Annotated in this window: 52 protein-coding genes and 1 other RNA gene (1 of these 53 cut by a window edge); 12 read left to right on the forward strand and 41 right to left on the reverse strand. The window is 63.7% G+C overall.

Features of this window, described 5'->3' with window-relative positions; translation table 11 throughout:
- A protein-coding gene (locus IQ26_RS19505; protein WP_145719984.1) for an ATP-dependent helicase crosses the window boundary here: on the forward strand, positions 1-1534 show its 3' portion. 1223 nt of this gene lie to the left of the window's left edge; the window shows 1534 of its 2757 coding nt (coding positions 1224-2757); its start codon lies beyond the left edge, outside the window; its stop codon occupies positions 1532-1534.
- Positions 1535-1543: 9 nt separating this feature from the next.
- Here the strand turns inward: IQ26_RS19505 and IQ26_RS19510 are convergent, their stop codons facing one another.
- The 5 genes from IQ26_RS19510 to IQ26_RS19530 all read right to left on the reverse strand — a co-directional run bounded on the left by IQ26_RS19510 (position 1544) and on the right by IQ26_RS19530 (position 6509).
- On the reverse strand, positions 1544-2596 hold the full coding sequence (locus tag IQ26_RS19510) for an ABC transporter permease (RefSeq protein WP_145719985.1): 1053 nt from the start codon (positions 2594-2596) through the stop codon (positions 1544-1546).
- Positions 2593-3390, reverse strand: a complete 798-nt coding sequence (locus IQ26_RS19515; RefSeq protein ID WP_145719986.1) for an ATP-binding cassette domain-containing protein — start codon at positions 3388-3390, stop codon at positions 2593-2595. Before IQ26_RS19515 ends, IQ26_RS19510 begins: the two co-directional genes overlap by 4 nt.
- A 64-nt stretch (positions 3391-3454) precedes the next feature.
- Positions 3455-4468, reverse strand: a complete 1014-nt coding sequence (locus IQ26_RS19520) for a substrate-binding domain-containing protein (protein WP_145719987.1) — start codon at positions 4466-4468, stop codon at positions 3455-3457.
- A 104-nt stretch (positions 4469-4572) separates the two neighbouring features.
- On the reverse strand, positions 4573-5478 hold the full coding sequence (locus IQ26_RS19525; protein WP_208760185.1) for a sugar phosphate isomerase/epimerase family protein: 906 nt from the start codon (positions 5476-5478) through the stop codon (positions 4573-4575).
- 2 nt (positions 5479-5480) lie between these two features.
- Positions 5481-6509 (reverse strand): Gfo/Idh/MocA family protein, encoded by a 1029-nt coding sequence (locus tag IQ26_RS19530; RefSeq protein ID WP_145719989.1) that lies wholly within the window; start codon positions 6507-6509, stop codon positions 5481-5483.
- Positions 6510-6706: 197 nt separating this feature from the next.
- Between IQ26_RS19530 and IQ26_RS19535 the strand changes: the two genes are divergently transcribed.
- Positions 6707-7732 carry a LacI family DNA-binding transcriptional regulator gene (locus IQ26_RS19535; protein ID WP_145719990.1) on the forward strand — a complete coding sequence of 342 codons (1026 nt, stop codon included), beginning with the start codon at positions 6707-6709 and terminating at the stop codon, positions 7730-7732.
- A gap of 141 nt (positions 7733-7873) precedes the next feature.
- On the opposite strand, the gene IQ26_RS19540 is transcribed toward IQ26_RS19535, so the two are convergent.
- Positions 7874-8155, reverse strand: coding sequence for a hypothetical protein (locus IQ26_RS19540; protein WP_145719991.1), 282 nt, complete (start codon positions 8153-8155; stop codon positions 7874-7876).
- Positions 8156-8289: 134 nt separating this feature from the next.
- Here IQ26_RS19540 and IQ26_RS19545 point away from each other — a divergent pair, with 134 nt between their 5' ends.
- Positions 8290-9156, forward strand: a complete 867-nt coding sequence (locus tag IQ26_RS19545; RefSeq protein ID WP_145719992.1) for an SDR family NAD(P)-dependent oxidoreductase — start codon at positions 8290-8292, stop codon at positions 9154-9156.
- A 3-nt stretch (positions 9157-9159) separates the two neighbouring features.
- Here the strand turns inward: IQ26_RS19545 and IQ26_RS19550 are convergent, their stop codons facing one another.
- The 3 genes from IQ26_RS19550 to IQ26_RS19560 all read right to left on the reverse strand — a co-directional run bounded on the left by IQ26_RS19550 (position 9160) and on the right by IQ26_RS19560 (position 10910).
- Entirely contained in the window at positions 9160-9588 is a 429-nt protein-coding gene (locus tag IQ26_RS19550; protein WP_162458018.1) for a low affinity iron permease family protein, read from the reverse strand.
- 83 nt (positions 9589-9671) lie between these two features.
- Positions 9672-10313 (reverse strand): DapH/DapD/GlmU-related protein, encoded by a 642-nt coding sequence (locus tag IQ26_RS19555; protein WP_145719993.1) that lies wholly within the window; start codon positions 10311-10313, stop codon positions 9672-9674.
- 108 nt (positions 10314-10421) lie between these two features.
- Entirely contained in the window at positions 10422-10910 is a 489-nt protein-coding gene (locus IQ26_RS19560; protein WP_145719994.1) for a CreA family protein, read from the reverse strand.
- A gap of 203 nt (positions 10911-11113) precedes the next feature.
- On the opposite strand from IQ26_RS19560, the gene IQ26_RS19565 reads away from it, so the two are divergent.
- The gene (locus IQ26_RS19565) at positions 11114-11692 is read left to right on the forward strand and encodes an SCO family protein (RefSeq protein ID WP_145719995.1); all 579 of its coding nucleotides are present in this window, start codon (positions 11114-11116) and stop codon (positions 11690-11692) included.
- 92 nt (positions 11693-11784) lie between these two features.
- The gene (locus IQ26_RS19570) at positions 11785-12657 is read left to right on the forward strand and encodes a 50S ribosomal protein L11 methyltransferase (RefSeq protein ID WP_145720039.1); all 873 of its coding nucleotides are present in this window, start codon (positions 11785-11787) and stop codon (positions 12655-12657) included.
- Positions 12658-12692: 35 nt separating this feature from the next.
- Here IQ26_RS19570 and IQ26_RS41280 read toward each other — a convergent pair whose 3' ends face one another.
- On the reverse strand, positions 12693-13073 hold the full coding sequence (locus IQ26_RS41280) for a hypothetical protein (protein WP_322791170.1): 381 nt from the start codon (positions 13071-13073) through the stop codon (positions 12693-12695).
- Between the two features lie 47 nt (positions 13074-13120).
- Between IQ26_RS41280 and IQ26_RS19580 the strand changes: the two genes are divergently transcribed.
- Complete coding sequence (locus IQ26_RS19580) at positions 13121-14965, forward strand: aminopeptidase P family protein (protein ID WP_145719996.1); 1845 nt, start codon at positions 13121-13123, stop codon at positions 14963-14965.
- 280 nt (positions 14966-15245) lie between these two features.
- On the opposite strand, the gene IQ26_RS19585 is transcribed toward IQ26_RS19580, so the two are convergent.
- From IQ26_RS19585 to IQ26_RS19595, 3 genes are all read right to left on the reverse strand, one after another.
- A complete protein-coding gene (locus IQ26_RS19585) occupies positions 15246-15542 on the reverse strand; it encodes an AzlD family protein (protein ID WP_145719997.1) in 297 nt (98 codons plus the stop codon).
- Entirely contained in the window at positions 15539-16267 is a 729-nt protein-coding gene (locus IQ26_RS19590; protein WP_145719998.1) for an AzlC family ABC transporter permease, read from the reverse strand. The genes IQ26_RS19585 and IQ26_RS19590 overlap by 4 nt, the downstream gene beginning before the upstream one ends.
- Positions 16268-16378: 111 nt before the next feature.
- Positions 16379-16891 carry a type I glutamate--ammonia ligase gene (locus tag IQ26_RS19595; RefSeq protein WP_240547176.1) on the reverse strand — a complete coding sequence of 171 codons (513 nt, stop codon included), beginning with the start codon at positions 16889-16891 and terminating at the stop codon, positions 16379-16381.
- Between IQ26_RS19595 and IQ26_RS19600 the strand changes: the two genes are divergently transcribed.
- Positions 16859-17500 (forward strand): SDR family NAD(P)-dependent oxidoreductase, encoded by a 642-nt coding sequence (locus tag IQ26_RS19600; RefSeq protein ID WP_240547177.1) that lies wholly within the window; start codon positions 16859-16861, stop codon positions 17498-17500. The two genes, IQ26_RS19595 and IQ26_RS19600, sit on opposite strands and share 33 nt — an antisense overlap.
- Positions 17501-17550: 50 nt before the next feature.
- Here the strand turns inward: IQ26_RS19600 and IQ26_RS19605 are convergent, their stop codons facing one another.
- From IQ26_RS19605 to mraZ, 21 genes are all read right to left on the reverse strand, one after another.
- Entirely contained in the window at positions 17551-18243 is a 693-nt protein-coding gene (locus IQ26_RS19605; protein WP_145719999.1) for a DUF2461 domain-containing protein, read from the reverse strand.
- Positions 18243-20348, reverse strand: a complete 2106-nt coding sequence (gene ligA / locus IQ26_RS19610; protein WP_145720000.1) for an NAD-dependent DNA ligase LigA — start codon at positions 20346-20348, stop codon at positions 18243-18245. Before ligA ends, IQ26_RS19605 begins: the two co-directional genes overlap by 1 nt.
- Positions 20349-20604: 256 nt before the next feature.
- Positions 20605-22278 (reverse strand): DNA repair protein RecN, encoded by a 1674-nt coding sequence (recN, locus tag IQ26_RS19615; protein WP_145720001.1) that lies wholly within the window; start codon positions 22276-22278, stop codon positions 20605-20607.
- A 14-nt stretch (positions 22279-22292) separates the two neighbouring features.
- Positions 22293-23162: an outer membrane protein assembly factor BamD gene (locus tag IQ26_RS19620; protein WP_145720002.1), complete on the reverse strand. Its 870-nt coding sequence runs from the start codon at positions 23160-23162 to the stop codon at positions 22293-22295.
- A gap of 216 nt (positions 23163-23378) precedes the next feature.
- A complete protein-coding gene (gene lpxC, locus IQ26_RS19625; RefSeq protein WP_145720003.1) occupies positions 23379-24326 on the reverse strand; it encodes a UDP-3-O-acyl-N-acetylglucosamine deacetylase in 948 nt (315 codons plus the stop codon).
- 279 nt (positions 24327-24605) lie between these two features.
- Positions 24606-26264: a cell division protein FtsZ gene (gene ftsZ, locus IQ26_RS19630; RefSeq protein WP_145720004.1), complete on the reverse strand. Its 1659-nt coding sequence runs from the start codon at positions 26262-26264 to the stop codon at positions 24606-24608.
- 67 nt (positions 26265-26331) lie between these two features.
- On the reverse strand, positions 26332-27639 hold the full coding sequence (ftsA, locus tag IQ26_RS19635) for a cell division protein FtsA (protein ID WP_145720005.1): 1308 nt from the start codon (positions 27637-27639) through the stop codon (positions 26332-26334).
- Positions 27636-28577 carry a cell division protein FtsQ/DivIB gene (locus IQ26_RS19640; RefSeq protein WP_145720006.1) on the reverse strand — a complete coding sequence of 314 codons (942 nt, stop codon included), beginning with the start codon at positions 28575-28577 and terminating at the stop codon, positions 27636-27638. The genes ftsA and IQ26_RS19640 overlap by 4 nt, the downstream gene beginning before the upstream one ends.
- Positions 28565-29491: a D-alanine--D-alanine ligase gene (locus tag IQ26_RS19645; RefSeq protein ID WP_145720007.1), complete on the reverse strand. Its 927-nt coding sequence runs from the start codon at positions 29489-29491 to the stop codon at positions 28565-28567. Before IQ26_RS19645 ends, IQ26_RS19640 begins: the two co-directional genes overlap by 13 nt.
- 325 nt (positions 29492-29816) lie before the next feature.
- The gene (gene murB, locus IQ26_RS19650; protein WP_145720008.1) at positions 29817-30782 is read right to left on the reverse strand and encodes a UDP-N-acetylmuramate dehydrogenase; all 966 of its coding nucleotides are present in this window, start codon (positions 30780-30782) and stop codon (positions 29817-29819) included.
- Complete coding sequence (murC, locus tag IQ26_RS19655; RefSeq protein WP_145720009.1) at positions 30779-32185, reverse strand: UDP-N-acetylmuramate--L-alanine ligase; 1407 nt, start codon at positions 32183-32185, stop codon at positions 30779-30781. The genes murB and murC overlap by 4 nt, the downstream gene beginning before the upstream one ends.
- Positions 32182-33309 (reverse strand): undecaprenyldiphospho-muramoylpentapeptide beta-N-acetylglucosaminyltransferase, encoded by a 1128-nt coding sequence (murG, locus tag IQ26_RS19660; RefSeq protein WP_145720010.1) that lies wholly within the window; start codon positions 33307-33309, stop codon positions 32182-32184. Before murG ends, murC begins: the two co-directional genes overlap by 4 nt.
- A 1-nt stretch (position 33310) precedes the next feature.
- Complete coding sequence (ftsW, locus tag IQ26_RS19665; RefSeq protein ID WP_145720011.1) at positions 33311-34462, reverse strand: putative lipid II flippase FtsW; 1152 nt, start codon at positions 34460-34462, stop codon at positions 33311-33313.
- Positions 34462-35865: a UDP-N-acetylmuramoyl-L-alanine--D-glutamate ligase gene (murD, locus tag IQ26_RS19670; protein ID WP_145720012.1), complete on the reverse strand. Its 1404-nt coding sequence runs from the start codon at positions 35863-35865 to the stop codon at positions 34462-34464. Before murD ends, ftsW begins: the two co-directional genes overlap by 1 nt.
- Before the next feature lie 8 nt (positions 35866-35873).
- On the reverse strand, positions 35874-36956 hold the full coding sequence (gene mraY / locus IQ26_RS19675; protein WP_145720013.1) for a phospho-N-acetylmuramoyl-pentapeptide-transferase: 1083 nt from the start codon (positions 36954-36956) through the stop codon (positions 35874-35876).
- 24 nt (positions 36957-36980) lie between these two features.
- Positions 36981-38414 (reverse strand): UDP-N-acetylmuramoylalanyl-D-glutamyl-2,6-diaminopimelate--D-alanyl-D-alanine ligase, encoded by a 1434-nt coding sequence (locus IQ26_RS19680; protein ID WP_145720014.1) that lies wholly within the window; start codon positions 38412-38414, stop codon positions 36981-36983.
- Positions 38411-39865 carry a UDP-N-acetylmuramoyl-L-alanyl-D-glutamate--2,6-diaminopimelate ligase gene (locus IQ26_RS19685; RefSeq protein WP_145720015.1) on the reverse strand — a complete coding sequence of 485 codons (1455 nt, stop codon included), beginning with the start codon at positions 39863-39865 and terminating at the stop codon, positions 38411-38413. Before IQ26_RS19685 ends, IQ26_RS19680 begins: the two co-directional genes overlap by 4 nt.
- A gap of 54 nt (positions 39866-39919) precedes the next feature.
- Positions 39920-41644 (reverse strand): peptidoglycan D,D-transpeptidase FtsI family protein, encoded by a 1725-nt coding sequence (locus IQ26_RS19690; protein WP_145720016.1) that lies wholly within the window; start codon positions 41642-41644, stop codon positions 39920-39922.
- Positions 41641-42036 (reverse strand): cell division protein FtsL, encoded by a 396-nt coding sequence (gene ftsL, locus IQ26_RS19695; protein WP_145720017.1) that lies wholly within the window; start codon positions 42034-42036, stop codon positions 41641-41643. Before ftsL ends, IQ26_RS19690 begins: the two co-directional genes overlap by 4 nt.
- A gap of 4 nt (positions 42037-42040) precedes the next feature.
- A complete protein-coding gene (gene rsmH, locus IQ26_RS19700; RefSeq protein ID WP_145720018.1) occupies positions 42041-43072 on the reverse strand; it encodes a 16S rRNA (cytosine(1402)-N(4))-methyltransferase RsmH in 1032 nt (343 codons plus the stop codon).
- Complete coding sequence (gene mraZ / locus IQ26_RS19705; RefSeq protein WP_145720019.1) at positions 43069-43527, reverse strand: division/cell wall cluster transcriptional repressor MraZ; 459 nt, start codon at positions 43525-43527, stop codon at positions 43069-43071. Before mraZ ends, rsmH begins: the two co-directional genes overlap by 4 nt.
- A 429-nt stretch (positions 43528-43956) precedes the next feature.
- Here mraZ and IQ26_RS19710 point away from each other — a divergent pair, with 429 nt between their 5' ends.
- A complete protein-coding gene (locus IQ26_RS19710; RefSeq protein WP_145720020.1) occupies positions 43957-45072 on the forward strand; it encodes a cystathionine gamma-lyase in 1116 nt (371 codons plus the stop codon).
- Between the two features lie 9 nt (positions 45073-45081).
- Here the strand turns inward: IQ26_RS19710 and IQ26_RS19715 are convergent, their stop codons facing one another.
- The 7 genes from IQ26_RS19715 to IQ26_RS19745 form a co-directional block, all read right to left on the reverse strand.
- Positions 45082-45384, reverse strand: a complete 303-nt coding sequence (locus IQ26_RS19715) for a type II toxin-antitoxin system RelE/ParE family toxin (protein WP_145720021.1) — start codon at positions 45382-45384, stop codon at positions 45082-45084.
- Positions 45381-45656 carry a type II toxin-antitoxin system ParD family antitoxin gene (locus IQ26_RS19720; RefSeq protein ID WP_123151966.1) on the reverse strand — a complete coding sequence of 92 codons (276 nt, stop codon included), beginning with the start codon at positions 45654-45656 and terminating at the stop codon, positions 45381-45383. The genes IQ26_RS19715 and IQ26_RS19720 overlap by 4 nt, the downstream gene beginning before the upstream one ends.
- 180 nt (positions 45657-45836) lie before the next feature.
- An RNA gene (gene rnpB, locus IQ26_RS19725) (RNase P RNA component class A) lies at positions 45837-46235 on the reverse strand.
- Positions 46236-46294: 59 nt separating this feature from the next.
- Positions 46295-47068 (reverse strand): lytic transglycosylase domain-containing protein, encoded by a 774-nt coding sequence (locus IQ26_RS19730; protein ID WP_145720022.1) that lies wholly within the window; start codon positions 47066-47068, stop codon positions 46295-46297.
- Between the two features lie 187 nt (positions 47069-47255).
- Positions 47256-48023 (reverse strand): N-acetylmuramoyl-L-alanine amidase, encoded by a 768-nt coding sequence (locus IQ26_RS19735; RefSeq protein ID WP_145720023.1) that lies wholly within the window; start codon positions 48021-48023, stop codon positions 47256-47258.
- Complete coding sequence (locus IQ26_RS19740) at positions 48020-48739, reverse strand: J domain-containing protein (protein ID WP_145720024.1); 720 nt, start codon at positions 48737-48739, stop codon at positions 48020-48022. Before IQ26_RS19740 ends, IQ26_RS19735 begins: the two co-directional genes overlap by 4 nt.
- A gap of 299 nt (positions 48740-49038) precedes the next feature.
- Entirely contained in the window at positions 49039-49239 is a 201-nt protein-coding gene (locus IQ26_RS19745; protein ID WP_145720025.1) for a hypothetical protein, read from the reverse strand.
- 178 nt (positions 49240-49417) lie between these two features.
- Here IQ26_RS19745 and IQ26_RS19750 point away from each other — a divergent pair, with 178 nt between their 5' ends.
- The 4 genes from IQ26_RS19750 (at position 49418) to IQ26_RS19765 (ending at position 57278) form a co-directional block, all read left to right on the forward strand.
- Entirely contained in the window at positions 49418-53209 is a 3792-nt protein-coding gene (locus tag IQ26_RS19750; RefSeq protein WP_145720026.1) for a hydantoinase B/oxoprolinase family protein, read from the forward strand.
- Between the two features lie 32 nt (positions 53210-53241).
- Positions 53242-54540: a BtaA family protein gene (locus IQ26_RS19755; RefSeq protein ID WP_145720027.1), complete on the forward strand. Its 1299-nt coding sequence runs from the start codon at positions 53242-53244 to the stop codon at positions 54538-54540.
- Positions 54537-55202, forward strand: coding sequence for a class I SAM-dependent methyltransferase (locus tag IQ26_RS19760; RefSeq protein WP_145720028.1), 666 nt, complete (start codon positions 54537-54539; stop codon positions 55200-55202). Before IQ26_RS19755 ends, IQ26_RS19760 begins: the two co-directional genes overlap by 4 nt.
- Positions 55203-55625: 423 nt before the next feature.
- A complete protein-coding gene (locus tag IQ26_RS19765; protein ID WP_145720029.1) occupies positions 55626-57278 on the forward strand; it encodes an alpha/beta hydrolase in 1653 nt (550 codons plus the stop codon).
- The last annotated feature ends 2 nt before the right edge of the window (positions 57279-57280 follow it).

A 57280-nucleotide genomic window follows, 5' to 3' on the forward strand; every position in this document is an offset into this window, starting at 1 on the left:
CCACAATGAGGGCCGCTTCGGCAAAACGCTGTTCACCGAAAAAATCGCCGAGGACGACGAGAAGGTGCATGTCCATGCCGCCTGGGATTCCGAGGAGGAGGCCCGCGCCGTCGGCGAGACCATCGAGGCCTACCAGCGCCCAGATAAACAAGGAAATCGGCACAATCTCAACGACATGGCCATTCTGGTCCGCGCGTCCTTCCAGATGCGCGAGTTCGAGGACCGTTTCGTCACGCTCGGCCTCAACTATCGCGTCATCGGCGGCCCGCGCTTCTACGAACGCCTCGAAATTCGCGATGCGCTGGCCTTCTTCCGCGTCGTCGCGCAAGGCGCCGACGACCTCGCCTTCGAGCGCATCGTCAACGTGCCGAAGCGCGGGCTTGGCGAAGCCACCATCCGCCAGATCCACGACACGGCGCGCGCGCTCCGCATCCCGATGCTGGAGGCCGCGGAAAAACTCGCCGAGAGCGACGAGTTGAAGCCGAAGCCACGCGCCGCACTGCGCGAGGTCGCCGCCAATTTCGAGCGCTGGCAGAAGGCGCTGGAAACCACGCCGCACACCGAGCTTGCCGAGACCATCCTGGAAGAGAGCGGCTACACCGACATGTGGAAGAACGACCGCTCGGTGGAAGCGCCGGGACGGCTGGAGAATTTGAAGGAACTGATCCGCTCCATGGAGGAGTATGAATCGCTGCGCTCCTTCCTCGAGCATGTCGCACTGGTGATGGACGCCGAGCAGAACGCCGAGCTCGACGCCGTCAACATCATGACGCTGCATTCGGCCAAGGGCCTCGAATTCGAGACCGTTTTTCTCCCCGGCTGGGAGGAAGGCCTGTTTCCGCACCAGCGCGCCCTCGACGAGGGCGGCCGCTCCGGGCTGGAGGAAGAACGGCGGCTGGCCTATGTCGGCCTGACCCGCGCCAAGAAGAACCTGCACCTCTGGTTCGTTTCCAACCGCCGCATCCACGGCCTGTGGCAATCGACCATACCGTCGCGCTTCCTCGAGGAACTGCCGGAAGCTCATGTCGATGTCGCCGAGAGCGGCAACAGCTATGGCGGCTACGGCAATTCCTATGGCGGCGGTTCCTTTGCGTCCGGCCGTGGCGGCAGGCAGAACCCTTACGGCGCCTCGCGCTTCGACAACGTTGGCGGCAATACAGACGGCGAGAAATCCGGCGCCTTCTCCAACACCTATGCGACGCCGGGCTGGCAGCGCGCGCAGCAGAATCGCACCGAAGCCACCGACCGCAACTGGGGCTCGCGCTCCGGCCATCAGGTCGAGCGCATCGGCTACGGCGAGACCGACAGTGGCTATGGCGCCGGCCGCACCAGCGTCAAAGGCCGCACCATCGACGGCGAGCTGGTCGCCAAATCGGTCGCCGACACACCGTCGGCCTTCAGCGTCGGCGACCGCGTCTTCCACCAGAAATTCGGCAACGGCAACATATCGGCCATCGACGGCAACAAGCTGACCATCGACTTCGACAAGGCCGGCCAGAAACGCGTGCTGGATGGGTTTGTCACCGGGGTGTGAGCGCCACCCTCACCGATACCGCGCCTGGTTCCACTTATGGCCGAGCAGCGACAGAATGATGATCAGCCCGTTGAAGAACTGGACGTAGAAGCCGCTCAGGCCCGCCGCCACCACGCCGGTCTGGATGAACGACACGGTAACCGCGCCGATGGCGCCGCCGACGACGGTGCCGACGCCGCCCCAGGTCGGGGTGCCGCCGACGAACACCGATGCCAGCACCGGCAGCAGGTAGCCGTCGCCGGCCGTCGGCCACCAGGTGAAGTTGATCATCACCGAGAACGTGCCGGCGATCGCCGCGCCGATGCCGACGAAGACGAACACTTTCACGCGCACGCGCTTGACGTCGATGCCCATCTGCTGGGCGCTGTCGGGATTGTCGCCGACCACCTTCACCTGCGCGCCGAAGCGATGCCTGTTGTAGAGCAGCGCCGACAGCACGACGAAGCCGATCGCCCAGAATATCTGCACCGGGATGCCGTAGAGCTGGCTGGAGAAGATCTTGTAGGCCCAGCTGTCGGCAAGGCTGGTCAGCGCCGTCGACTTGCCTTCGTTGATGATCTGTATCAGGCCGCGCAGCAGGAAGTTCATGCCGAGCGTGGCGATCAGCGACGACAGCCCGCCATAGACGACCAGCGACCCGACGAGGAAACCGAGCAGCGTGCCCGTTGCAATGGCGGCAGCGATGCCGAGGAATGGATCGTAGCCGGCCTGCACCACCAGCGCGAACACCCATGAGGCAAAACCCATCGTCGCCGGAAACGACAGGTCGATCTCGCCGCAGGTGACGACGAAGACCAGCGGCACCACCACGAAAAGCGCTACCGGCAGCGTGGTCAGCACCGAACTGTAGAGATACCAGGTGGTGAAGACGGTCGGATTGGCGGTCATGAACACCGCCATCATGACGATGAACACGGCAAGCGTGCCGAGCGCGGCGCGGTTGGCGAGGATGAAGCCGCGCATCCAGTTGTCGGATGGGTGTTTCCACTCTTTCCGGGAATTGCCGGGACCGGAAATGCCGGCGGACGGCTCGTGCAGATCGGGCTCCATTGTCTTGCTCATCGTGCTCTGTGCTCCGCGTCGCCGGCGTCGTGCAGCCCCGGCAATCCGCCGGGGTGTGCCACGTCTTCCATGAAGTTGATGAGGTCTTCGGCCGACTTGACCTGGCTGCGGTCGGCGGTGAGCGCGACCTTGCCGCGGTCCAGCACGACGAAGCGGTCGGCGATGTCGAAGACGTGGTGGATGTTGTGGCCGATGAACAGGATCGAGCGTCCGCTCGCCCGCACCTGGCGCACGAAATGGAACACCTTGGCGGTTTCGGTCAGCGACAGCGCCGTCGTCGGCTCGTCGAGGATGATCAGGTCGGCCTGCTTGTAGATGGCGCGCGCGATCGCCACGCCCTGCCGTTCGCCGCCGGAGAGCTGGCCGACGATCGACTGCGGCGTGAACACTTTCGAGGTGAAGCCGATCTCCCGCATCAGCCGGCGCGCCTCCTCGATTTCCTTGTTGACCTTCAGCCAGCCGAGAAAGCCGGTAAGTTCGCGGCCCATGAAGATGTTGCGCACGATCGTCTGCTGCACGGCGAGCGCCCGGTCCTGGAACACCGTCTCGATGCCGGCGTCGCGCGAGCGCGCCGCGCTCCAGCCGGTCACCGGCTGGCTGCGGATGAGGATCTCGCCGCTGGTCGGCTTGACCACGCCGGAGAGGATCTTGATCAGCGTCGACTTGCCGGCGCCGTTGTCGCCGATCAGGCCGACCACCTCGCCGCGGTCGACGCTGAGATTGACCCCGCCCAGCGCATAAACCTGACCGTAGGACTTGCTGATGTCGCGCAGTTCGATAAGGCGTTCGGCCATGGCGATCCTCGCTTGGTTCCGGCTGCCGGCCGGGTCCACCCGACCGGCATGCCGTGGTTACGGGTCAGCGCAGCGCCTGCTTGGCGAGCTCGGCGACGATCTCGTAATTGTCAGGCGTGACAAAGCCGGCGCCGGTGTCGACATTCATCGGCGCCAGCCCCAGCACCACCTGCTGGCAGAGGCTGAGGATCGGCAGATAACCCTGCAGGAACGGCTGCTGGTCGGCCGTCAGCTGCACCCAGCCGCCCTTGAAGCCCTCGACGATCTGCGGGCTGGTGTCGAAGCCGAAGTTGAAGATATCGCCCGGCTTCCTGCCCGCCGCCTGCATGTAAGTCGGGACGTTGCCAAGCATCTGTCCGCCGGGATAGCCGACCGCCTTGACGTCCGGATTGTTGAGCAGTGCTGCGGTGATCACCGGAATGGCCAGGTTGGGGTCGGACGCCCATTCGCCGCTTGGCGGCGATGAAAGCTGGATGACCTCGACGCCCGCCTCTTTCAGGGCTGCGACCGTGCCGCGCTCACGCGCGCCGCGGCTCTCGTTCTCGAACGGGCCGATCATGATCGCTTTGTCGCCGGCCTTGAGCCCGGCCAGCTTGAACGCCTCGGCGCCGAGCGCGCGGCCCTGCTCTTCCTGTTGGGCGCCGACATAGCCGCCGCCGAACGCCGCCGTGACCTTCGGCACAGGCACGTTCTGGTACATCATCCTGATGCCGTCCTTGTGCGCCTGTTCGGCCAGCGGCATGATCGAGGCATCGCCCGGGTGGCCCATCATGGCGATGCCGCCGGGCTTGACCGCGACAGCCTCGCGCAATTGCTGCACCATCTTCTCGACATCCCACTGGGAAAAGATGTAGTCGACCTTCGGCCCGAGATCGGCCTCGGCCTGCTTGGCGCCATTGTAGACGATGGTGCCGAAGGCGTCGCCCTCGGCGCCGCCGACGAAGAAGCGGATGTGGACGTCCTTGCACCATTTTGCATCGAGCGCCTGGGCGGGCAAGGTGGAGATTGCGGCGGCGAGCGCCGTGGCGGCCGCCACGACGGTCGAGCGCAGAACTGTCCTTCTCATCGTGATGCTCATGCACTTATCCTCCCTTTGTTCCCTCGCAAGCCGAGGGTTTTCGACGAATGCTTCGGCTTCTCGCCGCAATGCTCCGCTAGCCGGCTCCTCCCGCCGGCCCATCCTCACGCCGGGTTCGGCAGGTAGGTCGCACCTCCCCGGCACTGTTTGAGATAGTCCAGCGCCCGCGCTTGGCCCGTGATCTCGAGATCGCCGCGATAGACCGGGTCGTGCCAGCCCTCGATGTCGATCGCGCCCTTGTAGCCGGCCAGCCGCAATTCGCTGATCACCCGCGTCCAGTCGCTGTCGCCGAAGCCCGGCGTGCGCATTTGCACGAATGGCAGCCGGCCGAACACGCCATGCTCGCGGATCACGTCCCAGCGCACGGTCGCGTCCTTGCCGTGGACATGGAAGATGCGCGGCGCCCATTTGCGGATCTGCGGGATCGGATCGATCAGGTAGACGAGCTGGTGGCAGGGCTCCCATTCCAGGCCGAGATTGTCGTCGGGCAATTCGTTGAACATCAGCTCCCAGGCGTCCGGATTGTGGGCGATGTTCCAGTCGCCATCGGCCCAGTTGCCGTCCATGGCGCAGTTCTCGAAGGCGATGCGCACGCCCTTGTCGGCGGCGCGCTTGGCCAGCGGTCCCCAGACCTCGCGGAAGCGCGGCAGGCTGTCGGGCAACGGCTTGCCGCGGATGCGGCCGGTGAAGCCGCTCACCATCGAGGTGCCGAACAGATGCGCGTTGTCGATGGCCGTTTCCCAGGCGTGAAGCACGCCGCGATCGACATCGCCGCTTTCCAGCGGATTGCCGAAGACGCCGAGCGAGGAGACAATGACATCAGCGTCGCCGATCGCCTCGCGGATCTGACCGGCAAGGCGCGGAAGGTCCTTGCCGGCCAGCGTCTGCCAGAAGAAGGGCTGGATGCTCTCGAAGCCGAGCGGCAGGATCGCCTTGATATAGGCGGCCGGGTCGTCGAGATTGGCCCGCACCATGGTGCCGATCCTGATGTCGAGAAGCGGGTTTGGCATCGTCATCCTTCCTGCGCGATCGCAACCCGGCGCCCGGTTTCGGCGCTTTCGATCGCGGCAAAGACCATGGCCAGGCTCTTGATGTTGTCGGCGCCGCGCGTCTCCGGCTCGCTGCCGGTCTCAATGGCGCGCACAAAATCCTGGATGATGCCGAGATGGCCGCCGATGCGGTCTCTCGGATCGAGCGGCGGCACGGCGAGCGGCTCGGTGCGATCGAACAGGCCCTCGCGGATAGGCCGCGCGACTTCCGCCCTCAGCCCGTCCTCACCATCCCAGACCAGGCTGCCGTGCTCGGCGACGATGCGCCACGTGCTCTCCCAGCTGGTGCGGAACCCGTCGGCGCACCAGGAGCCCGCATAGGTGAACAGTCTGCCGCCGCCGAGCTCGAAGATTGCGGTGGCCGACGATCCCTGCCGGTACCAGGAATTGGCCGGCTCCCATTCCTGGCAATAAACGCTCGCCGGCTCACCACCGACCATGTAGCGGGCGGCGTCGAAAGTGTGGATCGCCATGTCGAGCAGCAGCACATGGGGCATCTCCTCGCGAAACCCGCCGAAATGCGGCGCGACGAAGAATTCGGCGTGGATGCTGGTCGCAGCACCGATGGCGCCGGAGTCGAGAAAGCGCCGGATGCGCCTGACATTGGCGACGTAGCGGCGATTCTGGACGACGGCATGGACTCGGCCGGCGCGCCGGGCAGCCTCGACGATGGCGCGCGCGTTCTCAGGGCTGTCAGCCAGCGGCTTCTCCGTCAGGAGATGGCAATGATGGGCAAACGCGGAGAGCGCGACCTCGCGCCGGGCCGCCGGAACCACGACGTCGAACACTGCGTCGGGCTTGGTTTGGTCGAGCACGGCGTCAAGATTGGTTCCGATGATAGCGCCGGCAAGCTCATATTCGCGCGCCCTCACCTTCGCCCTATCGGCGGCGAGGTCGACCAGGCCAACGATAGCCAACCCGTCGATCTGCCTCGCCGCATCGAGCCAGTGCTTGCTCATCGCTCCGCAGCCGACCAGGACGACATCCATCATCCACCGCTCCTCCTCCGCTCGGCCCCTCCAGACCGATCGTCACGGCATTCACGGCGTGACCGTAAACGTTTTTCCGTAAACGTTTACGAGAACACACCCGTAGGCGTAGAATGTCAATCGGCCGCTCGCGAAAATCACCTTTATCGCCTTGGCCTGAAGAGCGGCCGGTGATAGCCAGGCAAGGGGAGAACCGTCCTTTGGCGTCCAGCATCCACGACCTTGCGCGTCACCTGAACATTTCGATCGGCACCGTGTCGCGCGCGCTCAACGGCCGTGCCGACGTCAATGCCGACACGCGCCAGCGCGTGCTCGATGCGGCGGCAAAGCTGAATTATTCGCCGAACCAGTCCGGCCGCAGCCTGCGGCGCGGCGCCACCCATTCGATCGCCTTCATGCTGCAGCCGCATCCGGGCGACCAGCAATATGGCGAACCGTTCTTCATTCCGTTCCTGACCGGGCTGCAGGCGAAACTCGCCGAAAGCGGGCTCGACCTGATCGTGGTGATGGGGGCGCCGGGCGACTATCAGCAGGAGCGCCTGCGCCGGGTGGTCGAGACGCGCCGGGCCGATGCGGTGGTGCTGGCCTGGACGCGGCGCGAGGACGAACGCATCGACTATCTGACCAGGGTCGGCTTCCCCTTCGCGACGCTCGGCCGCAGCCGCTCCGGCGGCAAATCCTACCCGTCGCTCGACCTCGATTTCGAAAAGGCCGGGGCCGAAGCGGTCGACCGCCTGGTGGCGCGCGGCCACCGCCGCATCGCCGCCATCCGCCCGTCCCTCAGCCTCAATTTCGGCTATCTGTTCCTGGCCGGCTATCGCAAGGCCCTGGGGCGGCACGGCATCGAGGTCGACCCTGGGTTGATCGCGGAAGGCTTCATCAACGAGGCCGGCGGCTACGAAGTGACGCCGCAGGTGATGCGCTCCAAGGACCCGCCAACCGCGATCATCTTCAACAATGACGCGATGGCGCTAGGCGGCTGCAAGGCGCTGGCCGAGATGGGCGTCAAGCCGGGCCACGACATTGCGGTGATCGTCATCGTCGACACGCCGCTGTGCAGCTATTTTTCACCGGCGCTAACCGCCTTCCGCCCTCCCCTGGAGCCGATGGGACGGCGGCTGGCCGAAATGCTGCTGGCCTCGATCCCGGCCTTCGCCGGCGCCGAAGGCGCGCGGATCATCCGCGAGGTCTGGCCGCTGGAGCTGATCGCGCGCGACAGCGATTGATGATGGACGCACTCACCTTCCCCCTCGTTGTTCGGTGAGGAAGCGCAGCGACCGCAAGGGAAAGATCTCTACGTCCTGGTCGCCATGATCTGACTGATGCCGGACACGCGGTTCGAAAAGCAGATCGATAAATAGGCCTGCCTATCCTCGCATCGCCTTCAGCTTTTCCGCGACCGAGCCCGCGAGGTCGGCGTAACGCTCTTCCAGCCGCTCGGCCGCCTTGATCACCGAAAAATCATGGCCGAATTTCTCCAGCGCCATGCGCAGCTTCTCGACGAACTCCGCCTGTTTTTCGAGTGCCGAAAACAGCGTCTTCACTTGCGTTTCGCTGATGTCCGGATTGGCGAGCATTTGCGACACTTCGCGGCCCATCTGGTCGCCGGTGGCGGTCTGTTCTTTCAGGATCTCGATCCAGTCGGTCAATCGGTAAATCTCCTTCTTGCGCGGACAGCATGCGCAGCGCCTGCCGATGCGGTCAACCCGAGGACGCCGAAGCGGGCTTGCGCGAACCCCTCGCCGCGCTAAGTTCGGCACAGCTTGAACGAGGACACTCCCCCATGACCGCCGACGCCGAAATCCAGACCGCCTTGCCTGCGCTTTCCTCCGGCAATGTCGCCGTCATCACCGGCGGCGCCAGCGGCATCGGCCTTGCCGCGGCCAAGCGGCTGGCGGCAATGGGCCTGAGAATCGTGCTGGCCGATATTGGCGGCGCGCGGCTCGATGAGGCTGCCCGCGCCGTCGCCGCGATCGCCGGTGACAGCGCGTTGCTCGCTGTCGCCACCGACGTCGCGAAAGCCGACGACGTCGACCGGCTGGCGGAGAAGGCATTCGGCACGTTCGGCAGCGTGTCGCTGCTGATGAACAATGCCGGCGTCGGCAACAATCCCGGCAAGCCGTGGGAGAACCGCGACGCCTGGAAGCGGCTGCTGGATATCAATTTCTGGGGCGTCGTCCATGGCGTCGAGGCCTTCGCGCCGCGCATGCTGGCCACGGGGAGGCCTGGCCTGATCGTCAACACCGGCTCCAAGCAAGGCATCACCACGCCGCCCGGCAACCTTGCCTACAACGTTTCCAAGGCGGGCGTGAAGACCTTCACAGAAGGCCTGGCACACGCACTGCGCAACGAGCCCGGCGCAAAGGTTGCTGCGCATCTGCTCATTCCGGGGTTCACTTTTACCGGCCTTACCGAAGGTGCGACCGAAAAGCCCGCCGGCGCCTGGACCGGCGAGCAGGTAGTCGACTTCATGCTGGCCGCGCTGGTGCGTGGCGATTTCTACATCCTGTGTCCCGACAACGAGGCGACGCGGCCCATGGACGAAAAGCGTATGGCCTGGGCGATCGGCGACATCATCGAAAACCGCCCTGCTCTGTCGCGCTGGCACCCGGACCACAAGGCCGCCTTTAAGACGTTTATGGAGAGCTGACGCTCACGCCGCTTGCTTCTTCGAGCCGCGTTTTTGCGCCGTGGCCTTCTTGACGGCCGTCTCCGCGATCTTCCGGTCATGGCGCTTCGCCGCTTCTTCGCATTTGGCGCGAATCTCCTCGACCTCGGATTCGGTCAGGTGCTCGATGCCGATAAAGGTGTTGTGCGCTTTGCCGGCCCGGATCAACTCGTCGAGTTTCGTCTGGATCGCTGCGCCATCACGGTTCTGGGTGTTTTGGATGAGAAACACCATCAGGAAGGTGACGATCGTCGTGCCTGTGTTGATGATGAGCTGCCATGTGTCCGAAAAGCCGAAAATCGGCCCGCTTGACGCCCAGACAACGACGATTAGGAAACAGATGGCGAATGTCGACGGCAGGCCGGCGAGATGGGCGACGTAGTTGGCGATCTTCGTGAAACGCTTCTCGATCATGGCAGGAAGAAACAACTAACCAGCGCTCTGGTTCCCTGAAAAAAGGGATTCCACGGGCACAACCGTGCACGCACCCCGCAAAGTCAGGGGATGTCGTTTTCCCAGCGATCGAGAAAGGCCTCGATCGGCATGGCCTGCATGTCGGGGATGGCCCTGGCCAGTTTCTCGACCGGCCAGTCCCACCAAGCGAGGCGTTCGATCCGCGAGGCAACATCCGCGGCGAAACGCTGCCGCAACGGGCTGGCCGGAACGCCGGCGACGATGGCATAGGACGGCACGTCGCGCGTCACCACCGCATTGGCGCCGACGATCGCGCCATTGCCGATGCTCACATCAGGCATGATCACCGCGCCATGGCCGATCCAGACATCGTGGCCGATGCTGACGGTTTGCGCCCGCCGCCGCTCCCGGAACGCCGCGTCGACGCCCAGCCAGCGAAAATACTCGTTCGGCCGGTAGCTGACCTTGTGCTGGGTCAGCCGCTCTATCGGATGCTCCAGCGCGTTGATGCGGCTGTTGGCGGCGATCGAACAGAATTTGCCCGTTGTCGTGTAGATCGCCTCGGCATGACGTTCGAAATAGGAGAAGTCGCCGACCGACACCTCGCGCAGGATGACCCGTTCGCCGATCGAGGCGTAGCGTCCAAGCTTGCACGCCTTCAATTCCGCGGTCGGATGAATGCGCGGCTCGGAATCCTTGGCGACAAGATTTTCGGGACGATCCATGCCAGCGGCTTTACTCCCGCGCAATTGCTCCCGCAAGGCGGGAGCAATTGTCGCGTCGCCGATTGGTCCCGCAAGCGGGACCAATCGTCCGTCACCTGTTGCGAGAGCCTATTTCGGCTTGCCGTTGGTCCACACAGCATTTTGGCCGTAGAGCGGTACGGTGGTGACCGACATTTTCGCCGAACCGTCCTGCACCTGGCGCGAATGCGACAGGTAGATCAGCGTCTCATTGGTTTTGTCGTAGATGCGGTTCACCACCTGCTTCTTCCAGATCAGGCTGATGCCTTGCTTGAACACTTCCTCGCCGGCCTCGCTCATGTCGATGTCGCCGATGGTGATCGGCCCGGTCTGGCGGCAGGAGATCGAGGAATCGGACGGATCCTCGAACCAGTTGCCCTTCTGCAGGCGGTCGATCACGCCACGGTCGAAATAGGAGACGTGGCAGGTCACGCCTTCGACCTTGGGGTCCTTGATCGCCTCGACGATGATGTCGTTGCCGAGCCAGTCGACGCCGACCTTGCCAACCTCCTGGGCGACAGCCGCACCGGCGCCAACGACAAGGCATGCGGCCAAGGCGCCGCCGATTAGTTTTAGCAAGGAAGCCTCCTGCGGTTCGAGTTTTGCCGATCTCAGGTGGGACGGGCGGCAGCGCTTTGCAAGCAGATCACCTTTTGACCGGAATGCCGGTTGCGGCAACGCGACATCTTTGCGTGCACGAGGTCAAACCGTTAAGAGTGTTCGCCGAAACAGGCTCCATGGCGCTGATATAGTGCAATGAAAATCACGGCGGACACCAATTGATGATGCGTTCAATACTGATCGGCATTCTCGTCCTGATGGCGGCAGGCATCGGCTGGCTCACCTTCGACTGGTACCGCGGGCATTACGGCGGCGAGCCGTTCGGCGCGCCGTTCACGCTGGTCGACCAGAAGGGCGCTCCGGTCACCGAGGCCGCGTTTCGCGGCCAGCCCAGCGTCGTCTTCTTCGGCTTCACCCATTGCCCGGAAGTGTGCCCGACCACGCTGTACGAACTGGCCGGCTGGCTGAAGACGATGGGGGACGACGGCAAGAACCTGCGCGCCTATTTCGTCTCGGTCGACCCGGAGCGCGACACGCCCGAAGTCATGAACGCCTATATCAGCAATTTCTCCGACCGCATTCTTGGCATCACCGGCGATCCGGACAAGGTCCACGCCATGGCCAAATCCTTCGGCATCTATTCCAAGAAGGTCGATACGGGCGACGGCGACTACACGATGGACCACACCGCTTCGGTGCTGCTGCTCAACGCCAGGGGCGACTTTGCCGGCACCATCGCCTATGGCGAGAGCCCGGACACCGCCATCGCCAAGCTGAAGCGGCTGGCGGCGGAAGGTTAGTGCATGATCCCGAAGAAGCATGCCCTCGGGCCTGACCCGTGGGTGGGAACCGGTTTTCGGATAAGATCATGCTCAAACCAGACCACCGTTTGATGACCCAGACGCGGCTTTATTTCACCACCGGCAAGAGCGAGGCCGACCGCATCTTCGCGGCGTTCGAAGCGGCCTTCGAGGACGAAGGCCTGCCGATCGCCGTGCTGGAGATCGATGAGGATCGCGACATCCACGAAGTGTCGCTCTACGCCGACGGCGATGTCGATGCCATCGAGGCGCGCGTGAAGGAGATTCTCGCCGGGCTTGCCCTTTCGCGGCCGATCGCGCGGGAGGCCGTGCCGGATGTCGACTGGGTTGCGCGCTCGCTGGAGGGATTGAAGCCGGTGCGTGCCGGCCGTTTCTTCGTTCACGGCGCGCATGACCGCAGGAAGCGCCGCAGCGGCGAACTCGCCATCGAGATCGAAGCGGGTCTCGCCTTCGGCACCGGCCATCACGGCACCACCGCTGGCTGCCTTGAAATGCTGGATCAGGTCGTGCGGCGCGAGCGCCCGCGCAACGCGCTCGACCTCGGCACCGGCAGCGCGGTGCTGGCCATCGCGCTGGCGAAGCTCGCGCATATCTCGGTGCTGGCGACCGACATCGATCCGGTCGCCATAAAGGTCGCCGCCGCCAATGCGCAGCTCAACCATGTCAAGGCGCTCATCGAAACGGTGACGGCGCCGGGCTTCCACAATCCGATCTTCGCCGCGCGCGGCCCTTTCGACCTCATCGTCGCCAACATATTGGCGCGGCCGCTGATGCGGCTGGCGCCGGAAATGGCCGGGCATATCGCCCTGGGCGGTTCGATCGTGCTGTCGGGCATCCTCGACCGGCAGCGCAACGCCGTGGTCTCGGCCTATGTCGGCCAGCAATTCCGCCATGTCAGGACCTTGCATCGCGAGGGCTGGGTGACGATTCACCTCAAGCGGTGACGCGCAGCGCCTTCAAACGCGAGCCGCAAGTTCGCTCAGAAGTAGGGCGACCTTGCCGTTCTCTTCAGTTCTTCGCGATCATAGCCGTGCGCTTTCAGCGTTTTGTCGTCAAAGCCGAGCAGAACGCCGCTCACATATCGGCGCGCTTCGCGCTGGCGCGATTCGATGAGAGCGTTCATGGCGCTTCTGAAAAATCCGGGTCTGGTTGAAATCGTGGACATGATGGTCTCCTTTGCAGGGCATAGGACTCGTTCCTCCACACTGGACAGGTAAGCTTTGCTGACCTGTTTGAAAATCGCTGTTTCTGCATGGCGTCTATGCGCAAAAGCGATGCTGCTGGACCGCGTCCAGCCGGCGCCGCACATCCCATTGGCATAAAAACCGCAGTGCTTTGATTTGCGCGTGATCCTTTCCAAAAATCGGACTCATGCGCTACGGTCACACCAGCATCCGAGGAGGCCACATGTTCCAGACCTTTGATTCCGCCGGTGATCCCGCCGTCGGCAAGCCGCGTGTGGCGCTGCTGCGCCAATGGCTGGCGGCCAACGGGCTGGATGGCTTCATCGTGCCCCGTGCCGACGAGCATCAAGGCGAATATGTCGCCGACCGCTCGGCACGGCTGAAATGGCTGACCGGCTTCAGCGGCTCGGCCGGCGTCGCCATCGTGCTTGGCGACCGGGCCTTCATGTTCGTCGACGGGCGCTACACGCTGCAGGTGCGCCAGGAGGTCGATCTCGACATCTTTTCGATCGAAAGCCTGGTCGACAATCCGCCCGCCACCTGGATCAAGGACAATCTCGGCAAGGGCGTGCGGCTTGGCTTCGACCCGTGGCTGCAGACGCTCAGTGACGTGAAAGCGCTGAAGGCGTCGGCCGAAAAATCGGGCGCGACACTGGTGCCGCTCGAGAAGAATCCGATCGACGCCATCTGGGAGGACCAGCCCGAACCGCCGCTGGCGCCGGTCGAGCTCCATCCGATCGCCTTTGCCGGCGAACTGGCCAAGGACAAGCTGGCGCGGCTGGCGTCGGCCATCGGCAAGGATGGCGCCACCCATACCGTGCTGACCGACCCGTCCTCCATCGCCTGGGCTTTCGACATCCGCGGCGGCGACCTGCCGCACACGCCGCTTGCGCTCGGCTTCGCCGTGCTCGCCGCCGATGGGTCGCACCTGCTTTTCATGGACCAGCGCAAGTTCTCGCGCACCGTCGCGGCCTATCTGACGCAGCTCGCCGAACTGCACGAACCCGGTGAATTCGAAGCGGCGATCGCTGCATTGGCCAAGGATGGCGCAAAAATCGCGCTGGACCCGGTGCTGGCGGCGGAGAAGCTCAGGATGCTGGTCGAGGACAATGGCGGCACCGTCATTGCCGCGCCCGACCCTGCCCGCATTCCACGCGCAACGAAAAACCAGGCCGAGATCAACGGCGCCCGCGCCGCGCATCGCCGCGACGGTGCCGCCATTGCCAGGCTGCTCTGCTGGCTCGACCGCCAGGAACCCGGCACCCTCGACGAAATCGCGGTCGTCACCAAGCTCGAGGAGTGCCGCCGCAGCACCGGCGAGGAAACGCAGATGCCGCTGCGCGACGTGTCCTTCGACACCATCTCGGGTGCCGGTCCGAACGGCGCCATCATGCACTATCGCGTTTCCCGCGCCACCAGCAGAAAGCTCGGGGATGGCGAGCTGTTCCTGCTCGATTCCGGCGGCCAGTACCAGGACGGCACCACCGACATCACCCGCACCGTGCCGGTCGGCCATCCGACCGAGGAAATGCGCGAACGCTTCACGCTGGTGCTGAAGGGCATGATCGGCATTTCCATGCTGAGCTTTCCCCAGGGCACGCGCGGTTCCGAGATCGATGCCGTGGCGCGGCTGGCGCTGTGGAAGCATGGTTGCGATTTCGCCCATGGCACCGGCCACGGAGTCGGCTCCTATCTGGCCGTGCACGAGGGTCCGCAGCGCATCGCCAGGACCGGCACCGAAAAGCTGCTCGCCGGCATGATCGTCTCCAACGAGCCAGGCTACTACAAGGAAGGCTCCTATGGCATCCGCATCGAGAACCTCGTCCTGGTGACACCGACCGAGCCGATCGAGGGCGGCGACATCGCCATGCACGGCTTCGAGACGCTGACGCTGGCGCCGATCGACACCAGGCTGGTGCGATCCGACCTTTTGACGCGTGACGAGTTGCACTGGCTCGACGAATACCACGCACGCGTGCTGGCCGAGATCGGACCGATGCTCGACGGCGAAACGCTGGCCTGGCTGGAAAAGGCAACCGCACCGCTGCCGCACGACCTCAAGCAGTAGCGGGCGGTGTTGACCTTCGTTGAGATTGGGAGGCACAAAAAAACCGCCTCGGTGGACGGTCGTTGGCGCAAATCAGCACCATGAATAAATTCCTAGCATAACTGCCGTCACCTGTCAAGTTAAGACTACCCACAGTTGCGAGGCAACCGCTTCAGATTTGCGCTGCCCTCATTGCCCTGCCGGTGTCCAGCCGATAGATGAGTAACAGATTGAACCGGATACATGGGTAACAGTTTCTCCCCTATGCGTCCGCCGCAGCGCCGACGAGGCGAAAAGTCGATCAGCCAACGAACTGCCTGGCGAGGACCAGCACGGCGGCGCCGGCCAGAAACATCGTCATCAGCCCGCCGCGCTGTGAGACCAGCGCGGCGACGATCAATGCCGCCCATTCAGCCGGCCCGGCGCCAAGTGCCGCCGGCGCCACCAGCGTGGTCAGCACCGCCGCCGGCACGGCGTTCAGCCCAGCCTCGACGCGCGGATGGATGTTTTCGAAACGCGAGATCACCAGATGGCCGCCGATGCGGGTCAGATAGGTCGCGATCGCGCCGGCGATGATGATCCATAAGGTTGTGCTCATGGCCGCGCCTCCACGCCGCTGTGGTGCGGCGGCAGGATGACCGCGAGCAGCACGCCGGCCACTGCGCCAATGGAGGCGTGCCAGGGCGAGCCCACCGTTTTATAGGCGAGGATGGAGGCGGCGGCGCTGGCGACGACCACCGGCAGCCACAGCGGCCGTCTGCGAAAGCTCATGACCAGGCCGAGAAAATAGATCGGCAGCAGGAAGTCGATGCCCAGCGCATGCGTGTCGGGAATGAGCTTGCCGAACACCGCGCCGAGCGCGCTTTCGGTCACCCAGAACCCATAGACCGGCAGGGCAAGCCCCATATACCAGGCGAAGCCGACCGTCTCGCCAGCCTCCGCCTTGCGTTCGGCCACCGCGAACTGCGGATCGGTAAGCACGAAATAGCCTACCGCTTGCTGGACCAGCGGCCAGTGCGCGATGCGCCGGCCGATACCGGCGGAGTAAAGCACATGGCGGAAATTCACGGCGAAGATCGACAGCACGATCAGCCACGGCGCGACATGCTGGCCGAACAATTCGATGCCGACCATCTGGCTGGCGCCGCCGTAGACCATGGCGCTCATCAGGACGGCTTCGAGCACCGAAAAACCATTGTCGACGGCAAGCGCCCCGAACAGCAGCCCGAACGGCGCCGCCGCCACCACGATGGGCATCGAGAGCCGCACGCCTTGCCAGAAATCGCCTTTCGCGCGGTTTTCGGAGATTGCTTCCGCCGACATCGACCACTCCTTGGGGAAAGGCCGTATGTAGGGAGAGCCGCCTGCCTTGTCACACCAATTCGCTTGAGCCAACGATCAGCGGAAATGATCCCGACGACATTGACGCACGCCTCAGCTAACGAAATAGCGCTGCCATTCGAAGTCGGTGATATGCGATGCCTGCCAGGCGTCGAAGGCAGCCTGCTCGGCACGGCGGCTCTCGGCATAATTGTCGCGAAACACCTCGCCAAAGGCCTCGGCGCAGAAATCGGAACCGGCGAAGGCCTCGATCGACGCGTTGAGCGTGCGCGGCAACTTGGGTTTGTCGAGATTGGCCAGGTTGGATGTTACCGGCGCCTCGATCGGCAGGTCCTTCTCGATCCCCTCACAGCCAGCCGCAAGGATGGCCGCGATCGACAGGTAGGGATTGATGTCGGCTCCGGGCGCGCGATGTTCCAGCCGGCAGGCGCCATCATTGGGCGTGGTGATGACGCGGATCGGCGCGGTCCGGTTCTCAAAACCCCAGGCGACGTCTTCCGGTGACCACGCGCCGCGATCGAGGCAATCGCGATTGCCCTCCTCGAAGCGGGCGCATCCGTTACCGCCATCGACGTGAAGGCGCGACCGGCCTCGCTGGCTTCCCACAGCGATCGGCTCACTTTCGCGCAGGGCGACCTCACCGACGCCGCCTTCGTCGAGCAGATCGTCGGTACGGCAGGCCGTGAACGCGGCGGCATCGACTATCTCGCCAATGTAGCCGGCGTGCTCTGGTTCGGCCGCGACAAGTCCGCCCTCGACATGGATCTCGACGTCTGGGACGAAGTCTTCAACATCAACCTGAAGTCCTTCGTGCACACGGCGCGGTCGGTCGTTCCCTACATGCGCGCGGGCGGGCGCGGCGGCGCCATGGTCCATTTCTCGACCATCCAGTGGTATCGCGGCGATCCCAACCCGCAGGATGCCTACCAGGCATCGAAGGCGGGCGTCTGTGCCCTCTCCAAATCACTGACCATGCAGCTTGCCGGCGAACGCATCCGCTCGAACGCCATCTGCCCGGGCATGGCACTGACACCGCTGCAGGCGCGCTGGGACACCGAGGAGATGCGGACGGCCGTAGCGAATTACACACCGCTCGGGCGGATCGGGACACCGCAGGACATGGCCAACGCCGCGCTCTTCCTGCTCTCCGACGCGGCGAGTTACATCACCGGAATTGAACTTGCCGTCGACGGTGGGCTTTTGATGCGGATGTAGTCCCTATATCCGAATCGCGTCACGGACCGGGACCGCACGCGACCGCCCCCCTAATCCTTGGGAACCTTGCCCTCGATCGCCCTGCCCCAGTCGAGCAGCGGCTTGGCGCGCAAGGTGAAATCGACAAGCTCGTCGACCAATGCCGGCCCGTGGATTCCGGCCGGGTCGATCGCGTGCCGGACGACGAAATGCCGGTTGCGGATGGCTACGGCGAGATCGGCCTCCGCGACATGCTCGAAACCGCGTGGCGTTCGCTTCATGCACCCTTCCGTGTCCAGTTCGAGGCCGGCTTTCTTCAACGTCGCGATCAGGGTGCGGAATTCGCCCGGTCGCGTGGCGATGGCCTGGCGCATCGCCAGCAACAGCGCCGGCCCCGGCTGCCACCAGGCAACGCCGGCAAAACAGCGGTCGAGCCCGATATAGACGAACAAGACACCCTGCTCCATCTTGGTGCCGTCGGGCGAAAGGATTGCCGACAGATGCCGGTTGTAGGGCCGTTTGTCCTTAGCGAACCGCACGTCGCGATTGATCCGGAACAGTGACTTCTTGCGATCGCCGCGCAGACCCATCCCCGCTGCCGCGAAGCGCTCGGAGAGGGTTTCGACCAGATCGCCGAAGGGGTCGCGCAGCTCGCGTTCGAAGAGGTCGCGATTTTCCTGGAACCATTCCCGGTTTTGATGGAAATCGAGCGCCTTGAGGAAGGGAATGGCCTTTTGGCCGAAGCCGTCGAATGCGCCGGCCATTACGCCTTGCCGATCCGCTGCAACCAAGCGTCTTCGTCGATCACCTCGATGTCGAGTTCGGTGGCAAGCTTCAGCTTGGATCCTGCACCCGGTCCGGCCACGACGAGATCGGTCTTCTTCGACACCGAGCCGGCGACCTTGGCGCCGAGCTTTTCGGCCATCGCCTTGGCCTCGTCGCGCGACATTTTTTCCAGCGCGCCGGTGAAAACCACGGTCTTGCCTGAGACGGGCGAATCCGACACCGGCCGCTCGGCGTCGATCACTTCGACCTCGGCCGCCAGCTTCTCGACCAGTGCGCGATTGTGCTCCTCGCCAAAGTAACGCGCGACGGAATCGATCACGGCGTCGCCGATGTCGTCCAGCGCATCCATTTCCTCGCGCGCCTGCAGATCGCCATCGCCGATGGCCAACGCGGCATCGTGGAACGCTTTCCAGGATCCGTAGACGCGAGCGAAGGTGATGGCGGTGCGCTCGCCGACATGGCGGATGCCAAGGCCATAGATCATGCGATCGAGCGCGATCTTTCTCCGGTCCTCGATCGCCGCAAACAGTTTTGCCGCTGACGTCTCGCCGAAGCCGTCCTTGTCCCTGAGCTTTTTCAGGTTCGCCGCGTCGCGCCGGGCGATCGAAAAGATGTCGGCCGGGCTCTTCACCGGCAGGTCCGCGTCGTTGAAGAACAGTTCGATCTGCTTTTCACCGAGCCCCTCTATGTCGAAGGCGCGCCGCGAAACGAAATGGCGTAGGTGTTCGATGCGCTGATAAGGACACGCGAATTCGCCGCTGCAACGCCTGACCACGCCCTCGATGCCACCTGCCGTCTCCTCGCGCACCACCGCAGTATGCAAATCGCAAGGGCAGACGGTCGGAAACGCGAACGGCTTTGCATCGGCCGGCCGCTTCTCCAGGTCGACACCAAGGATCTGCGGAATGACGTCACCGGCGCGTTGGATGTGAACCGTGTCGCCGATCATCACGCCAAGCCGCTCTATCTCCTCGGCATTGTGCAGCGTCGCATTGGTCACCACGACGCCGCCGACCGTCACCGGCACCAGCCGCGCCACCGGCGTCAGCGCGCCGGTGCGGCCGACCTGGATGTCGATGCCGGAAAGGATCGTCGACGCCTTCTCGGCCGGGAATTTGTGCGCGATCGCCCAGCGCGGCGAGCGCGAGACGAACCCCAGCCGCTGTTGCAGGTTGAGGCTGTTCACCTTGTAGACGACGCCGTCGATGTCGTAGCCCAGCGTCGCCCGGTTGGATTCGATCAGCCGGTATTGTTCGAGCAGCCCCTCGACACTGTCGAACAGCTTCATCAGCGGGTTGACCTTGAAGCCGAAACGTTCGAACGCCGCCACCATGCCCATCTGCGTGTCGGCAGGCATTTTGCTCACCTCGCCCCAGGCATAGGCGAAAAAACGCAGTGGTCGGCTGGCGGTGATCGAGGTGTCGAGCTGGCGCAAGGAGCCTGCCGCGGAATTGCGCGGGTTGGCAAAAACCTGCTTTCCGGCTTCGGCATTGCGGCGATTGAGCTCGGCGAAATCGGCGAGGCGCATATAGACCTCGCCACGCACTTCCAGCACCTTGGGGAAATCCTCGGTAAGCACGTTGGGGATCTCGGCGATAGTCCGGGCGTTGGCCGTCACGTCCTCGCCGACTTGGCCGTCGCCGCGCGTCGCCGCCGACACCAGCCGTCCGGCCTCGTAACGCAGCGACAGCGACAGGCCGTCGATCTTCGGCTCGGCCGTCATGGCCGGCTCGTCGGCACCGAGCCTGAGAAAACGCCGGATGCGGCCGACGAAGTCGGTCACATCCGCGTCGGCAAAAGCGTTGTCGAGCGACAGCATGGGAATGGCATGGACAACCTTGCCGAACCTTTCCGACACTGCTGCGCCGACTCTGCGTGACGGCGAATCCTCGCGCACAAGAGCGGGAAACCGCTGCTCGATGGCGAGGTTGCGCCGCCGCAACGCGTCGTAGGCCGCGTCCGAAATCGTCGGCGCGTCCTCGGCATGGTAACGCAAATCGTGGCTGGCGATTTCCTCGGCCAGTCGCTTCAACTCGCTTGCGGCCTCCCTTTCGCTGAGCGAATCGACTGGTTTTTCGGCCATGCACTGCTCCCTTCACGGTGGCGCGACACAATAGAACAGGATTCTCTCATAAGGGAGAGACCAGACACGGGAAAATCATTCCTGAACAGCGGGATGGAGCCATATCCTGACTCTGTCCGAAAGGCCGGACTTTCTGTGTCGGACAGCGTCCAAAGCGCGTCGCGTTTGAACGGATTCATGCGACGCGCTTTAAGCCTTGTTTTTATGCATGTCGTTATCGCAAAACCGCTGCACACTTTTGCGCGACATGCACTAGCTAAGCCGCCGCGGTGTTCTCCCGCAGCAGCCGCTCGGCTGCCGCGCGCGCCTCGTCGGTGATGGTCGCCCCGGCAAGCATCCGCGCGATCTCTTCCTGGCGCGCCGCCCGGTCCATCTCCGCGATGCCGGTGGCGACGCGATCGGCCCCGCCGGATTTGGAGATCAGGAAGTGCGTCGCCGCCCGTGCCGCCACTTGCGGCGCGTGCGTAACCGAAAGCACCTGCACGCGCTTCGACAACCGCGCCAGCCTTTGGCCGATGGCGTCCGCCACCGCGCCGCCAACGCCGGTGTCGATTTCATCGAAGACCAAAGTCGGCGCCGAGCCGCGGTCGGCCAGCGCCACCTTCAGCGCCAGCAGGAACCGCGAAAGCTCGCCGCCGGAGGCGACTTTCATCATCGGGCCCGGTCTTGTGCCGGGATTGGTGCGCACCCAGAACTCGACCTGATCGATGCCCTCTTCCATACGGCTTTCGGCCTCGCTTGCCATCTCGACGATGAACGCGGCCCGTTCGAGCTTCAATGCCGGCAATTCGGCCATCACCGCCTTGGTCAATCCGGCCGCCGCCGCCTGGCGAAGCGACGAAAGTTGCGCCGCGGAAATGTCATAGGCCTCGCGAGCAGCGGCGGCCTGCTTTTCCAGCCCGTGCAGGCGCTCCTCGCCGGCATCGAGATCGGCGAGATCGGCCGCCATCGTATCACGCAATTGCGCCAGGTCGTCGACCGCCACGCTGTGCTTGCGTGCGGCGGCACGCAACGAAAACAGCCGCTCCTCGGCCTGTTCCAGCCGCTGCGGATCATACTCGGTGGCGCGAAGTGCCGCGTCCACGCCCGATTGCGCCGCGTCGAGCGACAGCATCGCCTCGTCGAGCGATTTGACCACGTCGTCGAGCAGGCCGGGCGCCTCGGTCACCTTGCGCTGCAGCCGCCGCAACAGGCTGGCGAGTTGCGGCAAGGGCGAGGACGGGCCCGAGAGCACATCTTGCGCATCATGGATTTCCGAGGCGATCTTTTCCGCCCGCATCATCGAGGCGCGCAGTTCGGCAAGGTCGGCTTCCTCACCGGGCTGGGGGTCGAGCTTCGTCAATTCGGCGACCGCGGCGCGCAGATAGTCGGCCTCGCGGGTCGCCGCTTCCACCTTGGCGCGGTGTCGCGAAAATTCCTGCTCACAGGCCCGCCAGTGCCGCCATGCCTCGCCGGTCGCGCGGACGGCGCCGAGATGACCGCCGAAGCTGTCCAGCAATTCGCGATGGGCGCCGGGATCGACCAAGGCGCGCTCGTCATGCTGGCCGTGAATCTCGACCAGCGCGTGGCCGACATCGCGCATCAGCGTTACGCTGGAGGGCTGGTCGTTGACGAAGACGCGGGTACGGCCATCCGCCGTCTGCACGCGGCGCAGGATGATGTCGCCATCATCATCGATGGCGTTGTCGGCAAGCAGCATGCGGGCAGGATGGTTGCGCGGCACGTCGAACACGGCGATGACCTGGCCCTGTGCCGCACCATGGCGCACCAGCGAAGCGTCGCCGCGGGCGCCAAGCGCCAGCGACAGCGCGTCGAGCAGGATGGATTTTCCAGCGCCGGTCTCGCCGGTCAGCACCGAAAGGCCGGACGAAAAGTCGATGTCCAGCTTCTCGATCAGAACGATATCGCGGATCGACAGCCGGGAAAGCATGGCGACGCGCCGCTTCAGGCGCCGGTGATCAGCTTCCCGGCCTTGGAGATCCACGACCCGGCACTCTCGCGCGGCTCGAGTCCACCAGTCTGCAGGAGCTTGTAGGAATCCTTGTACCACACGCTGTCGGGGTAGTTGGTGCCGAGCACAGCCGCGGCAGTCTGCGCTTCCGACGTCAGCCCCATCGCGTAGTAGCTTTCGGTGAGACGGGCAAGCGCCTCCTCGACATGGCGCGTGTTGGAATAGGTCTCCACCACAGTGCGGAACCGCTTGACGGCGGCGATGTATTCACGCCGCTCGAGATAGTAGCGGCCGATCTGCATCTCCTTGCCGGCGAGCTGGTCGTTGGCGAAGCGGATCTTTTCCTTGGCGTCGTCGACATATTCCGAATCGGGCCAGCGCGTCACCAGATCCTGCATCGTCTGCACGGTCTGACGCGCTTCCTTCTGGTCCTGGGTGACGTCCTTGATCTGCCGGTAGTAGCTGAGCCCGATGATGTACTGGGCATAGGCGGCGTCGTCGGTCGTCGGATAGAGCGTGAGATAGCGCTTGGCCGAACCGATCGCCTCGGTATAGTTGCCCTGGCGATAATCGGCAAAGGCGCCCATCACCATCGATTTGCGGGCGTATTCCGAATAGGGATGCTGGCGGTCGACCGCACCGAATTTGCGGCTCGCCTCCTGCAGGCGCCCCGCATTCAGATTGGCAAGGCCCTGATTGTAGAGAACATCGGCCGGCTCGGTCTGCTCGACATAGGTCGACAGGTCGACATCCTTCTCGGACGACATGCAGGCCGACAGGAACAGCGATGGCACGACCACCGAAAGCGCCAGGAAAACAGCCCGCTGCGGCGCTTCCGATTGACCAACTCGCTTGAAAAACATGATTGGATTCCGCCCTTTCGGCGCCATTTCAGTCGTCATTCGCTCTGGGGCAGCAGCCATAAACCATAACCGCCATGCCCGGCAACGCTATCTCCGGCCAATCGCACATTTTTGTGGCGGTCTGGCGCAGCCTGCACACTTGCATGATTTCGCCGGCCGACGATGCATTCCTGCAACACAGGCCGGCGGCTATAAAACCCCGAAAAACGTTAAGAATCAGATCATCCAGGGCGCGTAAACGGGCGCATAGACGGCGTTCATCTCGGCGGTGCGACCGCGCTCGCGGCGTGTCGTCTCGACGATCTCGAACGCCGAACGGTCCGACAGAAGGCGGCGCAGCGCTGCCGCGTTCAGCCTGTGGCCGCCGCGATAGGAACGGAAGCAGCCAATGAACCGGGCGCCGGCCAGCGCCAGATCGCCCAAGGCGTCCATTGTCTTGTGCCGCACGAACTCGTTGGGATAGCGCAAGCCTCCCACGTTGATGACGCGGTTGTCGTCGCCGATCACCAGGGAGTTTTCCAGCGAAGAGCCAAGCGCATAGCCAGCCGCCCACAGCCGCTCGACGTCCTTCATGAAGCCAAAGGTGCGGGCGCGCGCGATATCGCGGCGGAAAATGTCGGCGTTCATGTCGGATGCGAAGAGCTGACGGCCGATCGCCGGACTTTCGAAATCGATCTCGATCTCGAAGCGCGTGCCGTCATAGGGCCTGAATTCCGCCCAGGAGGCACCGTTCTCGATGCGAACCGGCTTGATCACCCGGATGTAGCGGCGCTTGACCGGCAGCGTATCGACGCCCGCCTGCTCGATAGCCTCCACGAACGCCATGGCGCTGCCGTCAAGGATCGGAACCTCGTGGCCGTCGATCTCGATGACGATATTGTCGATGCCGAGCCCGAAAAGCGTGGCCATCAGATGCTCGACGGTGGCGATATGCTCGCCTGCCGGATCGCCGAGCATGGTGCACAGATCGGTGGCGCCGACTTCGGAAACAAGCGCGCGGAACTCACGGCTCTCGCTTCCGCTCGAAAGCTGGAACACGACACCCGTATCAGCGTCTGCCGGCAGGAAATGAACGGTAACAGGCTTGCCGCTGTGAACGCCGGTGCCCGTCAGCGTCGCACGCGATTTAAGTGTCGTCTGATAGTCCTGCAAGACAAACCCCATAGCCCACTGCCCAAGTCCGCTTTATCAACCCGAAGGGCACGGCTCTTGATTTGATCGGCTGGCAGGGGCCACTTCCCCCGAATCCCGGCAAACCGACGTTGGTCGGAGGCGAAGATAGTGATCCGGCAGGGAGACTCCAAATCACGGTTTCTTACTTTCTGTAACCGCAAGCAGAGGTGTGCATGGTCACCTAATATACTGTTTTAAAAGCACTTTTTGCGTTAACAGGCAAACAATCCCTTGTCTGCCTGTTAACAATTATTACGGACCGTTATCAGATCAATTGGCCTGGCGGCGCAGGAACGCCGGAATCTCCAACTGATCGTCTTCCTGGACAGCCCTGCTCTGCGGCGTCAGCCGGCCCTGATCGTCCAACTGGCCACGGCGCGGCGCGTAAAGCTGCGGATCCTGGCTGGCAAGGCGGCGCACTTCGGGCGCCGCCTGGCGCAGTTTCGGCTCGCGCGGCTGCGCCGGCTGCAACCGTGCAGGCTCCTCTTCGCGGCGGGTAAGGCCGTTCGTCAGGCGCTTGAGCAGTCCCATCGGTCCGCTGTTCTCATGATCGGCGGCCGGACGGCCCTTGGCTTCCACTTCGGCTTTCACCACCGGCGGGAAGTCCTCGACACGCGGCATGCGCTGGGGGGCCGCGGCGACCGGCTGAAGCACTTCGCGCTGCGGCGCGGGCTGCATCGGCTGCTGCTGCACGATCGGCTGCGGCTGGGCCGGCGGCGCCTGGAAGATCTTGCTCTGCGGGCGGAAATCTTCCGCATGGGCAGCCGACGCGGGACGCGCCATCGCCGCGGCATTCGCCTCGGCAAGCTGGATCGCCTCGGCTACGGGATCGACGGCGCGTGGCTCGTAGCCGCCCTGCTGGACAGGCGCCGGACGGCTTTCCGCGGGCGGAGCTGTCGGGCGGCTGACCGGCTTTGGCGGAGCCGTGCGGATGGCGATCGGCGCGGCGGCGATTTCAGCCGCCGATTTGTCGATGCCGGTCGCGACCACCGAGACGCGAATGACGCCTTCGAGATCCTCGTCGAAAGTCGCACCCAGAATGATGTTGGCTTCCTGATCGACCTCCTCGCGAATGCGGGTCGCCGCCTCGTCGACTTCGAACAGGGTCAGGTCGCGACCGCCGGTGATTGAGATCAGCAGGCCCTTGGCGCCCTTCATCGAGGTCTCGTCGAGCAGAGGGTTGGCGATCGCGGCTTCGGCGGCGGCCATGGCGCGGCCCTCGCCGGAAGCCTCGCCCGTCCCCATCATCGCCTTGCCCATCTCGCGCATGACCGAGCGGACGTCGGCGAAGTCGAGGTTGATCAGCCCCTCCTTGACCATCAGGTCGGTAATGCAGGCGACGCCGGAATAGAGCACTTGGTCGGCCATGGCGAAAGCATCGGCGAAGGTCGTCTTGTCATTGGCCAGCCGGAACAGGTTCTGGTTGGGGATGACGATGAGGGTGTCGACACATTTCTGCAATTCCTCGATGCCCAAATCCGCCGTCTTCATGCGGCGCTGGCCTTCGAAATGGAACGGCTTGGTGACGACGCCGACGGTGAGAATCCCCTTCTCACGAGCGGCACGTGCAACGACCGGCGCGGCCCCGGTGCCGGTGCCGCCGCCCATGCCGGCAGTGACGAAGCACATATGGGTGTTGGAGAGATGATCGACGATCTCGTCGATGCATTCTTCCGCCGCCGCGCGCCCGACTTCCGGCTGCGATCCCGCACCCAAGCCCTCGGTGACATGCGCGCCGAGCTGGATCAGGCGGTCCGCCTTGGACATGGTCAGCGCCTGTGCGTCGGTATTGGCGACGACGAACTCGACGCCGCGCAAGCCCGCGGTGATCATGTTGTTGACGGCATTGCCGCCGCCGCCGCCGACACCGAACACGGTGATACGCGGCTTGAGCTCGGTGATGTCCGGCTTTTGCAGATTGATGGTCATTGTCTCCGTCCTTTGCCTTTCCCGCCGCTTCGCCGCTGCGGCCGCCTATGGGGCTGCCCCCGTCAATTTAAAAACTGTCTCTCAACCACTGACTCATTCGATGCAGTTTTCCGCCCGTTCCAGTCATCCTGAGACCAGAAATTCCTTTCGCCGGATGGCTCTCGAAGCTTGCCATCTGCGGATAGATCAGAAGCCCGACCGGCGTCGAGAAGGCCGGCCCCTTGGCCGCCTCCGGCAGGCCCGCCACGCCGAGCGGACGGCCGATGCGCACGTTGCGTCCGAGAATACGGCGCGCCGCCTCGGGCAGGCCGGAAAGCTGGCTGGCGCCACCGGTCAGCACGACGCGCTTGCCGACGGCGTTGCCGTAGCCGGACCTGTTCAGCCGGTCGCGCAACATTTCGAGCGTCTCGTCGATGCGCGCCCGGATGATGCGCGTCATCACCGAACGCGGTACCTGCAGCGGCACCTCGCCATCCTCGCCGATCGGCTGTATCGAAACCAAGTCGCGGTCGTCGGCACTGCCGGGCAGCGCCGAGCCATGCATCACTTTCAGCCTCTCGGCGGCGTCGAGCGAGGTCGACAGGCCCTTGGCCATGTCCAGCGTGACGTGGTTGCCGCCGATGGCGATGGCGTCGCCGTGAATGAACTTGCCTTCCGAAAAGACCGAGATCGTCGTCGTGCCGCCGCCCATGTCGATGCAGGCCGCGCCCATCTCGAGTTCGTCGTCGACCAGTGCGGCGAGCCCACTGGCATAGGGCGTCGCCACCATGCGCTCCACCGACAGGTGCGAACGGTTGATGCATAGCTCCAGATTGCGCAAGGGTGCGGCGTCACCGGTCAGCACATGCATGTCGACGCCAAGCTGGTCGCCGACCATGCCGCGCGGATCGCGCACGCCGCGCTCGGCGTCCAGCGAAAATCCGACGGGAAGCGAATGGATCACCTCGCGCTCGGCCCGGAGCGCCTGCTTGGCGCCGGCGGCAAGCACGCGCCTGATATCGGCCTCGTCGGCTTCGTGGCCGCCGAGGTTGATGGTTGCCGAGAAGCTTTCGCTCTTCAGCCGGCCGGCCGTCATGTTGACGATCAGTGAATCGACAGTCAGGCCAGCCATGCGCTCGGCGGCATCGACGGCTAGGCGGATGGCGTGCTCGGCCCTGTCGAGATCGACGACGACGCCCGATTTGACGCCTTGCGATTTCTGGTGGCCGATGCCGATCACCTGGATGCGATGCGAACGCCCGCGCAGCAGCTTGCCGTCCTCGCGCGGCTTGAGCTTGGCCACCACGCAGCAGACCTTGCTGGAACCGACATCCAGCACCGTCAGGGTGCCGGACCGGCGCGACGAGGCGTCGCTGTTGCCGCCAAGCCAGCTCATATTTTCGTCTCCGGCTTGCGCTTCGGCATTTTCGGCTTTTCCTTGAGCGCGGCCTCGCGCTGCATCGCCGCTTCCGGCGTCAGTTGGACGACGAGACGGTCGGAAAGGCGCATGTCGACGGCGGCGATGTCGCGCGTCAGCAGCCCGTTCTCGCGATCCATCCTGACCAGATCGGCGATCGCCTGATCCTCGCCATCCTCGGGAAGCTTGACCGTGATGCCGTTCTCCAGCTTCAGGTCCCAACGCCGTTCGCCGATGCGGATATAGCCTTTGACCCGCGCGGCAAGCTCCGGGTATTTTTCGATCCTCGCCAGGAAATCCGGCGCCTTGGCCGGCGCGCCGGTGCCGACGATCAGCGGCAGCAATGCCTGCTTGCCGCCGGAGAACGGCGCGATCACCGCGCCGGACCGCTCGATGACGGAAAGCTCGCTGCCCTGTTGCCAGAGCGCAAAGGGCTCACGCTCCTCGATGCGCACCTCCAGCGTGTGCGGATAGACCTTGCGCACCGCCGCAACCTCGACCCAGGGCAGCGTGGCTATGCGCTCCCGCGCGGCTTCGGCATCGAAGCCGATCAGCGACGTCCAGCCGTCGAGCTGCATCCTGTCGAGAATATCGATCTCGGAGGTTGCGCGGTTGCCTACCACCTTGATCTGATCGACGGCAAAACCGGTGCGGGCGGTGATGCCCTGAACGATGCCGTCGACGTGCCCGCCGAGATAGGCGCCATAGGCAGTGCCCAACACGAGCAGCGCCGCCGACAGGATGGCCGCGGAGAAAGGCGGCACCTCGAAGTCGTCCTCGCCCAGGCGCGCCAGCACGCGCGCCGGCCGGCGAAGCAGACGCGGCAGCACGAAGTGATCGAACGACAGCGGCATGCCGAACAGCGTCGGCCCGGTCGCGCCCTTCCCCTTGCCCTGTCCCCACTTCAACGCAGACACGAAGCGTCCTCCACCATCCAACTCAACAAATCGCCGAACGAGTGCCCCGCTTGCGCAGCGATTTCTGGCACCAAGGATGTCGGCGTCATGCCCGGCTGAGTGTTGACCTCGAGCCAGACAATTTCGCCGTTCTCGGAGTGTCGATCATCATAACGGAAGTCCGACCGGGAAACGCCCCGGCAGCCGATAGCTTGGTGAGCCTTGAGCGTCAGTGTCTGTATTTTTTGGTAAATATTCGGTGAAATTTTTGCAGGGCATTCGTGTTTTGATCCGCCCGCGACGTATTTTGAATCATAGTCGTAGAAGGAATGGCCGGTCGGGATGATCTCGCAGACGCCGAGCGCGACGTCACCCATCACCGCGCAAGTCAACTCGCGCCCGTGCACGTAGCGCTCCACCATGACGGTGTCGCCATACTTCCAGTCGGACGAACCGATGACCTGCGGCGGATGCGACTGGCCTTCATGCACGATGACGACGCCGAAGCTCGACCCCTCGTTGACCGGCTTGACGACATAGGGCGCCCTCATCGGATGCTTGCCCTGGATGGCGAAGCGATTGACCACCTTCGATTCCGCAACCGGAATGCCGACGGCTTTGGCGACCCTCTTGGCTTGCTCCTTGTTCATGGCAAGCGCCGAGGCGAGCACGCCGGAATGAGTGTAGGGAATGGCAAGATATTCGAGGATGCCCTGGATGGTGCCGTCCTCGCCGAACGGGCCGTGCAGCGCATTGAAGGCAACATCAGGCTTGAGCTCGGCGAGCACAGAGCCGACATCGCGCGAAACGTCGACGCGAGTGACCTGGTAGCCTTCCTTCTCGAGCGCATCGGCACAGGCATTCCCCGAAGACAGAGACACGGGCCGCTCGGACGAGAATCCCCCCAGCAGAACGGCCACATGCTTGCTTTTCATTTCCCGTCATCCCCTCTCACGGCGGGCCGGCATCTCTCGATCAGAGCAGTCTTTGCTCTCACGATTTCCGCGACTTTGAGTCCGAGTCTCCCGGCAGGTTGCCCCCCAGACGGAAAACGCGGGAAACGCGTCGAACGACTCAAATCAGGAAACGCTTTCGAGCAGAGAATCAGAGAGTTGATTCGCTGGCAAGTGCTTACGATTCCGAGAGATTCACTTTCCGTAAAAACGGCCACAAAAACTGCGCTGTGAGTCTTTGGCGCAACGGTCGCGCGGTGATTTCACACCGTTTGAAGTTCAAGCATCACATGAACATCCGACGGCGCTAAAGTAGCTGTCCGAGGAACTCCTGGACCTCGTGCCCCGGCCGGAAATTGCCGATGCGCTTGATTTCCCAATGCAGCCGGATGCCCGACTTTTCGAGCACGCGCGTGCGCACGGTCTCGCCAAGATATTCGAGGTCGTAGCCGGTCGCCGTTCCCGTGTTGATCATGAAGTTGCAGTGCATCGGCGACATCTGCGCGCCGCCGATCATCAACCCCCGACAGCCCGCTTTGTCGATCTCCTTCCAGGCCGAGGTGCCTTCCGGATTCTTGAAGGTCGAGCCGCCGGTCTTTTCGCGGATCGGCTGCACGGTCTCTCGATGGTGCTGGACAGCATCCATCGCAGCCTTGATCTTGGACTTGTCTCCCAGAACACCTTCGAACAGCGCCGATGTGAAGATCAACCCGGCAGGCGCGGCCGAATGGCGATAGGCGTAGCCCATATCGGCGTTGCTCAGCGTATGCACATTGCCCTTACGGTCGAGCGCCCGCACCTCGACGACGCGCTCGCTCGTCTCGGCGCCATTGGCGCCGGCGTTCATCCGCAGCGCGCCGCCGACGGCGCCCGGAATGCCGTGGTAAAACTCAAAGCCGCCTATGCCGGCCTGGTAGGCAACCGCCGCAAGGCGCTTGTCGGGCGTGGCAGCTCCCGCCTTGATCGTGGTCGGCGCAATCACTTCGGCCTCGCCAAAGCCCTTGGCCGAAAGCCGGATGACGAAGCCCGCAATGCCGCCGTCGCGGACAAGCAGGTTCGATCCGACGCCGACGATGGTCAGCGGTATTTCTTCGGGAACCGCCCTCAGGAAAGCGGCGAGATCGTCCTCATCGGCCGGCTGGAACAGCGCGTCGGCCAGCCCGCCGGCGCGGAACCAGGTGATCTTGTCCATCTCGGCATTGGGCGTGATGCGGCCGCGCAGGCCGGCAAGCCGGCCGCCAAGCTTGTCGATCAACGCCTGGCCGCGCATCATGAAACCGTCCCGCCGAGTTCCCCGGGCAGCGCGTAAGCCCATTGCGTGATATTGCCGGCGCCGAGGAAGACGATGAGATCGCCTGGTTTCGCCAGGTCGCGGATAACAGGCGCGATCGCCGCGGGGCCTTCGATGTAGCGCGCGTCGCGATGGCCGCCGGCGCGGATGCGGAACACCAGTGCCTCGGAGGTCACCCCGTCGATCGGCTCTTCGCCTGCCGCATAGACCGGCGCCACCATCACCGTGTCGGCATCGTTGAAGCAGACGGAAAACTCGTCGAACAGGTCATGCAGCCGGGTGAAGCGGTGCGGCTGGGCAATGGCGATAACGCGGCCCTTGGTGGCGTCGCGCGCCGCCTTCAGAACCGCCGTGATCTCGACCGGATGGTGGCCGTAGTCGTCGAAGATTTCGACGCCGTTCCACGAACCGGTACGGGTGAAGCGCCGCTTGACGCCGGCGAAGGACGACAGGCCCTTCCTGATCGCCTCGGCCGAAAGGCCGAGTTCGTGCGCGACGGCGATCGCCGCGGTCGCGTTGGAGACGTTGTGACGGCCGGGCATCGGCAGGCGCAGGCCCGATATCGTCGACTGGTCGCGGGTCTTGCGGTCGCGGATCACCACGTCGAATTCCGAGGTCGGGCCGTCCATCCGGTGATTGGTGAAACGCACGTCTGCCTGCGCGTTCTCGCCATAGGTGATGACGCGTCGGTCCTCGATGCGGCTGACCAGCGCCTGCACCTCCGGGTGGTCGGTGCACATGACGCCGAAGCCGTAGAACGGCACGTTCTCAACGAACTGGCGAAAGGCCTCGCGCACTTTGTCGAAGGAGCCGTAATGGTCGAGATGCTCCGGATCGATGTTGGTGACGACGGCAATCTCGGCCGGCAGCTTCAGGAAGGTGCCATCGCTCTCGTCGGCCTCGACCACCATCCATTCGCCGTCGCCCATGCGGGCGTTCGTGCCATAGGCATTGATGATGCCGCCATTGATCACGGTCGGATCGAGCCCGCCGGCTTCGAGCAGCGTCGCCACCATCGAAGTCGTCGTCGTCTTGCCGTGCGTGCCGCCGATGGCCACCGCCTGCCGGAAGCGCATCAGTTCGGCCAGCATCTCGGCGCGACGGACGACGGGAAGCAGTTTCTCGCGCGCGGCCTTCAGCTCCGGATTGGATTTCTTGATCGCCGTCGAGACGACAACCACTTCGGCATCGCCGATATTGTCGGCGTGATGACCGACAAAGCACTCGATGCCCTCGTCGCGCAGCCGCTGCACGTTGGCGCTGTCGGCCTGGTCGGACCCTTGCACCTTGTAGCCGAGATTGTGCAGCACCTCGGCGATGCCGCTCATGCCGATGCCGCCGATGCCGATGAAATGCACAAGGCCGATCGTCTGCGGCATCTTCATGCGTGCGTCTCCTTCCTGAAGTCCGAAACGGTTTTCTTCGACGCAATAGCCTCTGTCAGATCGGCGAGCAACCGTGCCGCGTCCGGTTTTCCGGCCGACTTCGCCGCCGCCGCCATTGTGGCCAGCCGCTCAGGATCGTCCATCAGCGTCCCGACGAGCGTGGCGATGCGTTCGGACGAAAGCGTGGATTGCGGATGCACTTCGGCGCCGCCTGCCGCCGCCAATGCCGCGGCATTGGCGGCCTGGTCGTGGTCGAGCGCGTGGGGATAGGGCACCAGCAGCGCCGGCCGGCCGATCACCGCGATTTCCGATACGGTCGATGCGCCGGACCGCGACATCACCAGATGCGCCGCAGCCATGCGCGCCGCCATGTCGGTGAAGAAGGGCGACACCTCGGCCTCGACGCCAAGGGCGGCATAGGCCGCCCTGACCCGCTCCACATCGTCGGCGCGCGCCTGTTGCGTGATATCAAGCCGCTTGCGTTGCGCGTCGGAAAGCTGTCCGATCGCCGCCGGCATCGCGTCGGAAAAGAACTGTGCCCCCTGGCTGCCGCCGAACACCAGAAACCGGAACGGCTGCTTGCCCGTAGACGCCACATAGGGCGTCTTCGCCGCCTCCAGCACTTGCGGCCTGACCGGATTGCCTGTCGTCACTGTCTTGACGCCCGCGGCACTTGAATCCTCCGGCAAAAACCCACCGGCGATGGCATCGACGCGGCCGGCCAGCGCCCGGTTGGCGCGCCCCATCACCGCGTTCTGCTCGTGGATGAGCGTCGGTACCTTGCGCCGCGTCGCGGCATAGAGCGGCGGCAGCGTCGGATAGCCGCCGAAACCGACCACGACGGCGGGCTTGATCCGGCCGATCACGGCGGATGCCTGCCGCACGCCGCCCCAGATTTTCCAGAAGGCGGCGAGCATCGCAAAGGGATTTTTCGAACTCATCGTCGCCGACTTGATCGGATGGATGCTTGCTGCCGGAAACTGGCCGGCAAAACGCTCGGCACGATCATCGGTGGCGAGATGCACCGTCCAGCCGCGCCCGGTCAGCTCGTGCGCCAGCGCCTCGGCCGGGAAGAGATGCCCGCCCGTGCCGCCGGCCGCCAGAAGGATGACCCCCGTCGCCATTTCACTCCGCCGCCATCGCGCGCTGCGACGGTGCGAAGCCCAGCTGCTTGCGCTTTTCCGGCCGCCTGCGTGTCAGCGCCAGCACCATGCCCATCGAGATGGCGATGGCGATCTGCGAGGAGCCGCCATAGGAGATGAACGGCAAGGTCATGCCCTTGGCCGGCATCAGCTGCAGATTGACGGCCATGTTGATGACCGACTGCAGACCGAACACCGTGACCAGGCCGCCAACCGCATAGCGCGTGAAATCGTCCTGCTCTTTGAGCGCGGTGCTGAGCCCGCGCAGCACGATGAAGGCGAAGATGGTCATGATGAAAAAGCACATGATCAGTCCGAATTCCTCGCCGGCGACCGAGAAGACGAAGTCGGCATGGCTGTCGGGTATGACCCGCTTGACGGTGCCCTCGCCCGGCCCGACACCGAACCAGCCGCCGTTGATCAGCGCATCGCGGCCCATGTCGACCTGGAACGTGTCGCCTTCGCCGGTCATGAAGCGGTCGATTCGGCCGGCGACGTGCGGAAACACCGTATAGGCGGCGAACACGCCGCCGACGCCGGCAGCGCCCAGCGCGATGATCCACAGCCATGGCAACCCGGCCATGAAGAACATCACCCCCCAGGTGCCGAGCACCAGCATGGTCTGGCCGAAATCCGGCTGCGCCACCAGCAGAGAAATGACGAGGGCCAGCAGCAGCATGGCGAAAAGATTGCCCGGAATGTCGGGCTGGCGCTTGTGTTCGGCAAACAGCCAGGCGCAGATGACGACGAATGCCGGTTTCAGGAATTCCGACGGCTGGATCGACACGCCGGCGAGCGACACCCAGCGCCGCGCGCCCTTCACCTCGACGCCGATGTACAGAACCGCCACCATCAGCACCAGCATGATGCACAGCATGGCCAGGGCCATGCGCCTGATCTGCCGCGAGTCCAGGAAGGAGACGACCAGCATCATGCCAAGGGCGGGGATCGTGAAGATGATCTGGCGTGTGGCGAAGTGGAAACTGTCGAGGCCGATGCGCTGGGCTACCGCCGGGCTCGCCGCGAAGGACAGCACGATGCCGAGCCCCATCAGCGACAGGAACGCAGCCAGGAACCAGCGATCGACCGTCCACCACCAGGTGGCAACTGGGCTTTTGTCGAGACGGCTTTGCATTATCGTGTCCCTCCGATGGGCTTCACGCCATCAATTATGCTCGCGGCCTGCCTAAAGGCTTCGCCGCGCACTTCGAAATTCTTGAACTGGTCGAAACTGGCGCAGGCCGGCGAAAGCAGCACCACCACCTCGCCGTTGTTATCATCCTTGGCCGCGTCGCTTGCGGCGTGTTCGACCGCTGCGGCCAGCGTGCCCGAGATCTCATAAGGCACCGCCTCGCCGAGCGTCGCCGAAAAGGCCGGTGCGGCTTCGCCGATCAGATAGGCCTTGGCGATGCGCGGAAAAAGGCCGCGCAACGGCTCGATGCCGCCCTCCTTCGGCAACCCGCCGGCGATCCAGTAGATGCGCGCAAAGCTGGACAATGCGGGCGCTGCCGCATCGGCATTAGTGGCCTTGGAATCGTTGATGAAAAGCACATGGCCCTTGCGGCCGACCTGCTCCATGCGGTGCGCCAGCCCGGGAAAGCTCTCCAGCCCCGATTGGATCTCGCCCAGCTCGAGCCCGACCTTGAGACAGGCGGCGACGGCGGCCAGTGCATTCTGCGCATTGTGCTGGCCGCGCAGCGAGCCGATGCCTTCGAGAAAGGCAACGCGACTGTAACGGCCATGCACCGCTTCCATCAGATCGGTGCCGTCGGCGAAGTAACCGTCGGTCAGCGGCAGGCGCCGGGAAATGCGGATGACGTGCTGGCCTGCCCGCTCCAGCCGGTCGGCGGTCTGGGCGCCCCAGGAATCGTCGACACCGATGATGGCGGTTTCGCTGCCGGCCGCCAGCCGTTCCTTGATCGCGGCGTAGTGCTGCATCGTGCCGTGGCGGTCGAGATGATCGGGCGTCAGGTTGAGCAGGACGCCGGCTGTCGGATTGATCGAGGGCGCAAGGTCGATCTGGTAGGACGAGCATTCCACGACATAGTGCCGCCCGGGCTCCGGCGGATCGAGCGTCATCACCGCGCGACCGATATTGCCGCCCATCTGCGTGTCGCGCCCGGCCGATTTCAGGATATGCGCCGTCAGCGCCGTGGTCGTCGATTTGCCATTGGTTCCGGTGATGGCGATGAAGGGTGCTGCCGGCGCCAGCAAGGTCCGCTCGCGGCAGAAAAGCTCGATGTCGCCAATGATCTCGACGCCTGAAGCGCGCGCGAGTTCCACCGTCCAGTGCGGCTTCGGATGCGTCAGCGGCACGCCGGGCGACAGCACGAAAGCCGAGAACTTCGCCCAGTCGGCGCCGCGCAGATCGCCGGTCGCGATGCCAACGGCCTCGGCCTTGGCGACGCTGTTGGGATTGTCGTCCCAGGCCAGCACGTCCGCTCCGCCCTCGATCAGCGCGCGCGCCGTGGCAACCCCGGAGCCGCCGAGCCCGAAGAGCGAAACGCGCTTGCCTGCGAAGGATGCGGCGGGGATCAAGTGGCCTCCTATCTGAGCTTCAGGGTCGATAGGCCGACCAGCGCCAGGATGACGGCGATGATCCAGAAGCGGATCACCACTTGGCTTTCGGTCCAGCCGAGCTTTTCGAAATGGTGGTGGATCGGCGCCATTAGAAACACGCGCTTGCCGGTCATCTTGAAGTAGCCGACCTGGATAATGACCGACAGGATCTCGACGACGAACAGGCCGCCGACGATGACCAGCACGATCTCGTGCTTGGTGGCGACCGCGATCGTGCCGATCAGGCCGCCCAGGGCCAGCGATCCGGTATCGCCCATGAAGATCGCCGCCGGCGGGGCGTTGAACCATAGGAAGCCGAGGCCGGCGCCGATGACCGCGCCCAGAACCACCGCCAGTTCGCCGGTGCCGGGCACGAAATGGATCTGCAGATATTCGGCGAACACCGCATTGCCGGAGAGATAAGCGATGACGCCGAAGGAGGCCGCCGCGATCATGATCGGCACGATCGCCAGCCCGTCGAGGCCATCTGTCAGATTCACCGCATTGCCGGCGCCGACGATGACGAAGCAGGAGAACGGGATGAAGAACCAGCCGAGATTGATGAGAAATTCCTTGGCGAAGGGAAAAGTCAGCGACGACGAGAACGGCGCCTGGCCGTTGTGCATGATTACCCAGGCGGCGATGCCGGCGATGACGAATTCAAGCCCCAGCCGCGCCTTGCCGGAAAAGCCGAGATGCGATTGCTTCGTCACCTTGAGATAATCGTCGTAGAAGCCGATCGAGCCGAAACCGAGCGTCACCAGCAGCACCACCCAGACATAGATGCTGGACAGGTTCGCCCACAAAAGCGACGAGCCGACGATGCCGCACAGGATCATCAGCCCGCCCATGGTCGGCGTGCCGGCTTTCTTGAAATGCGTCTGCGGCCCGTCGGCGCGGATCGGCTGGCCCTTGCCCTGCCGCAGCCTCAGCGAATTGATGATGGCCGGCCCGAAGATGAAGACGATCAGCGCCGCGGTGATCAGCGCGCCGCCGGTGCGGAAGGTTATGTAGCGGAAGACGTTGAAGACCGAGATCTTGTCCGCGAATTCGACGAGCAGTGTGAACATGCGATGCGGTCCCCGGACCTGGCTCTAGGTCTGTTTGACGGTTGTGGTCATGGCCGGAAATTTTCCGAGCAATGCGTCGACCAGCTTGGAAAAGCCGATGCCTTTCGACGATTTGATCATCACCACATCGCCAGGCTTCAGCGCCGACAGAAGCACCAGCTTCAGATCCTCGGCACTGGGGCGATACTCCGTCTCGATCTCGTCGGGCAGGACATCGGCCAGCGCCCGCATTTCCGGGCCGGCGAGGAAGACCGTGCGCGTCTCGGTGCCCACGATGAGACCGGCAAGTGCCGCATGCAGCTTCGCCGAGTGGTCGCCGAGTTCGAGCATGTCGCCGAGCACGGCGATGCGCCTGCCTTCGCCCGACACCGGCGTCGCGTTGAGCAGCGCCATTGCAGCGCTCATCGACGCCGGATTGGCGTTGTAGCTCTCGTCGATCAGCGTGATCGGCCCCTTGGGGTGGCGCAGCACATGGCGCTTGCCGCGTCCGCGCTCGGCTGAAAGATCGGCCAGCGCTAGCGCCACCCTGGCGATGTCGGCGCCGACCAGATGTGCGGCGCCCAGCACGGCCAGCACATTCTGCACCATGTGTCGGCCCGGCGCGCCAACCCTGGCGGTGATCTCCTGTCCGCCGATCTTGGCGGTGATGACGGAATGATCGGCATGCAGCGCACATTTGAGCAGTTTGAAGGTCGCACGGGCATTCTCGCCAAACCCGTAAATGTGCTCAACGCCGGCGGCTCTCGCCATCTTGTCTAGAAGCTTCCAGCGCGGATCGTCGCGGTTGAGAAGGACTGCACCGTCCGGCTCCAGTCCCTCGAAAATCTCGGCCTTGGCCTTGGCGATTTCGTCCAGGTTGCGGAAAAAGCCGAGATGTGCCGCCGCGATCAGCGTGACAAGGGCGACATGCGGCCGGACCATCTTGACCAGCGGCCGGATCTCGTCCGGATGGTTCATGCCGATCTCGAAGACGGCGTAGTCGCAATCCGCCGGCATCCGCGCCAGCGTCAGCGGCACGCCCCAGTGATTGTTGAAAGACTGGGCCGACGCGTGCACCTTGCCGACCGAAGACAACACATGGCGCAACGCTTCCTTGGTGGTGGTCTTGCCCGCCGAACCGGTCACCGCGATGATCCTGGCGTTCGAGCGCGCGCGGGCGGCCAGCCCTAGCTTTTCCAGCGCGGCCAGCACGTCCTGCACGACGATCATCGGCGCCGTCAGCCGCCCTAGCGACGGCAGCTTGCCCTCGGCGACGACCAGCACGCCGGCGCCGGCCTTGATGGCGGCGGTCGCGAAATCATGGCCGTCCATCGCCTCGCCCTTGATGGCGAAGAAGGCATCGCCCGGTTGCAGGCTGCGGCTGTCGATCGAGATGCCGGAAACGCCCTCCGGCATCTGACCGAGCGGCCGTCCGCCCATGGCTGCGACGAGATCCTGGGAGGTCCACAGAAAACTCATGCGGCTTGCTCCTGGAGCGCGGAGCGGACCTCCTCATGGTCGGAAAAATGCAGCGTCTCGGCGCCGATGGTCTGGCCTTCCTCATGGCCCTTGCCGGCCACGATCAGCGTGTCGCCGGCATGGAGCATGGCGACGGCCTCGTGGATCGCCCTGCGCCGGTCGCCGACCTCGATGGCGCCGGGTGCAGCGGCAAGGATCGCTGCGCGGATCGTTTCGGGCACTTCCGAGCGCGGATTGTCGTCGGTGACGATGACGATATCGGCGAGCCGCGTGGCGATCTCGCCCATGATCGGACGCTTGCCCCGGTCGCGGTCGCCGCCGCAGCCGAACACGATGATGACGCGACCGGTGGTGAACGGCCGTACCGATGCCAACACGTTTTCCAGCGCGTCCGGTTTGTGCGCGTAATCGACGTAGACCGGCGCGCCGTTGGATGTCGTGCCAACGAGGTCGAGCCGACCCGGCGCGCCTTTCAATTTCTCCAACGCCATCAGGGCTTTGGCGGCAGGCGTTCCAGTGGAGATGGCGAGGCCCGCCGAAACCAGGGCATTGGCTATCTGGAAATCGCCGGCCAGCGGCAGGTCGACCTCGTGGAGAACGCCATCGACTTCCACCTCGGCACGTTGGCGGTGGCGCTCGTGCTCGACCCGCTTCAGTCGCAGGAAGGCGCCATGACGGCCGACCGTCAGCACGTCCAGCCCCGCCGCCCTCGCCGCCCGGATCGTCGGCTCCGACCACGGATCGTCGGCAAAGATCACGGCCGGCGCGCCCTTCGGCAGCAGCGTGTCGAACAGGCGCAGCTTGGCGCGATGATAGTCCTCGACCGTCGGGTGATAATCCATGTGGTCGCGGCCGAGATTGGTGAAGCCGCCAGCCGCAAGCTTCACGCCGTCGAGCCGGCGCTGGTCGAGGCCATGGCTGGAGGCCTCCATCGATGCGTGGGTGACGCCGGCATCCGCCAATTCCCTCAACAGCCTGTGCAGATCAACCGGATCGGGGGTGGTCAGCGAGCCATATTCGTTCCGGCCCGGCGCCACCACGCCGGTCGTGCCGATCGAAGCCGCGGTAAAGCCTGACTGCTCCCATATCTGCCTGGTAAACGCCGCAACCGATGTCTTGCCGCTGGTGCCGGTCACCGCGACCATGGTTTGCGGTTGACCGCCGAAGTAGCGGGCGGCGCTCAGCGCCAGCGCAAGGCGCGGATCGTCGACGACGATAACCGGCACCCGCAGGCCGGCGACGGCGCTGCCCTTGCCGGCCACGATCGCCGCTGCGCCGCGTTCGGCGGCATAGGCGGCATAGGCCGCGCCATCCGCCTTGGTGCCGGTGAGCGCAAAGAAGACCACGCCCGGTCTCACCTGGCGGGAATCCGACGAAATCCCGGTAACCTCCACATCGAAGGAAGCTGTTCCCTCGACAGGCAGGATACCGGCTAGATCTTTCAGCTTCATCGAACCCCGTTCATCACAACAAAATAGCGCGCAGTTGCCGGCGCGCCCTAAGAATCACTGATAGGAAACCAGCGTTGCGCCATTTTCATGGCTGAAATCTGGCTTTACGCCAAGCATGGAAGCTGAACGTCGGATGATGTTCGCGGCCATGACGCCTGCATTCGAGGCGGCCGTCGCACCCATGCCGGGTTTTTCCGGCTTCGGTTCGTCGGCGATCGTAAGCACGACGTATTGCGGGTCGTCCATCGGGAAAGCCGCGACGAAGGCGTTGAAATTCTTGTCCTTTGAGTAGCGGCCGTTGACAACCTTCTCGGCCGTTCCCGTCTTGCCGCCGACGCGATAGCCCGGAACCCTAGCGTTCCTGCCTGACCCTTTCTCGGCATTCAGTGCGTAGAGATAGCGCATGCTCTCGACGGTCTTGTCGCTGACGACTTTCTTGGCCACCGCCATCGCCTGTTCCTGCGCGCGCTTCAGGAATGTCGGCTGGATCAGATAGCCGCCGTTCAGCAGCGCGGCGCAGCCGACCGCCGTCTGCAGCGGCGTCGTCGACACACCGTGACCGAAGGCGATGGTGATCGAATGGACCTGTTTCCAGACTTTCGGTTCGGTCGGGCGGGCGACCTCGGGCAGTTCCGTCTGCATCCTCTCGAGGATCCCCAGGCGATGCAGGAATTCGCGATGCCCCTGGATGCCGACCGCTTCGGCTTCCTTGGCCGAACCGATGTTGGACGAGTAGATGAACACTTCGGGCACCGACAGCACCCGGGCCTTGCCATGAAAGTCATGGATGGTCTGACGGCCGATCCTGATCGGGCGCGAAGCGTCGAAACGGCTTTCCAGCGTCACCTTGCCGGAATCGAGCGCCATGGCGGTGGTAAAGCTCTTCAAGGTCGAACCCATTTCATAGAGACCGGCCGACATGCGGTTCAAGCGGTCCTTGTCCTGCGCATTGTAGGGATTGTTGGGATCGAAATCCGGAACCGAGGCCATCGCCATCACTTCGCCGGTCTTGATGTTGAGAACGACGGCGCCCGCCGCGATCGCGCGGTATTTCTCCATGCCGGTGGCGACCTCGTCACGCACGATGTGCTGGACGCGCAGGTCGATCGAGAGCCGCACCGGCTTCAGATCCTTGGCAACCGCCAGGCCCGACGCCTGAAGGTCGCTCAGCCCCTGTTCATCGATATATTTCTCCATGCCGGAGATGCCCTTGTTGTCGATGTTGGTGAGACCGACAATGTAGGATGAGGTTTCACCGGCCGGATAGAATCGGCGCTTTTCGGTGCGGAAGCCAAAGCCGGGAATGCCGAGCTGCATGATGTCAGATTGTTGCTTAGGCGTCAGTTGCCGCTGCAGCCAGACGAAGCCAGCGCCGCTCTTCAGCTTGTGGTAGGTCTGCTCGTAGTCAATTTCGGGAAGCACCATCGACAGTTTTTCGATCGCTTCGTCTGCGTCGACGATGCGGCGCGGTTCGGCAAACAGCGACGCCGTTTTTATGTCCGTAGCCAGCACTTCGCCGTTGCGATCGACGATGTCGGGCCGTGACGCCGTTACCCGGCTCTGCGGGCCGCCGGACAGGTCGGGATTCTGGAAACCCAGATAGACCAGCCGCCCGGTGATGGTCGAATAGATGCCGAAGAAAACCGCCATCGTCATCACGATGCGGGTCCTTCCCTTGCCGCCGGTCGCCTTGCGGGCGCCTTCGACCACAATCGATCCGCCTTCCGACTTGGCGCGGCCCTTCAGCAGCCTGGAGATCGATGGAAGCCTGGCGATCATTGGACGATGCCTCCGGTCACCACGGGGTCCTTGCCGTCCAAGGATCCCTCGCCAGAACTGTCGGCCATGCCGCCCAGCCGCTGGGACGAAAGGTCCTCGATGGTGACGGGTTTTGCCGGCAGATCGTCCAGCCCGATGATCTGGCGAGCATTGACCGGCTCGAGCGCGAGCTGCGATTTGTAGATCTCAGCCAGCTTTTGCAGGCGCGACGGCTGGGTAAGCAGGCTCCAGTCCGCCTTCAGGAGGTCGATTGTGTCCTCCTCGTAGCGGATCTGCGCCTGGAGCTTGTGCACCGCCGCCAATTGTTCCTCGGCCTCGCGCTTGGTCTTGTAGGTCAGGGCCGCAGCCGAGACCATGACGGCGATAAGGACTATGTCGCTGGTACGAAACACGTGCTCACCTCTCTCCCGGCCTGTCGGTGCCGGGAAGTTTTGGATCAGGAAGTTTTGGAAGCCCGAAAATCGAAAAGTCGCCGGCGCGCGCCGGCGCGTCGGTGCGCACAGCAGTGCGCAGCCTTGCCGAGCGCGCGCGCGGATTGGCTGATATCTCGGCGTCATCGGGCGTCACGCCGCCGCCTGCTTTTTTGAAGGTGGCGGTGCGCGCCTGGACCTCGGGCAGGTGCCGCGATCCGGTCGCCGCATCGGCGCGATCGGCGATGAAGCGTTTGACGATGCGGTCTTCCAGCGAGTGGAAGGTCACCACGGCCAGCCGTCCGCCCGGTTTCAGCACGCGTTCAGCCGCAAACAGCGCTTTGGCCAGTTCGCCAAGTTCGTCATTGACGAAAATGCGCAGCGCCTGGAAGACGCGGGTCGCTGGATGAATCTTGTCCTTGGGCGCGCGGCCGATATGCGTCTCGATAGCGTCGGCAAGGTCGAGCGTGCGCTCGAACGGACGTTTTTCGCGACGGCTTTCGATCATGCGGGCGATGCGGCCGGCATGGCGCTCTTCCCCGAGAAACCCGAAGATGCGGGCAAGGTCTCCCACCTTGAAGCTGTTGACGACATCGGCGGCGCTCAGGCCTGTTTGCGCCATGCGCATGTCGAGCGGCCCATCGGCGCGGAACGAAAAGCCGCGCTCCGCTTCGTCGATCTGCATGGAGGACACGCCGATGTCGAGCACGACGCCGTCAGCGCTTTCAACATGCTCGTCCAATGTCGAGAACGGCGCCTGAACGAGCCTGAGCTTGCCGCCCGCTTGTTGTTCGAGGACACGACCCGCAGCGATCGCATCCGGATCGCGGTCGATGGCGACGACCGAGGCGCCGCTTGCCAGAATGGCTTTGGTATAGCCGCCGGCGCCGAAGGTGCCGTCGACGATCACCTCGCCGGCTTTGGGCGAAAGCGCCTCCAGCACTTCGGCAAGGAGGACCGGAATGTGACGGGCCGGTCCGCCAACGGCGTGAGGGTCATCGCCGTAGCCCGCCATCATTCCGGTCGCTCCCCAGGCTTCGTCCCCTGCCGAAGCTGCAAAAGCCGGGCGCGTGCTTCCGCCCCATAGGCGGTGAGCCGTCCAGGTTCCCAGATCTGAAAGAAATTGCCGCGGCCGACAAAAGCCACTTCCGCGGCAATGCCCGTATGCTCGCGGATGAAATCGGTCATCGTGATGCGGCCGTCCTGATCGAGCTTCAGGAAGGCTCCGTCGCCGTGGCAGAAGAACGACATGTCGTCCGCCGTCTGCAGGAAAGGGTCTTCCTGCGCGATGCGCTGCTCGTAGCGGTCGAGGAGGTCGAGCCCGCCGACATCCATCGCCGGACGATCCAGGCAGCGAAGCCCATAGAGTTCCGAATAGCCGCGTTTCTGCACAACCGCACGGAAATGCGCCGGAACGGACACCCGCCCCTTCGCATCGACCTTGTTCACCGCGTTTGACAGAAACCGGTCCATTACGCGTTACGGCCGCTTGCGCCGCCGCACCCCTCTGCATCTTCCCGCCGCGCCGCCGCGGCGCGGTCCCTGCCCAAAACTCACTTCGTTCCGAGAGGCGAAAACAGGCAAACGCGCAGCCGCCGCGGCTGCCCGATTGGCGTACGCTTCACCCTGACGCGGAACGAAGGCTTGAATATCGTTATGGGATATCATGGGGTGTTATGGGCGTCAACGGGAACAGGCTTCACAAACGCGCACGCCACGACCGTGAGAGCAGCTTTGACGGCACTCCCGTCTTTATCCTCCATTAAGCCTAACGAAGCGTTTAGAGCCGCTTGGCCTAACCGGAGGCGGCTTGCCGCGGATCGCCACCACGCATAGCGTCGGCCCGTCTTTTCTTGGTCAGAAACAGATTCTTTTCCCGGTTAGAAACAAGGTTTGAAATCCATGCCCGACACAGCCAGGTCACGCGCCGCGACCCTTCCCCACCTGCGCCGAGGCAGGCTTGCCAAAGGCGACCCAATTCCCCTGCCCCTAACTATGGCCGCCATTTTTCACGCGCCTGGCGACGCCACCGGCTTCGATCAATACGGCCGCTTCAGCAATCCGACCTGGGATGCGGTCGAGCACATGCTGGCGCACCTGGAAGGCGCGCCATGCGTCACCTTTCCTTCGGGAATGGCTGCGATCTCGGCGGTTTTTTTCGGGCTGCTAAAAGCAGGCGACCGTATCCTGCTGCCGTCGGACGGCTATCACACCACGCGGGCGCTGGCAGAACGCTTCCTCAAGCCTTTCGGCGTCGCCTACGATCTCCGGCCGACATCGACCTTCCTCGATGGCGGCTTCGATGGATATCGACTGGCCTTCGTCGAGACGCCCGCCAACCCAGGATTGGATCTCTGCGACATTGCCGCTGTCGCCGAAGCCGTGCACAAAGCGGGCGCAATCCTTGCGGTCGACAACACGACGATGACGCCCTTCGGCCAGCGCCCACTCGATCTCGGCGCCGACATCGTCGTTGCCGCCGACACCAAGGCGCCCAACGGCCATTCCGACGTCCTGTTCGGCCATGTCGCCAGCCGCAATGCGGACATCATCGCCGCCGTATCCGGCTGGCGTGAGACCTCAGGCTCTATTCCTGGCCCGTTCGAGGCATGGCTGGTGCATCGCGGCCTCGAAACGCTGGAGGTTCGTTTCGACCGGATGTGCGCTTCCGCCGAAGTGATAGCGCGCCGGCTGAAGGACCATCAGGCGGTCAGCGGCTTGCGCTTTCCGGGTCTGGAAAGCGACCCTTCGCACAATCTCGCTTGCGCCCAGATGGAGCGCTTCGGTTTTCTGATCTCCTTCGTGCTCGCCTCGGAGGACAAGGCCGAGGACTTCATCAACAATTGCGCACTCATGCAGGCGGCGACGTCGTTCGGAGGCGTGCATACCTCCGCCGAACGGCGGGCGAAAAGAGGAGATGCCGTTCCGCTAGGCTTCGTTCGCCTGTCGGTCGGCTGCGAGCCGGTGGAAGAGCTTTGGCAAGCGATCGAGGCGTCGCTAGACGGCGTCAGCGGCTGAACGACCCGATCACGAACTCAGATCGTCGGCTTCGATACTGCGTCGGCCATGCAGCAGGCGCAGAATTTCGATCGCATCTTCGCCGACACGGTACAAGGTAAGATATTCGCCGACCACCAGATAGCGGATGCCTGGCGCAATGTCTTCGCGCGGCGCGCCCGAGAAGGGATAAGTCGCCAGTTGCTGCCAGCGGGCTTCGATCCGGTCGAGCAGCCGGTCCGCGGCAGCCTCGTCGTCTCGCGCGATATGAAGCCAGATCGCGATCAAATCCTCTTCTGCATTTGCAGTTCGGATGATGGGCAGCAAATTCATGCCGCGTTATCGGATTTCAATCGTCTACGCGCTTCGGCCTTGATTTCGTCGATCGACGCAAATCGTCCCGGCCCGCTGTCGATCCCTTCCTGCACCAGTTTACGCAACTCCTCGACCGTATAGCCGTGCAGATCGCGCCGGTCCTTCCATTGCCTGAGCGCGTCGCGGATCACCTCGCTCGCCGAAGCGTACTCGCCGGCGGCAACCACGTCGTCGACCGCCGCCGCCAGTTCGGGCGAAAGCGTGATGCTGCGTTTGTCGACCTGACCCATAATGCGCTCCTGACACTATCCACCGCGGATGGTACGATTTAATCGCACCGACTTCAAGAATGTCGCCATGTCTCGCTGCTTCCGGCGAAGCTGATTCAGTTTCTGAACCGCCTGAACCAGCAGGCGCGCCCGAAGGCGCAACCTACTGATATCAGGGATTTTCTTGTAGAATCTGGAGAAATTGCCAGCTGGCCTGTAAGCCGGGTTCTGTATGGCCCTCGCCCCTGCCGGGGCGAGAACGTGGCGGCCATTCATCTTGGGCGCATGTTGCCATGTGCCTCACGCAACCTACCCGGACGGTGGGCCGGAAACAGCCCCCGAGGGTTTCCCCTCGCACCGTCCCTATTCGGTCTTGCTCCCGGTGGGGTTTACCGTGCCGCTCCTGTTGCCAGTCGCGCGGTGGGCTCTTACCCCACCCTTTCACCCTTACCACGGTAAAACCGTGGCGGTCTGCTTTCTGTGGCACTTTCCCTAGGGTCGCCCCCGCCGGCCATTAACCGGCACCGTGTCTCCATGGAGCCCGGACTTTCCTCACCCGCAGCCTTTCGGCTTCGCGGGTGCGGCCGCCCGGCCAGCTGGCAAGGCGTATAAAGGGGTTCACGTCTGAAAACGCAAACAAAAAAGCAAGTTCCGGCTTATTACGCCGGCGCTCCAAGTGCGGCCAACTGCACCTTGACCTTGCCGCAATAGGCCGCGGACACCGGGTTCATGCGCTTGGCGCCATGGCCGGCATTGTATTTGAGGATCGTGCCGCAGGTCGTGCCGCCGCCGAGGTCCCGCGCCATGGCGAGGTATTTCATGCCGTATTTGATGTTGGTATCCGGATCGTAGAGACCCTTGATCGAACCGCTGTACCCCATCATCCGCGCCGTCGACGGCTTGATCTGCATCAGGCCGATCTCGCCTGCACTGCCCACCTGGTTCGGCTGGAAGTTGCTCTCGATCTTGATGACGGCCTTGGCGAGCGAGACCGGCACACCATAGCTGGCCGCATGACGCTCGATGATCGTCGAGAATTGACCGCTGCCGCCAGCGGCCGCCGTCGACGCCGCCTTGCCTTTCCGGCCGATCGACGCCGTCGTCGTCCGGTCGATGCGTTTCCTGTTGCGCTTCACATGCCGCTTGGAGACTGCCTTTTCTGCAGAGACTTGCTTTTTTGCAGAGGCTGGCTTTTTTGCAGAGGCTGGCTTTTTCACCTTTACCGCAGCCGCTTTTTCCGCCTTTGCGGAGGCCGTCCTTTTTATCTTTTTCTCCTTTGCGCTTTGGCCGGCTTTTGGTACGGCGGTTTTGCCAGATGCGGTAATGAAACCCTGGTCGGCCCGCTGGCTCAGCGGCGCGCCATTGGCCGCACCGATGGCAAAAGTCATTACGCCGACAGCAACAGCTGCCGTTACAACGGTCAATTTCTGCATGTGATCCTGTTCTGTTTGAACCGCGCGAAGAGTTTCACGCAGCTACCCTAATTCAACATCGGAACATCTCGGAGGGTGTTAGATCCGACAACTTGCACGGATCGCCTTTGACGATCGAATTGGCGGCAAAGAAGGCGAAGCAAATCACTTTGAGTGACAAATTGTAACTCAACGAGCAGGAAAAAGACTATCTGGGCGGAACTGTCCTCACGGAAGCAACCAGCCTTTCCAGCGTGCGGATTGTCGACCCGTCCGCCAAACCATCGACCAAACGCTGCCGGAAGTGCCGCTGGAAAGCTTCGACAACGATTTCGGTCTGCCGGTCGAAAACGCCCGATATCTCCACGCCATAGCCGTAGAGCGCCAGCATCGACTGCAGCGCCTCGACCTCTGCATTCGCGTCCGCGGCCTTCAGCACCGCGCCGCGCCTGACGGGTGCCGCTTCGACGAAATGGCCGACACCGGCCTCGAACAGGGCCTTCCAAGGGAATTTCTCGCCGGGATCGATTTTGCGTCCCGGCGCCACGTCGGAATGGGCGAGCACGCGTTGAGCTGGAATAAAATGGCGCTGGACGATCCCCTCGCACAGGCCGATCACCGCATCGATCTGCCGTTTGGGAAAATTCCGATAGCCCAGCGAATGCCCCGGATTGACGATCTCGATGCCGACCGAACAGGAGTTGATGTCGGTGCGCCCGAACCAGGAACCCTTGCCGGCATGCCAGGCACGGTCGCTTTCCCTGACCATCTGGACGATGTGGCCGTCCTCATGGACGAGATAGTGCGACGACACTTCGCTGGCCGGATCGCATAGCCAGGCTTCGGCGCCGCCGCCGGTCTTCATGCCGGTGTAGTGCAGCACGATCATGTCGGGCTTTGCCGTCTCGCGGCGTGGACCGAAATTCGGCGATACTCTTACCTCGGCGCTCGGCTCGTCGGGCAGGAAGCCGCTCATGCGTGCCGCAGGCCTCGTTCGATCATCTCATAGGCCGCGTTGATCGCCGCTATCCTGCTCGTTGCGATCTTGATGAATTCCTGCGGCAGGCCGCGCGCGATCAGCCGGTCCGGATGGTTGTCCGAAACCAGCTTGCGATAACGCTTTCGGACCTCCTCGAACGGTTTTCCCCGTTCGATGCCGAGCACGACATAGGGATCGGCCGCACCCAGATCGACGTGCCGCGCCAGAATGCTCTGGTAATGCGCCTCCTCGATCCGGAAGATCTCGGCGATGCGATGCAGGAACTGGCCTTCCCGCTCGTGGACCAGCCCGTCGGCCTTGGCGATATGGAACAGCCCGTCGAGGATATCCTCCAGCATCACGCAGTTCGAATGGCCTGAGCCGCAAAGCTGCGCCATCCGCTCGGCATAGGTCTCAAAGCCGGCGATGTCGCGCTTGGCCAGATCGTAGAGCCGCGCCACGTTACGCGTCTGCTCCTTCGGCACTTCGAATATTTCCTGGAAGGCGCGCACCTCGTCCTGCGTGACGATGCCGTCGGCCTTGGCCATCTTGGCCGACAGCGCGATCATCGCCACCGAGAAAGCAACGCGCCGGCGCAGGTCCGCATCGCCGGAGAAAACCGTTCGCACGGCCTCGACGACGTCGGCGACACCCGACGAGGTTGAGGACGAAACGCGTGTGATGAAGTCGCCGAGGCGATCCCAAATCGACATGAGCACCTATTAGGGCCAACCGGCCACCGCTATCAAGCGAAGACAGTGCCGCAGGGCCCGACCCAATCGATTTCGCGGACTCTGGTCGTTCGTTGCCCTCCTCACGGCGAGCTTCGGCCTTCTCGGGGAAACTGGCGCGGAAAATGCCGGGCTGGGACGGCCCTGGGCGAAAAAGTGATGGGCGCGGCCACGCTTTCGCCTTTGCGGTGACGGCGGTTACCGCTTTCGACCGCAAGGCGCGTGTCCCGAATCCGTCAGAAGGCCGGCGTCACGCCGGCCTTCTGTTCGTTACATCAGACCTACTCCGCGGGCGCAGCTGGCTCTGCTGGAGCCGGCTCGGCCGGCTGCGTGGCGTCAGGAGCCGGCTGCATCGGCTGTTCGGCCGCCGGCGGATTGGTGCTCTGCGTGGTTGTACCGTCCCCGCCCGTGCCGCTGTCGCTGCAAGCGGCGACGCCAAGCAGGGCAAGCGCCGAAACCGACGCAAGAATGAGTTTCTTCATGATATCTCTCCTCTAGTCACGCCCCCGCTACCGGTGGCGATCTAGGACAGAATGCATAAGGTGCCTATGAGTTTCATAACGTTGCATTTCCGTATGTAACATCCTCCTCTTTGGCTGTTGCCGGCCAAGCCATGGCGAATTAACACATTGAATCAATAAAATGCCTGGAGCAGCTGCCGTGACCGCCAAATGGGATTTCTGGATTGACCGCGGCGGCACCTTCACCGATGTCATCGGCCGTGACCCGAAAGGCGGGCTGCATCCGCGCAAGCTGCTGTCCGAGAATCCTGAAGCCTATACCGACGCCGCCATACAAGGCATTCGCGAGCTGCTCGGATTGAAATCCGGCGCGCCGATTCCGTCCAGCGTGATCGGCGACATCAAGATGGGCACCACGGTTGCCACCAACGCGCTTCTGGAACGTAAGGGCGACCGTGTGCTGCTGCTCGTCACCAGGGGATTTCGCGACGCGCTGAGGATCGCCTATCAGGCGCGGCCCGACATCTTCGCCAAGGAGATCATTCTTCCCGAACAGCTCTACGAGCGCGTTATCGAGGTCGACGAGCGCGTACGCGCCGACGGCCGCGTCGAACGGCTGCTCGACATCGCCGCCGTTCGCCCGGCCATCGAACAGGCCAGGGCCGACGGCATCGACGCCGTGGCGATCGTCTTCATGCATGCCTGGAAATATCACGACCACGAAAAGGCGGTTGCGAAAGTCTGCAGAAAGCTGGGCTTTCGCCAAGTCTCGGTCAGTCACGAGGTCTCGCCGCTCGTCAAGTTGGTCGGCCGGGGCGACACCACCGTGGTCGACGCCTATCTGTCGCCGATTCTGTCGAGATATGTACAGAAGGTTGGCCAAGAGCTCGGCGTTCTCTCCCCCCTTGAGGGGGAGATGTCGGCAAAGCCGACAGAGGGGGTCGCCCAAGACAGCGTGAGGCCTCAAGGAACGTCGAACCCAGTCGAGCCGACCCCACCCGGCGGCTTCGCCGCCACCCTCCCCTCGGGGGGGAGGGAAAGCCCCCGCCTCATGTTCATGATGTCGTCGGGTGGCCTCACCGCCGCCGACATGTTCCAGGGCAAGGACGCGTTGCTGTCCGGCCCGGCCGGCGGCGTCGTCGGTATGGTCGAGACGGCGAAGCTCGCCGGTTTTGGCAAGGTCATCGGCTTCGACATGGGTGGCACATCTACCGACGTCGCCCACTACGACTGCGACTATGAGCGCGCCTTCGACACCGAGGTTGCCGGCGTGCGCATCCGTGCGCCGATGATGCGCATCCACACCGTCGCCGCCGGCGGCGGCTCGATCCTGCACTACGAGGCCGGCCGCTTTCGCGCCGGGCCGGATTCGGCCGGCGCCAATCCCGGCCCGGCCGCGTACCGGCGCGGCGGCCCGCTGGCCGTCACCGACGCCAATGTCATGCTGGGCAAGCTGCAGCCCGATTTCTTCCCGTCCATTTTCGGACCCGGGCAGAACGAGCCGCTCGACGTGCAAACCGTGCGCGAGAAATTCGCGGCACTCGCCGCCCAAATCGGCGATGGGCGCTCACCGGAGGCTGTCGCCGAAGGGTTTGTCACCATCGCCGTGGAAAACATGGCCAACGCCATCAAGAAGATTTCCGTGCAGCGCGGCTACGACGTCACCGAATATCTCCTGAACTGTTTTGGCGGCGCCGGCGGCCAGCACGCCTGCCTCGTTGCCGACGCACTCGGCATGGAGGCGGTGCTGATCCATCCCTTCTCCGGCCTGCTTTCGGCCTATGGCATTGGGTTGTCCTCGGTTTTTGCTTCGCGCCAGCAGGCGCTGCTGAAACCGCTGGCGCAAGACTCCTGGCCGGCAATCGACGAGCTCATCGCGACATTGCGAAAAGCCGTCATCGACGAGCTTGCAGCGCAAGGCATCACCGACGACGCCGTCGCCTCGAAACCGGTGCTGCAGGTCCGCTACGACGGCACCGATACCGCGCTGCCGGTGAATTTCGAGCACGGCTCGATCGAACGGGCCAAGGGCGATTTCGAAACGGCCCACAAGGCGCAGTTCGGTTTCGTCTATGACGACAAGCCGATGATCGTGGAATCGGTCGGCGTCGAAGGCATCGACACCGGCGACGCCGGCCGCGAGGAAAGTGATTCAGTCCTTGAGGACATGGCCGCAAACCCTTCGGAGCGCCGGCAAATCTTCACCGACGGCACCTGGCGCGACGCCGGCATCTTCCGCCGCGAGGCGCTCAAACCGGGGCACAAGGTTGCCGGCCCTGCCCTGATCATTGAGCCGAACCAGACCATCGTCGTCGAGCCGGGCTGGCAGGCCGGGATCACCGGCAGGAACCATGTGCTCCTGCGACGCATCGAGAAAAAGCGCCGGCAGGCGGCGCTCGGCACCGAGGCCGATCCGGTCATGCTGGAGGTCTTCAACAATTTGTTCATGTCGATCGCCGAGCAGATGGGCGTGACGCTGCAAAACACCGCCTATTCCGTCAACATCAAGGAACGGCTGGATTTCTCCTGCGCCGTCTTCGACCGGCATGGCGCGCTGGTCGCCAACGCGCCGCACATGCCGGTGCATCTCGGCTCCATGGACCGTTCGGTGGAAACCATCATCCGGCTCAACTCCGGCGACATCCATCCCGGCGACGTCTTTGCCCTCAACGCGCCCTACAATGGCGGCACGCATCTGCCTGACATTACCGTTGTCACGCCGGTGTTCGAAGGAGAGCGCCCGGTCTCCCCGCTTGAGGGGGAGACCGGCCAATCGCCGAAGATCCTCTTTTACGTCGCCTCACGTGGCCACCATGCCGACATCGGCGGCACGGCGCCCGGCTCGATGACGCCGCTTGCCACCACCGTCGACGAGGAAGGCGTGCTGTTCGACAATTTCCGCATCGTCGATCGCGGCAGGTTTCGCGAGAAGGAACTGGAAACGCTGCTCACGGACCACCCTTACCCGGCACGCAATCCGCACCAGAACATCGCCGACCTCAAAGCGCAGATTGCCGCCAACGAAAAGGGCGTCGCCGAGCTTCGCAAGATGGTCGCGCATTTCGGCCTTGGCGTGGTGGAGGCCTATATGGGCCATGTCCAGGACAACGCGGCCGAAAGCGTGCGCCGGGTGCTGGAGCGGCTGCCCGACAGTTCCGTATACGAGTATCCAACCGACACCGGCCAGATCATCAAGGTGAAGATATCGGTCGACCGGCAGAAGCGTGCGGCGACCGTCGACTTCACCGGCACGTCGCCGGTGATGAAGAACAATTTCAACGCACCGGAGCCGGTCGCCCGCGCAGCCGTGCTTTATGTCTTCCGCGTCATGGTCGAGGACATGATCCCGATGAATGCCGGATGTCTCCGGCCCATCAACATCATCATCCCCGATGGCTCGATGCTGAAACCCGCCTACCCGGCTGCCGTCGTCGCCGGCAATGTCGAGACCTCCCAGCATGTCACCAACGCGCTGTTCGGCGCCATGGGCGCGATGGCCAACGCGCAAGGCACGATGAACAATCTCACCTTCGGCAACAAGCAATACCAGTATTACGAGACGATCTGTTCCGGCTCACCGGCAGGCCGGATGAACTCCGGCCACGGCTTTGCCGGCACTTCCGGCGTCCACACCCACATGACCAATTCGCGCCTCACCGACCCGGAAGTGCTGGAACTACGTTTTCCCGTCCTGCTCGAGGATTTTCACATCCGCGAAGGCTCCGGCGGCAAAGGCAGATGGAGTGCCGGCGACGGCACCAGGCGCACCATCCGTTTCCTCGAAAAGATGGAGTGCGCCATCCTGTCCTCGCATCGCAACCGCCCGCCGCAAGGCCTGGACGGCGGCGGTGACGGCGAGGCCGGCTCGACCAAAGTCCGTCGCAAGGACGGCGGCGTCGAAATCCTGAAGGCCTGCGACCAGACGGTGCTTGAGGCCGGTGAAGCCGTCATCGTGACGACGCCGACGCCGGGTGGGTTTGGTATGGCCTGAGCTGGCATCAACAAGACTGTCACCCGCCTGTCATGACCCTGCGTTACCCGCTTGCGCCAGAGCAAATGGGGAATCACCTCGTCATGACGGATCTTTCCGGAGAACTGGTTTTTCGCCGCGGCAAGGAAGTTGGCAAGGCCGTCTATCAGAATCGCCCTCTTTCAAAGGCTGGTCTCTCCGAACGGCTCTTCGCCTTCCTGTTTTCCGGCCTCGTCTATCCGCAGATCTGGGAAGATCCTGACGTCGACATCGAGGCGATGCAGCTTGGCCAGGGCCATCGCGTCGTCACCATCGCCTCGGGCGGCTGCAACATCCTCGCCTATCTCACCCGGTCGCCGGAAAGGATCGACGCCGTCGATCTCAACGCGGCCCATATCGCGCTGAACCGCATGAAGCTGGAGGCGGTGCGCCATCTGCCGTCCCAGGGCGACCTGTTCCGTTTCTTCGGCGCTGCCGAGACCCGTCACAATTCGCAAGCCTACGACCGCTTCATCGCGCCGCATCTCGACCCGGTCAGCCGTCACTACTGGGAACGTCGCAACTGGCGCCGCCGTCGCCGCATCATCGTCTTCGACCGCAATTTCTACCAGACCGGCCTGCTCGGCCTGTTCATCGCCATGGGCCACCGCACCGCCAAATTCTTCGGTGTCGACCCGGCCGGCATCATGGGAGCCAAAAGCCTTGCCGACCAGCGCCGCTTTTTCAACGAGGAGTTGGCGCCGGTCTTCGAAAAGCCGCTGCTGAAATGGGCCACCTCGCGAAAAGCCTCGCTGTTCGGGCTCGGCATTCCGCCGGCACAGTACGATTCGCTGATCACCTCGGGCGACGGCACCATGGCCAGCGTGCTGAAAGCCCGGCTCGAAAAGCTCGCCTGCGATTTTCCGTTGAAAAACAACTATTTCGCCTGGCAGGCTTTTGCCCGCCGTTATCCCAATCCCGGCGAGGCGGCACTGCCCGCCTATCTCGAAAAGCGCAACTACAAGACGATCCGCGATAACGTCGACCGCGTCGCCATCCACCATGCCAATCTGATCGAATTCCTCGCGGGCAAGGATGCCGGTTCGGTCGACCGCTTCGTCCTGCTCGACGCGCAGGACTGGATGACCGACGACCAGCTCAATGCGCTGTGGGCCGAGATCACCCGCACCGCTTCGACTGATGCCCGCGTCATCTTCCGCACCGCGGCCGAACCCAGCCTGTTGCCCGGCCGGGTCTCGAATTCGCTGCTCGACCAGTGGAGCTATGCGGACGAGGCTTCGCGCGAATTCTCGGCCCGCGACCGTTCGGCCATCTATGGCGGCTTCCACCTTTATGTGAAGCGGACCGCATGAGCACGAGCGAGCTGCCAGCCAGCCATGCCGAGCTGATGGACGGCGTCTATCGCTGGCAGCGCCATTTCTACGACCTGACCCGCAAATACTACCTGCTCGGCCGCGACCGGTTGATATCAGGGCTTGACGTGCCGGCCGACGGCACTGTGCTCGAACTCGGCTGCGGCACCGGCCGCAACATCGTGCTTGCCGCTCGCCGCTATCCCGCCGCACGTTTCTTCGGCCTCGATATTTCGGCCGAAATGCTGGAGACGGCGAGCGCCGCCATGATCCGCGAAGGCCTGTCCGGCCGTGTTGCGCTGGCGCGCGGCGACGCCACTGATTTCGACGCGAAAGCGCTATTCTCTGTCGAAAATTTCGACCGCATTTTTGTCTCGTACTCGCTGTCGATGATTCCCGGCTGGGAAAGGACGGTTTCAGCGGCACTTGCGGCCCTGTCACCTGGCGGCTCGCTGCACGTCGTCGATTTCGGCCAGCAGGAGGCCCTGCCCCGCTGGTTCCGCACGCTGTTGCGCGGCTGGCTGAGAAAATTCCACGTCGAGCCGCGTGAATCCCTGCGCGATGTCCTGGAATCGGAATCTGCAAAAATCGGCGCAAGCCTTCGATTCAGAACACTTTATCGCGGCTATGCATGGCTCGCCGTGGTCGGGCAGCGCAGCTAGTCAGGGTGTGTTGAAATTCAGGTCAGGCCGAGCCGGAGTCGAAGACAGGCAACTTCGCGCGTCAGGAGCGGACATTGCCGTCCATCTCGCCACGCTCTTCACGAGAACGAACTCTGAATCGGATTAGACTAGACTTGGCGAACGCCGCTTGTGTTTTCCGGCGCGAAAGGCCAACGCTCAACCGAGTATCCTCTTGACTCGTCCGGGCTTCCCGGTGCGGTCGCGCCATTTGCAAACATCGGCTCTCCAACAGCGACGGGGATTTTTGGCGACCGCAATGCAACTCAACCAGATATTGCGACTTGCCACACGGAGCAGCTGGAAATTTATCCTGCCCTCCTTCTACAAAACGCGAGAGCAGGCCATGATGGGCTAGTCGTATTCATCGCGAGACCGCTATCCTAGGAGAAGCGAAGCGGCCAAATGCGTAACTGGGTGACAAAGTTCTGGCGCTCGCTTTCTGCCGGCGGCCTCGTCGTGGGCACGCTGTTCTTCGTAGCTTCTCTTACGCCGACCCTTGTTCCTCGAACCTATCTGACCCAGGGCGTGCTCTCCGGGGCATGTTTCGCCGCCGGATACGGCATCGGAGTCGCGTGGCGCTGGCTGTGGGCCTATATGGAGCTTCCGGAACCGCGTGAGCGGTTCCTGCTTGCTCTCAAGATCGCCGTCGCGGCCATTTGCGCAGCAATCGCCATCTTGTTTTTATGGTGGGCAGCGGAATGGCAAAATTCAATCCGTCAACTGATGCACCTCGAACCCGTGACGAGCGCGCATCCGCTTGAAGTCTGCGTCATCGCGATCGTCACGTTCCTGATGCTCATCGCGCTGGCCCGGCTCTTCAAACGCATCTCCCGTTTGATTTCAGAAAGGTCGGGCCGCTTCGTCCCCCGCAGGGTTTCGAATGTGATCGGTTTCACTGTCGCGATACTGTTGTTCTGGGCGGTCGCAAATGGCGTGCTCGTGCGCTACGCGCTCTACGTCGCCGATTCGTCCTTCGCAACGTTTGATGCCCTCGTCGAACCGGATCGAGCGCAGCCGACACCTCAGCTCAAGACCGGCAGTGCCGCTTCCCTCGTCAGCTGGAAAGAACTTGGACGGGCAGGACGAGAGTTCATCGCGACGGGACCTACCGCTAGCGAGATAAGCACGTTCACGCAAAAGGATGCGCGCGAACCCATCCGGGTCTATGTGGGGCTTCGGGCGGCCGACACTGCCGAAGAGAGGGCGCAACTTGCCCTTGAGGAATCAAAGCGTGTCGGGGCCTTCGAACGCTCCGTACTGGTCGTCATCACGCCTACCGGAAGTGGCTGGATCGATCCCGCCTCGATGGATTCGGTTGAATACCTCCACAATGGCGACGTGGCGAGTGTTGCCCAGCAGTACTCCTATCTGTCGAGCCCGCTATCGTTGTTGGTCGAGCCGGAATACGGCTCGGAAGCAGCAAGGGCTTTGTTTGCCGCAGTCTATGAATACTGGACGACGCTTCCCCACGACAGGCGACCCAAACTCTTCCTGCATGGCCTGAGCCTCGGAGCGATGAACTCCGAGAGATCGGTGGAGCTTTTCGAGATCCTTGGTGACCCTGTCCAAGGGGCGCTGTGGAGCGGTCCGCCCTTTGAGAGCAGAATTTGGCGCAGCATAACGGAGCATCGCAATGCCGGTACGCCCGCTTGGTTGCCGCGGTTCCGGAACGGTTCGTTCGTCCGCTTCATGAACCAGAATGGCGAGACCGGTCCGGCGGACGCGCCTTGGGGTCCCATGCGCATTGTCTACCTCCAATATGCCAGCGATGCGATTACGTTTTTCGATTATCGCGACTTCTATCGTCGTCCCGAGTGGATGGACGCTCCACGCGGCCCGGACGTCTCGCCGGAACTGCGGTGGTATCCGGTGGTATCGATGCTACAGTTGGCCCTTGACATGGCCGTCGCGACCAATACGCCGATGGGCTATGGTCATGTCTTTGCGCCCGAACACTACGTCGACGCGTGGCTCGCGGTGACTGATCCGCAGGGCTGGTCTGCCGACCAGATCGCGCGATTGAAGCAGTATCTTGCCGCTCGCGGCAGGATGTGATC

Origin of the sequence: Mesorhizobium tianshanense (assembly GCF_007830515.1) — a bacterium.
GTDB classification, from domain to species: Bacteria; Pseudomonadota; Alphaproteobacteria; order Rhizobiales; family Rhizobiaceae; genus Mesorhizobium; species Mesorhizobium tianshanense.

Coding starts and splice junctions, on each gene's coding strand:
- lpxC (WP_145720003.1), bottom strand. CDS start 24,326: ATGGGGTTTGTCTTGCAGGACTATCAGACGACACTTAAATCGCGTGCG.
- recN (WP_145720001.1), bottom strand. CDS start 22,278: ATGCTTTCCCGGCTGTCGATCCGCGATATCGTTCTGATCGAGAAGCTG.
- IQ26_RS19530 (WP_145719989.1), bottom strand. CDS start 6,509: ATGATGGATGTCGTCCTGGTCGGCTGCGGAGCGATGAGCAAGCACTGG.
- IQ26_RS19520 (WP_145719987.1), bottom strand. CDS start 4,468: ATGAGCATCACGATGAGAAGGACAGTTCTGCGCTCGACCGTCGTGGCG.
- IQ26_RS19620 (WP_145720002.1), bottom strand. CDS start 23,162: ATGTTTTTCAAGCGAGTTGGTCAATCGGAAGCGCCGCAGCGGGCTGTT.
- IQ26_RS19760 (WP_145720028.1), top strand. CDS start 54,537: ATGAGCACGAGCGAGCTGCCAGCCAGCCATGCCGAGCTGATGGACGGC.
- IQ26_RS19730 (WP_145720022.1), bottom strand. CDS start 47,068: ATGCAGAAATTGACCGTTGTAACGGCAGCTGTTGCTGTCGGCGTAATG.
- IQ26_RS19645 (WP_145720007.1), bottom strand. CDS start 29,491: ATGAAAAGCAAGCATGTGGCCGTTCTGCTGGGGGGATTCTCGTCCGAG.
- IQ26_RS19510 (WP_145719985.1), bottom strand. CDS start 2,596: ATGAGCAAGACAATGGAGCCCGATCTGCACGAGCCGTCCGCCGGCATT.
- murG (WP_145720010.1), bottom strand. CDS start 33,309: ATGGCGACGGGGGTCATCCTTCTGGCGGCCGGCGGCACGGGCGGGCAT.
- IQ26_RS19720 (WP_123151966.1), bottom strand. CDS start 45,656: ATGGGTCAGGTCGACAAACGCAGCATCACGCTTTCGCCCGAACTGGCG.
- IQ26_RS19740 (WP_145720024.1), bottom strand. CDS start 48,739: ATGTCGATTTGGGATCGCCTCGGCGACTTCATCACACGCGTTTCGTCC.
- IQ26_RS19680 (WP_145720014.1), bottom strand. CDS start 38,414: ATGAGTTTTCTGTGGACCTCCCAGGATCTCGTCGCAGCCATGGGCGGA.
- IQ26_RS19590 (WP_145719998.1), bottom strand. CDS start 16,267: ATGTCGGCGGAAGCAATCTCCGAAAACCGCGCGAAAGGCGATTTCTGG.
- IQ26_RS19555 (WP_145719993.1), bottom strand. CDS start 10,313: ATGGATCGTCCCGAAAATCTTGTCGCCAAGGATTCCGAGCCGCGCATT.
- IQ26_RS19605 (WP_145719999.1), bottom strand. CDS start 18,243: ATGGCCGGCGCATTCGACGGCTTCGGCCAAAAGGCCATTCCCTTCCTC.
- IQ26_RS19515 (WP_145719986.1), bottom strand. CDS start 3,390: ATGGCCGAACGCCTTATCGAACTGCGCGACATCAGCAAGTCCTACGGT.
- IQ26_RS19565 (WP_145719995.1), top strand. CDS start 11,114: ATGATGCGTTCAATACTGATCGGCATTCTCGTCCTGATGGCGGCAGGC.
- IQ26_RS19755 (WP_145720027.1), top strand. CDS start 53,242: ATGACCCTGCGTTACCCGCTTGCGCCAGAGCAAATGGGGAATCACCTC.
- IQ26_RS19715 (WP_145720021.1), bottom strand. CDS start 45,384: ATGAATTTGCTGCCCATCATCCGAACTGCAAATGCAGAAGAGGATTTG.
- IQ26_RS19550 (WP_162458018.1), bottom strand. CDS start 9,588: ATGATCGAGAAGCGTTTCACGAAGATCGCCAACTACGTCGCCCATCTC.
- mraZ (WP_145720019.1), bottom strand. CDS start 43,527: ATGGACCGGTTTCTGTCAAACGCGGTGAACAAGGTCGATGCGAAGGGG.
- IQ26_RS19710 (WP_145720020.1), top strand. CDS start 43,957: ATGCCCGACACAGCCAGGTCACGCGCCGCGACCCTTCCCCACCTGCGC.
- mraY (WP_145720013.1), bottom strand. CDS start 36,956: ATGTTCACACTGCTCGTCGAATTCGCGGACAAGATCTCGGTCTTCAAC.
- IQ26_RS19525 (WP_208760185.1), bottom strand. CDS start 5,478: ATGCCAAACCCGCTTCTCGACATCAGGATCGGCACCATGGTGCGGGCC.
- IQ26_RS19745 (WP_145720025.1), bottom strand. CDS start 49,239: ATGAAGAAACTCATTCTTGCGTCGGTTTCGGCGCTTGCCCTGCTTGGC.
- ligA (WP_145720000.1), bottom strand. CDS start 20,348: ATGGCCGAAAAACCAGTCGATTCGCTCAGCGAAAGGGAGGCCGCAAGC.
- IQ26_RS19585 (WP_145719997.1), bottom strand. CDS start 15,542: ATGAGCACAACCTTATGGATCATCATCGCCGGCGCGATCGCGACCTAT.
- IQ26_RS19685 (WP_145720015.1), bottom strand. CDS start 39,865: ATGAAGCTGAAAGATCTAGCCGGTATCCTGCCTGTCGAGGGAACAGCT.
- ftsW (WP_145720011.1), bottom strand. CDS start 34,462: ATGCAAAGCCGTCTCGACAAAAGCCCAGTTGCCACCTGGTGGTGGACG.
- IQ26_RS19580 (WP_145719996.1), top strand. CDS start 13,121: ATGTTCCAGACCTTTGATTCCGCCGGTGATCCCGCCGTCGGCAAGCCG.
- murC (WP_145720009.1), bottom strand. CDS start 32,185: ATGAAGATGCCGCAGACGATCGGCCTTGTGCATTTCATCGGCATCGGC.
- ftsZ (WP_145720004.1), bottom strand. CDS start 26,264: ATGACCATCAATCTGCAAAAGCCGGACATCACCGAGCTCAAGCCGCGT.
- ftsA (WP_145720005.1), bottom strand. CDS start 27,639: ATGAGCTGGCTTGGCGGCAACAGCGACGCCTCGTCGCGCCGGTCCGGC.
- IQ26_RS19570 (WP_145720039.1), top strand. CDS start 11,785: ATGACCCAGACGCGGCTTTATTTCACCACCGGCAAGAGCGAGGCCGAC.
- IQ26_RS19545 (WP_145719992.1), top strand. CDS start 8,290: ATGACCGCCGACGCCGAAATCCAGACCGCCTTGCCTGCGCTTTCCTCC.
- IQ26_RS19765 (WP_145720029.1), top strand. CDS start 55,626: ATGCGTAACTGGGTGACAAAGTTCTGGCGCTCGCTTTCTGCCGGCGGC.
- murB (WP_145720008.1), bottom strand. CDS start 30,782: ATGATGCGCGGCCAGGCGTTGATCGACAAGCTTGGCGGCCGGCTTGCC.
- rsmH (WP_145720018.1), bottom strand. CDS start 43,072: ATGATGGCGGGCTACGGCGATGACCCTCACGCCGTTGGCGGACCGGCC.
- IQ26_RS19690 (WP_145720016.1), bottom strand. CDS start 41,644: ATGATCGCCAGGCTTCCATCGATCTCCAGGCTGCTGAAGGGCCGCGCC.
- IQ26_RS19735 (WP_145720023.1), bottom strand. CDS start 48,023: ATGAGCGGCTTCCTGCCCGACGAGCCGAGCGCCGAGGTAAGAGTATCG.